At 67.3% G+C, this 57,671-nt stretch carries 47 protein-coding genes (2 of these 47 running past the window's edge); 22 read left to right on the top strand and 25 right to left on the bottom strand.

What is annotated here, in order from left to right; all coding sequences use genetic code 11:
- Positions 1 to 1,006: the 3' portion of an SDR family oxidoreductase gene (locus ACOEQ2_RS16405; RefSeq protein WP_419729016.1), read on the top strand. It extends 47 nt beyond the left edge of the window; 1,006 of the gene's 1,053 nt are visible here — the last part of the coding sequence; the start codon falls outside the window, past its left edge; it ends in the stop codon at positions 1,004 to 1,006.
- A gap of 6 nt (positions 1,007 to 1,012) precedes the next feature.
- On the opposite strand, the gene ACOEQ2_RS16400 is transcribed toward ACOEQ2_RS16405, so the two are convergent.
- The 3 genes from ACOEQ2_RS16400 to ACOEQ2_RS16390 are packed head-to-tail and all read right to left on the bottom strand — an operon-like array spanning position 1,013 to position 3,283.
- The gene (locus ACOEQ2_RS16400) at positions 1,013 to 1,726 is read right to left on the bottom strand and encodes a TenA family protein (RefSeq protein ID WP_419729015.1); all 714 of its coding nucleotides are present in this window, start codon (positions 1,724 to 1,726) and stop codon (positions 1,013 to 1,015) included.
- A 16-nt stretch (positions 1,727 to 1,742) separates the two neighbouring features.
- Complete coding sequence (locus tag ACOEQ2_RS16395) at positions 1,743 to 2,528, bottom strand: ABC transporter permease (RefSeq protein WP_419729014.1); 786 nt, start codon at positions 2,526 to 2,528, stop codon at positions 1,743 to 1,745.
- Positions 2,525 to 3,283, bottom strand: coding sequence for an ABC transporter ATP-binding protein (locus ACOEQ2_RS16390; protein WP_419729013.1), 759 nt, complete (start codon positions 3,281 to 3,283; stop codon positions 2,525 to 2,527). The genes ACOEQ2_RS16395 and ACOEQ2_RS16390 overlap by 4 nt, the downstream gene beginning before the upstream one ends.
- A 252-nt stretch (positions 3,284 to 3,535) precedes the next feature.
- Here ACOEQ2_RS16390 and ACOEQ2_RS16385 point away from each other — a divergent pair, with 252 nt between their 5' ends.
- Positions 3,536 to 4,279, top strand: coding sequence for an SDR family NAD(P)-dependent oxidoreductase (locus ACOEQ2_RS16385; RefSeq protein WP_419729012.1), 744 nt, complete (start codon positions 3,536 to 3,538; stop codon positions 4,277 to 4,279).
- A gap of 83 nt (positions 4,280 to 4,362) precedes the next feature.
- Here ACOEQ2_RS16385 and gyrB read toward each other — a convergent pair whose 3' ends face one another.
- From gyrB to mutM, 6 genes are all read right to left on the bottom strand, one after another.
- Entirely contained in the window at positions 4,363 to 6,819 is a 2,457-nt protein-coding gene (gene gyrB / locus ACOEQ2_RS16380) for a DNA topoisomerase (ATP-hydrolyzing) subunit B (protein WP_419729011.1), read from the bottom strand.
- A 52-nt stretch (positions 6,820 to 6,871) separates the two neighbouring features.
- Complete coding sequence (gene recF, locus ACOEQ2_RS16375; protein WP_419729010.1) at positions 6,872 to 8,062, bottom strand: DNA replication/repair protein RecF; 1,191 nt, start codon at positions 8,060 to 8,062, stop codon at positions 6,872 to 6,874.
- Positions 8,063 to 8,097: 35 nt separating this feature from the next.
- Entirely contained in the window at positions 8,098 to 9,222 is a 1,125-nt protein-coding gene (dnaN, locus tag ACOEQ2_RS16370) for a DNA polymerase III subunit beta (protein ID WP_419729009.1), read from the bottom strand.
- 111 nt (positions 9,223 to 9,333) lie between these two features.
- The gene (dnaA, locus tag ACOEQ2_RS16365; protein WP_419729008.1) at positions 9,334 to 10,992 is read right to left on the bottom strand and encodes a chromosomal replication initiator protein DnaA; all 1,659 of its coding nucleotides are present in this window, start codon (positions 10,990 to 10,992) and stop codon (positions 9,334 to 9,336) included.
- Between the two features lie 403 nt (positions 10,993 to 11,395).
- Positions 11,396 to 11,665 (bottom strand): 30S ribosomal protein S20, encoded by a 270-nt coding sequence (rpsT, locus tag ACOEQ2_RS16360; protein ID WP_419729007.1) that lies wholly within the window; start codon positions 11,663 to 11,665, stop codon positions 11,396 to 11,398.
- A 148-nt stretch (positions 11,666 to 11,813) separates the two neighbouring features.
- Entirely contained in the window at positions 11,814 to 12,662 is an 849-nt protein-coding gene (gene mutM, locus ACOEQ2_RS16355; RefSeq protein WP_419729006.1) for a bifunctional DNA-formamidopyrimidine glycosylase/DNA-(apurinic or apyrimidinic site) lyase, read from the bottom strand.
- Between the two features lie 29 nt (positions 12,663 to 12,691).
- Between mutM and ACOEQ2_RS16350 the strand changes: the two genes are divergently transcribed.
- The 5 genes from ACOEQ2_RS16350 to ACOEQ2_RS16330 all read left to right on the top strand — a co-directional run bounded on the left by ACOEQ2_RS16350 (position 12,692) and on the right by ACOEQ2_RS16330 (position 18,480).
- The gene (locus tag ACOEQ2_RS16350; RefSeq protein ID WP_419729005.1) at positions 12,692 to 13,486 is read left to right on the top strand and encodes a class I SAM-dependent methyltransferase; all 795 of its coding nucleotides are present in this window, start codon (positions 12,692 to 12,694) and stop codon (positions 13,484 to 13,486) included.
- A complete protein-coding gene (coaBC, locus tag ACOEQ2_RS16345; RefSeq protein WP_419729004.1) occupies positions 13,483 to 14,754 on the top strand; it encodes a bifunctional phosphopantothenoylcysteine decarboxylase/phosphopantothenate--cysteine ligase CoaBC in 1,272 nt (423 codons plus the stop codon). The genes ACOEQ2_RS16350 and coaBC overlap by 4 nt, the downstream gene beginning before the upstream one ends.
- Positions 14,751 to 15,230, top strand: a complete 480-nt coding sequence (dut, locus tag ACOEQ2_RS16340) for a dUTP diphosphatase (RefSeq protein ID WP_419729003.1) — start codon at positions 14,751 to 14,753, stop codon at positions 15,228 to 15,230. Before coaBC ends, dut begins: the two co-directional genes overlap by 4 nt.
- A gap of 98 nt (positions 15,231 to 15,328) precedes the next feature.
- Positions 15,329 to 17,086, top strand: a complete 1,758-nt coding sequence (locus ACOEQ2_RS16335) for an ABC transporter permease (RefSeq protein ID WP_419729002.1) — start codon at positions 15,329 to 15,331, stop codon at positions 17,084 to 17,086.
- Between the two features lie 38 nt (positions 17,087 to 17,124).
- Positions 17,125 to 18,480 carry an AAA-associated domain-containing protein gene (locus ACOEQ2_RS16330; RefSeq protein ID WP_419729001.1) on the top strand — a complete coding sequence of 452 codons (1,356 nt, stop codon included), beginning with the start codon at positions 17,125 to 17,127 and terminating at the stop codon, positions 18,478 to 18,480.
- Here ACOEQ2_RS16330 and msrA read toward each other — a convergent pair.
- The gene (gene msrA, locus ACOEQ2_RS16325) at positions 18,414 to 19,076 is read right to left on the bottom strand and encodes a peptide-methionine (S)-S-oxide reductase MsrA (protein ID WP_419729000.1); all 663 of its coding nucleotides are present in this window, start codon (positions 19,074 to 19,076) and stop codon (positions 18,414 to 18,416) included. The genes ACOEQ2_RS16330 and msrA overlap by 67 nt on opposite strands.
- Positions 19,077 to 19,225: 149 nt before the next feature.
- On the opposite strand from msrA, the gene ACOEQ2_RS16320 reads away from it, so the two are divergent.
- Entirely contained in the window at positions 19,226 to 19,690 is a 465-nt protein-coding gene (locus ACOEQ2_RS16320; protein WP_419728999.1) for a DUF2934 domain-containing protein, read from the top strand.
- A gap of 527 nt (positions 19,691 to 20,217) precedes the next feature.
- Here ACOEQ2_RS16320 and katG read toward each other — a convergent pair.
- Together katG and ACOEQ2_RS16310 are read right to left on the bottom strand one after the other, a co-directional pair.
- Positions 20,218 to 22,539 carry a catalase/peroxidase HPI gene (gene katG / locus ACOEQ2_RS16315; protein WP_419728998.1) on the bottom strand — a complete coding sequence of 774 codons (2,322 nt, stop codon included), beginning with the start codon at positions 22,537 to 22,539 and terminating at the stop codon, positions 20,218 to 20,220.
- 138 nt (positions 22,540 to 22,677) lie between these two features.
- Positions 22,678 to 23,550, bottom strand: coding sequence for a glycosyltransferase family 2 protein (locus tag ACOEQ2_RS16310; RefSeq protein WP_419728997.1), 873 nt, complete (start codon positions 23,548 to 23,550; stop codon positions 22,678 to 22,680).
- A gap of 145 nt (positions 23,551 to 23,695) precedes the next feature.
- Here ACOEQ2_RS16310 and ACOEQ2_RS16305 point away from each other — a divergent pair, with 145 nt between their 5' ends.
- On the top strand, positions 23,696 to 25,300 hold the full coding sequence (locus ACOEQ2_RS16305; RefSeq protein ID WP_419728996.1) for an amino acid permease: 1,605 nt from the start codon (positions 23,696 to 23,698) through the stop codon (positions 25,298 to 25,300).
- A 5-nt stretch (positions 25,301 to 25,305) separates the two neighbouring features.
- The gene (locus tag ACOEQ2_RS16300; RefSeq protein ID WP_419728995.1) at positions 25,306 to 25,560 is read left to right on the top strand and encodes a hypothetical protein; all 255 of its coding nucleotides are present in this window, start codon (positions 25,306 to 25,308) and stop codon (positions 25,558 to 25,560) included.
- A 283-nt stretch (positions 25,561 to 25,843) separates the two neighbouring features.
- Here the strand turns inward: ACOEQ2_RS16300 and ACOEQ2_RS16295 are convergent, their stop codons facing one another.
- Positions 25,844 to 26,206, bottom strand: a complete 363-nt coding sequence (locus ACOEQ2_RS16295) for a hypothetical protein (RefSeq protein ID WP_419728994.1) — start codon at positions 26,204 to 26,206, stop codon at positions 25,844 to 25,846.
- Between the two features lie 263 nt (positions 26,207 to 26,469).
- On the opposite strand from ACOEQ2_RS16295, the gene ACOEQ2_RS16290 reads away from it, so the two are divergent.
- The gene (locus tag ACOEQ2_RS16290) at positions 26,470 to 27,561 is read left to right on the top strand and encodes an alpha/beta fold hydrolase (protein WP_419728993.1); all 1,092 of its coding nucleotides are present in this window, start codon (positions 26,470 to 26,472) and stop codon (positions 27,559 to 27,561) included.
- A gap of 86 nt (positions 27,562 to 27,647) precedes the next feature.
- On the opposite strand, the gene ACOEQ2_RS16285 is transcribed toward ACOEQ2_RS16290, so the two are convergent.
- The 4 genes from ACOEQ2_RS16285 to ACOEQ2_RS16270 all read right to left on the bottom strand — a co-directional run bounded on the left by ACOEQ2_RS16285 (position 27,648) and on the right by ACOEQ2_RS16270 (position 33,582).
- Positions 27,648 to 30,935 carry an error-prone DNA polymerase gene (locus ACOEQ2_RS16285; RefSeq protein WP_419728992.1) on the bottom strand — a complete coding sequence of 1,096 codons (3,288 nt, stop codon included), beginning with the start codon at positions 30,933 to 30,935 and terminating at the stop codon, positions 27,648 to 27,650.
- A 188-nt stretch (positions 30,936 to 31,123) separates the two neighbouring features.
- Positions 31,124 to 31,363 carry a hypothetical protein gene (locus tag ACOEQ2_RS16280; RefSeq protein ID WP_419728991.1) on the bottom strand — a complete coding sequence of 80 codons (240 nt, stop codon included), beginning with the start codon at positions 31,361 to 31,363 and terminating at the stop codon, positions 31,124 to 31,126.
- Positions 31,364 to 31,379: 16 nt separating this feature from the next.
- Positions 31,380 to 32,900, bottom strand: a complete 1,521-nt coding sequence (locus ACOEQ2_RS16275) for a DUF6504 family protein (protein ID WP_419728990.1) — start codon at positions 32,898 to 32,900, stop codon at positions 31,380 to 31,382.
- Positions 32,818 to 33,582, bottom strand: a complete 765-nt coding sequence (locus ACOEQ2_RS16270; protein ID WP_419728989.1) for an ImuA family protein — start codon at positions 33,580 to 33,582, stop codon at positions 32,818 to 32,820. The genes ACOEQ2_RS16275 and ACOEQ2_RS16270 overlap by 83 nt, the downstream gene beginning before the upstream one ends.
- A 308-nt stretch (positions 33,583 to 33,890) precedes the next feature.
- Here ACOEQ2_RS16270 and ACOEQ2_RS16265 point away from each other — a divergent pair, with 308 nt between their 5' ends.
- From ACOEQ2_RS16265 to ACOEQ2_RS16250, 4 genes are all read left to right on the top strand, one after another.
- Positions 33,891 to 34,118, top strand: coding sequence for a hypothetical protein (locus ACOEQ2_RS16265; protein ID WP_419728988.1), 228 nt, complete (start codon positions 33,891 to 33,893; stop codon positions 34,116 to 34,118).
- Positions 34,119 to 34,416: 298 nt separating this feature from the next.
- The gene (locus tag ACOEQ2_RS16260) at positions 34,417 to 34,899 is read left to right on the top strand and encodes a class I SAM-dependent methyltransferase (protein WP_419728987.1); all 483 of its coding nucleotides are present in this window, start codon (positions 34,417 to 34,419) and stop codon (positions 34,897 to 34,899) included.
- Positions 34,896 to 36,329 (top strand): MFS transporter, encoded by a 1,434-nt coding sequence (locus ACOEQ2_RS16255; RefSeq protein WP_419728986.1) that lies wholly within the window; start codon positions 34,896 to 34,898, stop codon positions 36,327 to 36,329. Before ACOEQ2_RS16260 ends, ACOEQ2_RS16255 begins: the two co-directional genes overlap by 4 nt.
- Before the next feature lie 333 nt (positions 36,330 to 36,662).
- Complete coding sequence (locus ACOEQ2_RS16250; RefSeq protein ID WP_419728985.1) at positions 36,663 to 38,057, top strand: dihydrolipoyl dehydrogenase family protein; 1,395 nt, start codon at positions 36,663 to 36,665, stop codon at positions 38,055 to 38,057.
- A 260-nt stretch (positions 38,058 to 38,317) separates the two neighbouring features.
- Here ACOEQ2_RS16250 and ACOEQ2_RS16245 read toward each other — a convergent pair whose 3' ends face one another.
- The 3 genes from ACOEQ2_RS16245 to ACOEQ2_RS16235 form a co-directional block, all read right to left on the bottom strand.
- The gene (locus tag ACOEQ2_RS16245) at positions 38,318 to 39,562 is read right to left on the bottom strand and encodes a lactonase family protein (protein WP_419728984.1); all 1,245 of its coding nucleotides are present in this window, start codon (positions 39,560 to 39,562) and stop codon (positions 38,318 to 38,320) included.
- Between the two features lie 219 nt (positions 39,563 to 39,781).
- Entirely contained in the window at positions 39,782 to 40,975 is a 1,194-nt protein-coding gene (locus tag ACOEQ2_RS16240) for an epoxide hydrolase family protein (RefSeq protein WP_419728983.1), read from the bottom strand.
- A 42-nt stretch (positions 40,976 to 41,017) separates the two neighbouring features.
- Complete coding sequence (locus ACOEQ2_RS16235; RefSeq protein ID WP_419728982.1) at positions 41,018 to 41,308, bottom strand: hypothetical protein; 291 nt, start codon at positions 41,306 to 41,308, stop codon at positions 41,018 to 41,020.
- Positions 41,309 to 41,581: 273 nt separating this feature from the next.
- On the opposite strand from ACOEQ2_RS16235, the gene ACOEQ2_RS16230 reads away from it, so the two are divergent.
- The 3 genes from ACOEQ2_RS16230 to ACOEQ2_RS16220 are packed head-to-tail and all read left to right on the top strand — an operon-like array spanning position 41,582 to position 43,454.
- A complete protein-coding gene (locus tag ACOEQ2_RS16230) occupies positions 41,582 to 42,730 on the top strand; it encodes a sensor histidine kinase (RefSeq protein ID WP_419728981.1) in 1,149 nt (382 codons plus the stop codon).
- Entirely contained in the window at positions 42,720 to 43,214 is a 495-nt protein-coding gene (locus ACOEQ2_RS16225; RefSeq protein WP_419728980.1) for a LytR/AlgR family response regulator transcription factor, read from the top strand. Before ACOEQ2_RS16230 ends, ACOEQ2_RS16225 begins: the two co-directional genes overlap by 11 nt.
- Entirely contained in the window at positions 43,215 to 43,454 is a 240-nt protein-coding gene (locus ACOEQ2_RS16220) for a LytTR family DNA-binding domain-containing protein (protein WP_419728979.1), read from the top strand.
- A gap of 579 nt (positions 43,455 to 44,033) precedes the next feature.
- Here the strand turns inward: ACOEQ2_RS16220 and ACOEQ2_RS16215 are convergent.
- Positions 44,034 to 45,182 carry a helix-turn-helix transcriptional regulator gene (locus ACOEQ2_RS16215; protein ID WP_419728978.1) on the bottom strand — a complete coding sequence of 383 codons (1,149 nt, stop codon included), beginning with the start codon at positions 45,180 to 45,182 and terminating at the stop codon, positions 44,034 to 44,036.
- A gap of 235 nt (positions 45,183 to 45,417) precedes the next feature.
- On the opposite strand from ACOEQ2_RS16215, the gene ACOEQ2_RS16210 reads away from it, so the two are divergent.
- From ACOEQ2_RS16210 to ACOEQ2_RS16195, 4 genes are all read left to right on the top strand, one after another.
- A complete protein-coding gene (locus ACOEQ2_RS16210; RefSeq protein ID WP_419728977.1) occupies positions 45,418 to 46,644 on the top strand; it encodes an autotransporter strand-loop-strand O-heptosyltransferase in 1,227 nt (408 codons plus the stop codon).
- Positions 46,641 to 47,897 (top strand): autotransporter strand-loop-strand O-heptosyltransferase, encoded by a 1,257-nt coding sequence (locus ACOEQ2_RS16205; protein ID WP_419728976.1) that lies wholly within the window; start codon positions 46,641 to 46,643, stop codon positions 47,895 to 47,897. Before ACOEQ2_RS16210 ends, ACOEQ2_RS16205 begins: the two co-directional genes overlap by 4 nt.
- Before the next feature lie 15 nt (positions 47,898 to 47,912).
- On the top strand, positions 47,913 to 52,307 hold the full coding sequence (locus ACOEQ2_RS16200; RefSeq protein WP_419728975.1) for a Hint domain-containing protein: 4,395 nt from the start codon (positions 47,913 to 47,915) through the stop codon (positions 52,305 to 52,307).
- 378 nt (positions 52,308 to 52,685) lie between these two features.
- Complete coding sequence (locus ACOEQ2_RS16195; protein ID WP_419728974.1) at positions 52,686 to 53,717, top strand: Gfo/Idh/MocA family protein; 1,032 nt, start codon at positions 52,686 to 52,688, stop codon at positions 53,715 to 53,717.
- Between the two features lie 228 nt (positions 53,718 to 53,945).
- On the opposite strand, the gene ACOEQ2_RS16190 is transcribed toward ACOEQ2_RS16195, so the two are convergent.
- The 4 genes in view from ACOEQ2_RS16190 to ACOEQ2_RS16175 are tightly spaced (at most 43 nt apart) and all read right to left on the bottom strand, a layout consistent with a single transcriptional unit that may run on beyond the window.
- A complete protein-coding gene (locus ACOEQ2_RS16190) occupies positions 53,946 to 54,830 on the bottom strand; it encodes a ribokinase (protein ID WP_419728973.1) in 885 nt (294 codons plus the stop codon).
- Positions 54,827 to 55,804 carry an ABC transporter permease gene (locus tag ACOEQ2_RS16185; RefSeq protein ID WP_419728972.1) on the bottom strand — a complete coding sequence of 326 codons (978 nt, stop codon included), beginning with the start codon at positions 55,802 to 55,804 and terminating at the stop codon, positions 54,827 to 54,829. The genes ACOEQ2_RS16190 and ACOEQ2_RS16185 overlap by 4 nt, the downstream gene beginning before the upstream one ends.
- Positions 55,805 to 55,837: 33 nt before the next feature.
- Positions 55,838 to 57,376, bottom strand: a complete 1,539-nt coding sequence (locus ACOEQ2_RS16180; RefSeq protein WP_419728971.1) for a sugar ABC transporter ATP-binding protein — start codon at positions 57,374 to 57,376, stop codon at positions 55,838 to 55,840.
- A 43-nt stretch (positions 57,377 to 57,419) separates the two neighbouring features.
- On the bottom strand, positions 57,420 to 57,671 hold the final stretch of the coding sequence (locus ACOEQ2_RS16175; protein WP_419728970.1) for a substrate-binding domain-containing protein. Its footprint extends 801 nt past the window's final position; only the last 252 of its 1,053 coding nucleotides appear in the window; its start codon lies off the right edge, out of view; it ends in the stop codon at positions 57,420 to 57,422.

The raw sequence follows: 57,671 nt of genomic DNA, 5'->3' as shown, positions 1-57,671 counted from the left end.
CATCATCGGGGCGGCCCTGGTGCAGACGCTTCGGCAGGCCGGATGGCAGGTCCGCGCGCTCGCCCGGCGCGCGGTTCCGGGTGTCGAGACGATCGCCGTGGACCTGACCGACGCGGCGGCGACGCAGGCGGCACTCGCCGGAGCCGCCGACACCACGCACCTGTTCTACGCGTCGCTCAGCCCGGATGCCGACCTGGCGGTGGAGGCCCAACGCAACGCCGGCATGCTCGGCAACCTGCTGGACGGGCTCGAGGATGCAGGCGCGCCGCTTGCCCGCGTCGTGATCTATCAGGGCTTCAAGATCTACGGCATCCATCTCGGCGCCAAGGTCCCGACGCCGGCGCGGGAGAGCGATCCGCCGCACATGCCGCCCAACCTCTACCAGGCGCAGGAGGCGCAGCTTCGGGCGCGGGCCGAGCGCAGCCGCTGGGATTACGTGGCCCTCCGCCCGGACGTCGTGGTCGGCGACATCCACGGCAACCCGATGAACATCGCCGTCGTGGTGGGTGTGTTTGCCGCCCTGTCGCGTGAACTCGGGGTACCGATGCGTTTTCCCGGCAGCGATCTCGCCTACCGCCAGCTGGTGCAGTTCACCGATGCCGGATTGCTGGCGCGGGCGAGCCTCTGGGCCGCACTCAGCGACAAGGTCGCTGGCGAAGCCTTCAATGTCACCAATGGCGACGTGTTCCGGTGGGAGCGCATGTGGGGCGATGTGGCGCGGCATCTGGGCCTCGACACGGCGTCGCCGATACCGCTGAAGCTGACGCGCCACATGGCAGACAAGGGGCCGGCCTGGCAGGCGATCGCCGAGCGGCACGGGCTGATCGAGCCGGAGCTCGACCGTGTGGTTGGATGGAGTTTCGGCGACTTCATCTTCCATACCGAAACCGACGTAATCTCCGACGTCAACAAGATCCGTCATTTCGGCTTCCCCGAGCGGATGGACTCGACGGCCTCCCTGCTTGGCGCGTTGGACAGCCTGCGACAGCGGCGCGTGTTGCCGTAACAGGCGCTAGGAGGACGTGGCCAGCGACGTGCGTCCGGCGTCCCAGAACAGCGTCTCGAGCCGGACAGCCTGGCGGAATTGTCGGAGCAGCAACGGGTAGCGCGTCTCGCCGCCATGGCTTTCCGACAGGCTCTCGAGCTGCTCGAGGCCGTTCCGGATCAATCGGTGATACGCGGCGCCTCCATAGGTTTCGATCCAGGCGGCGTATGGATTGCCCTCCAGCACCGTCTGCGGATCGGAAAGCAGCCTGAGGCCGATTTCGCCGTATCCGGCCAGGCATGCCGACAAGGTCACCACGAGGTCGAGCACGTCGCCGCTCTGCGCCCGATCGAGGATATAGCGGCCGTAGGCGAGGGTTTCCACGGTCTCCGGGATCTGCTCGAGGTCGCTCTCCGATATGCCCGACGCCGCAAGCTGCAGGCGATGCAGCGCCATCTCGTCGGTGAGGAGACCGAACACGATGGTGGCGGCCGCTCGCATCTGCGCCACCGTGTCGCTCTTGTAGATCAGCAGCGCGTACGCCCGCGTGTAATGCACCAGATACAGATAGTCCTGCACCATCCAGGCAACAAACTCATCCTGCGGCAACGTGCCGAGTGCGAGCTCCTGCACGAAACGGTGGCCGACATAGGCCCCCCACTCTGCCCCGGTGCCGGCTCGCAACCGTGCGTAGAGTGTGTTGCGCGCGAACGGCATTGCCTGGTCGAAATCGAACGCCATGGTCCCAGCCTTCCGATTATAGGTGTGCGGTCGTATCCGGAGCCCAGTACAGCACGCGCTTCAGCACGCGATCGACCAGCACCCAGAGCAGGATTGCCATCACCGCCAGCACGAACAAGGCAGCGAACATCACGTCCGTCTGGATGCGCGCATTCGCGTTCAGCATCACGTAGCCGAGGCCGGCCGAGGCGCCGACCCACTCGCCCACCACCGCCCCGATCGGCGCGATCGCGGTCGCCACGCGCAATCCCGAGCCGAACGCCGGCAACGCGGCAGGCAGCCGGACGTGGCGCAGGATGGAGAGCGGCGAGGCATCCATGGTTCGTGCGAGATCCAGCCAGCCGAGTTCGGTCCGGCGCAACCCGTCGGAAAATGCCGCGGTGATCGGGAAGAAGATCACCAACACCGACATCACCACCTTCGAGGCGATGCCGAAACCGAACCACAACACCAGCAGCGGCGCCAGTGCAAACACCGGGATCGCCTGGCTCAGCAGCAGCAGCGGCATCAGCCAGCGCTGCATCACCGGCGAGAACACAACGCCGAGGGCGAAGACGGAGCCGAGCACCGTTCCGATCAGCAAGCCCAACACGGTTTCCGACAATGTCGTGACGGTGCTCCAGAACAGCAGCGTCCGTTGCTGCCAGAGGGCGACCGCCACGGATCCAGGGCCCGGCAACAGATAGGCCGGCACGTCGCTGACCCGGGCGCCGAACCACCACACCGCGATCAGCCCGGCCACCGTGATGAACGGACGCGCCGTCGCAGATAAGCGGGCACGGCTGGAGCGGTCGGCGGTCATGCCGGTTCGAGCTCTGTCAGCATTCGCAGCAAGTGGCCCTGCGTGCGCAGCAGTTCCGGATCATCGAGGGCGCGCGGGGTCGGGCCGTGCACCCGGATCGGCGGACCAATCGTGGCCGGATGACCGGACAACACCACGAGATGCTGACCCAGCCTGCAGGCTTCCAGGGGATCGTGCGTGATGAGCAGCACCGTGCGGTCCTGCAGCAACTCCGCCGCCAGATCCTGCACGCGCGCGCGGGTGAAACTGTCGAGGGCGGAGAAAGGCTCGTCCATCAGCACGATCGGACGGTCCTCGTAGAGCGTGCGGGCGATCGCGGCGCGCTGGCGCATGCCGCCTGACAGCTCCGCGGGCAGTGCTGCGGCCCGCTCGGCGAGTCCGACACGCCCCAACAGGTGCAGCGCCCGGGCACGGTCGGGCTTGTCTCCGCGCAGGCGGGCGCCGAGCATGACGTTGCCGATCACGTCGAGCCACGGATAGAGCAGGTCCTGCTGGCCCATATAGGCGATCCGGTGTGCCAGGCTCCGGCCGTCGGTCGCCTGCACGCGGCCGGCGCTCGGGGCGGACAGGCCGGCGACGATCTTGAGCAGGCTGGTCTTGCCGACGCCACTGGTGCCGAGCAGCACCATGAACGCGCCGCTGTCGATTTGGAGATCCAGGTTCTCGAAGATCGTGCGTGCGCCGTAACGCAGTGTCAGCCGCTCGAGCCGTAAGCCAGGTGGGGCGCCTGCGGTCGGGTCCTGAACGCGCATCATGGACGGCTAAAGGCGCCCTGATCTGCTATAAAGCATCATTTAGAATCAATGTGTTGCCCAGCTTCCGAAACAAATGTTGAACAGACTGTAGAGATCTTTCCTACGCATGCACACCCGCTCCGGGCAATGGTGGTTGCAGTCTTCGGGCTCGGCGTGTGTTGTCCCGCCATCCGCCGAAGACGTGCCGCCCCCGCTTGCACTCCCCGATCAGCAGCCTAATATCTTACCGGTCGGTATGTTTTGGAGGAAGTGATGGCTAAGCTTGATGGAAAAGTTGCAATCGTTACGGGAGCTTCGAAGGGCATCGGCGCGGGCATCGCGCTACGACTGGCCGCCGACGGGGCCAGCGTCGTCGTGAACTACGCACGAAGCGCCGATGCCGCAGGGCTGCTGGTGGCGGCGATCAAGAAGGCCGGAGGGCACGCGACGGCGGTGCAGGCAGACATTTCCGAGCCGGACCAGATCAAGACGCTGTTCAAGAAGGCTGTCGATGAATTCGGGCATGTCGACATTCTTATCAACAATGCCGGGATCTACGAGTTCGGCGACCTTGCCGGCGTCACGCCGGAATCGATCGACCGGCAGTTCGGGTTGAACGTGAAAGGCCTGATCCTGGCGACGCAGGCGGCCGCGGAGACTTTCCCGGCGGCGGGTGGCGTCGTCGTCAATATCTCCTCCGGCGCCGGCGTGACGCCGATCGCGCAAGCGCAGGTCTATAGCGCCACAAAGGGTGCGGTCGACAACCTGACGCGCTCGCTGGCACTCGAACTCGGGCCTCGCAAGATCCGCGTCGTGGGTGTGGCACCTGGCCTCACGGCGACCGAAGGCACGAGTGGGATGGGCGAAGAAGGTGCCGCTCCGTTCGTCGCGCGCACGCCACTCGGCCGCATCGGGCAGCCGGCTGATATTGCCGCCGCGGTTGCGTTCGTCGTGTCCGAAGACGGCAACTGGATTACCGGTGAGACGCTGCAGGTCGGCGGCGGCTTGCGGCTCTAGAAGTTTGAAGGCGGGCAGCCGGCACCGTGGGTCTCCCACGGTGCCGGCTGCTCGTTCCCGCACCTGGTTCGCAAGGCCGCTCGCTACACGTCGAGGTTGGCGACCTTGAGCGCGTTGCCGACGATGAAGTCACGACGCGGCTCGACCACATCGCCCATCAATGTCGAGAACACCTGTGCTGCGTTCTCGATGTCGCCGACACGCACCTGCAGCAGCGTGCGCACCGCCGGATCGAGCGTCGTCGTCCAGAGCTGCTCGGCGTTCATCTCACCCAGGCCCTTGAACCGGTTGATCGCGAGGCCCTTGCGGCCCTGCCCCAGGATCCGGTCGTACGCCGATGCGGGTCCGGCCATCGCGTGCATGGCGCCGTCCAGCGTCAGTGTCGCCTCGCTGCCGAAGTCGCGCTCCAGCAGCTCGGCATGCTCGGCCGCCCACAGCACATCGGCGCTGCGCAGCGTCACCGGATCGAGGCGATACAATTCGCCGACGCCGCGGACGGTGCGGCCGAACTGCAGCCCGTCCTGGTCGGCCGACACCTTCCAGCCGCGCTCGGACACCGGCGACGCCGCATCCAGGCGCGCCGCCAGCGCCTGCGCGCGTGACTGCGACCGCGCGACATCGCTGGTCAGGGCACCGGAAATCGCTGCCTGCTCGAGTAGCCAGACCGGCGCCTTGACGCTCAGCCGTCGCAATGCACGCGACGCCTCGCGCAACCAGACGGTTTCGGCGGCCAGCTCGGCACCGGCAAGGCGGCGACCGTCGGCGTAGGTCAGCGTCGCCGCGTTCAGCGCCTTGTCCAGCAGATACTGCTCGAGTGCGGCATCGTCCTTGAGATAGCGCTCGTCGTTGCCGCGCTTGGCGCGATACAGCGGCGGCTGCGCGATATAGAGATGCCCGCGATCGATCAGCTCCGGCATCTGCCGGAAAAAGAACGTCAGCAGCAGCGTGCGGATATGCGAGCCATCCACGTCGGCGTCCGTCATGATGACGATGCGGTGGTAGCGCAGCTTGTTGATCGCGAACCCACCCTGTTCCGGCTCGCCACGGCCGATCCCGGTACCGAGTGCGGTGATCAGCGTGCCGATCTCGGCCGATCCGAGCATCCGATCGAAGCGCGCACGCTCGACATTCAGGATCTTGCCCTTCAGGGGCAGGATCGCCTGGAAGCGCCGGTCGCGGCCCTGCTTGGCGGTGCCGCCTGCGGAGTCGCCCTCGACCAGGAATATTTCCGCCTTCGACGCGTCGCGTTCCTGGCAGTCGGCGAGCTTGCCGGGCAGCGACGAGATGTCCAGCACGCCCTTGCGCCGGGTAAGCTCACGCGCCCGACGGGCCGCCTCGCGCGCCGCGGCTGCGTCCATCACCTTGGCGACGATGATCCGCGCTTCCTTGGGATGGGTCTCGAACCAATGCGAAATCGCGTCCGCGACCGCCGCGTGCACGACCGGCTGAACTTCCGAGCTGACCAGCTTGTCCTTGGTCTGGCTGGAGAATTTCGGATCCGGCACCTTCACCGACAGCACCGCCGTCAGACCCTCGCGCATGTCCTCGCCGGACAATGCGAGCGCATCCTTCTTGCCGATCCCCTCGGCATACTTGCCGACCACGCGGGTCAGCGCCTGGCGAAAACCGGCCAGGTGCGAGCCGCCATCACGCTGCGGGATGTTGTTGGTGAAGCACAGCATGGTCTCGTGGAAACTGTCGTTCCAGGAGAGCGCGAACTCCACCTTCACGCCATTGGCGTCGTCGGCGCCGTCGGCGGTGATCGGATCAGGCACCACTGCGATCTTGCCGCGATCCAGCCACTGCACGAAGGCAATCAGACCGCCCTGGTAGCAGAAATGCTGCTCCTGCACCGGCGCGTGCCGCTCGTCGCGAAGGTTGATCTCGAGGCCGGAATTCAGGAATGCCAGCTCCCGCAACCGCCGTTCGAGAATCGGGAACTCGAAATCGACGCGCGCGAAGGTCTTCGCACTCGGCTTGAACGTGACCTGGGTGCCGCGCGGCTCGTCGCTCGGTCCGACCACCGACAGCGGTTCCACCGCCTCGCCGTGCCGGAAGCGAATGACGTGCTCCAGGCCCTGGCGCCAGATCTTGACCTCCATGGTCTCGGACAGCGCATTCACCACCGCCGCACCGACGCCGTGCAGCCCGCCGGATACCTTGTAGCTGTTCTGGTTGAACTTGCCGCCGGCATGCAGGCGCGTGAGCACGACCTCGGCAGCGCTGATGCCTTCCTCGACATGCATGTCGGTGGGAATGCCGCGGCCGTTGTCACGCACCGTGACGCTGCCATCGCCGTTCAGCACGACGTCGCAGCTCGTCGCATGACCGGCCTGCGCCTCGTCGACCGCGTTGTCGATGATCTCGAACGCCATGTGATGCAGGCCGGAGCCGTCGTCGGTGTCGCCGATATACATGCCGGGACGCTTGCGCACCGCGTCTAGACCCTTCAGCACGGAGATCGACGCCGCATCGTAGTCGCCGCCCGGAAGGGAGCCGGGAGTGTCGGGCATGTTGGCGGGTACGGCGGTATCGGACATGCCGGTTGGGTGCTCCATGAAGGCCGGAAAACGGACTGGATTTGTCTCTAGACTATAGTCCCTCCAGGGCTCCGGAACCAGCGTCCTGCAATCGTCCCTGCTCCGCGCGGACGTAGCCGGCGACGCCCTGCAAGGGTGCGAACGGCGCGCCGTCGGTGCCGGTCAGCAGCACGTGCGACTCGAGTTCCGCGAGTGCCCGGAACAGCGCCTCGCGCCGGGTGGCGTCGAGATGCACCAGCGGCTCGTCGAGCAGCAGCAGCGGTGCGTCACCATGCAGGCCGGCGATCAGCACCGCATGCGCCAGCACCACCCCGAGCAGCAGCGCCTTCTGCTGGCCGGTGCTGGCGGTCGCAGCGGGCCGGCCGGTCAGCAGGTCGGAAAGCAGCAGGTCGGCCCTGTGCGCCCCGAGAGTGGCGCCACCGGCCCGGGCATCGGTCGCGCGCGCGGCCGCCAGCGCATCACGGAGCCAGTCCTCGACGGCCAGAGCCGGTTCATCCTGCAGGCGGTCGGCGACGGCGCAGGAGAGCGCCAGGCGGGCCGCCGGAAAGCCCTCGTGGGTTGCGGCGACCCCGGCCTGGTCCCCCGATGCGGTTGCGCGCGCATTCAACCGCCCGACCAGCGACCGCCGCGCCGCCGACACCGCCACCGCGTGACGCGCCATGGACGCCTCGAGGGCGCCGAGCCAGGCCGCGTCGGCATGCCCGGAAGCCAGCAGCCGGTTGCGGCCCTGCATCGCCTCGTCATGCGCCGCCACCTCGCGCGCGTGTCCGGGCTCCAGCGAGAGCACCAGCCGGTCCAGGAAGCGGCGGCGACCGGACGGACCCTCGATGAACAGCCGGTCCATCTGCGGCGTCAGCCACACCGCCGAGAGACGCTGCGCCACCTCGCCGCGATTGCGCACCGGCTGCCCGTCCAGGCGGAAGACGCGGCGACCCGGTGGGCCGTCCGCGACGGTTCCCGTGCCGATATCGAGGCTTTCGCCGGCGCGTTCCAGCCTGGCCGCCACCGCCCAGTGCGCCGAGCCGTGACGCGGCAGGTCGGTTATCCTGGCGCCGCGCAGGCCACGGCCGGGGACCAGCAGCGACACCGCTTCCAGCAGATTGGTCTTGCCGCTGCCGTTCGGCCCGGTGATGACGGTGATGCGGGAGCCGACACTCCAGTGCAGGCTCTGGTAGTTGCGGAAATCGGTCAGCACCAACCGTGCGAGCCGCATCGAGCCCGACGCATCCGGCACAGCGCTCATGCAGGCCGCCGGACGCGCGCCGTGCGTGTTTGGCGCTAGACCCGCATCGGCATCAGCACGTACAGCGCCGACGGGCTATCGACGTCGCGCACGAGGGTCGGCGCGGCGCTGTCGGAGAATGCGAATTCCACATCCTTCTCGATCTGGTCGGTGATGTCGTTCAGGTAGCGCGCCTGGAAACCGATCTCGATCGGGGTGTTGTCGTAGGTCACCCGACCGTCATCGAGCTCCTCCTTGGCGGTGCCCTGATCCGCACTCGCCGCCGACAGGGTCAGCAGATGCCGCTCGAGCGACAATTTCACCGGACGCGAGCGCTCCTGGCTGATCGCCGAGACACGCGCCACCGCATCGGCAAAGTCCTTCTTGCCGACACGCAGGATCTTGTCGTTGTCGCGCGGAATCACGCGCTCGTATTCCGGGAAGGTGCCGTCGATCAGCTTGCTGGTCAGCATCACCGTTCCGATGGTGAACTGGATGCGCGTCTCGGACAGCGCGATCTCGACCTGTTCGCCGGCTTCGTCGAGCAGCTTGCGCACCTCGGCCACGGTCTTGCGCGGCACGATCACGCCCGGCATTCCGGCCGCACCGGCGGGCAGCTCGGTCTCGACACGCGCCAGGCGATGACCATCGGTCGCCACCGCACGCAGCATGTCGCCGGCATCGCCCGGCGCCGTGTGCAGGTAGATGCCGTTCAGGTAATAGCGCGTCTCTTCGGTGCTGATCGCGAACCGGCTGCGGTCGATCAGCCCGCGCAACACGCCGGAACCGATCGTGAAACGATGCGGCAGCGTGCCTGCGGTCATGGACGGGAAATCATCGACGGCGAGCACGTTCAGGCTGGTTGCGTAACGACCGGCGCGCAGAGTAAGGGGTGCGTCGCCGCCGGCCTGGTCGAGCTCGACTTCCGCGCCGTCGGGCAGCTTGCGGACGATCTCGAACAGCACGCCCGCCGGAGCGGTGGTCGATCCGTCACGGCTGGAGCTCGCCGCGACTTCCTCGACGATGGCGATCTCCATGTCGGTCGCCGTCAGCGTCAGGCGGCCATCCTGCACGGCGATCAGGACGTTTGCCAGGATCGGAATGGTGTTGCGCTTCTCCGCGACACTCTGGATGTGGGCGAGCGCCTTGAGCAATGTGGCGCGGTCGGCCTTGAGCTTCATGGTCCTGGTCTCGCCGGAGAAAAAGAAGGGGATCGCACGGGGGAGGCCGATGCTAGCAGTCCGGGATTGACAGGGAAAGCTGGCCCGGAAGCGCCATTCCGGGAGGCGGCGTCAGCTCTCCAGCATGCGGCGCAACAGCTCGACGTCCTCGGCGAATGCGGTGTCGCGCTCCATCAGCTCGGTCACCCGGCTGACCGCGTGCATGACGGTGGTGTGGTCGCGATTGCCGAACTTGCGACCGATCTCGGGCAGCGACCGGCTGGTCAATTGCTTGGCGAGATACATCGCCACCTGGCGCGGCCGCGCCACCGCCCGGGCACGACGCGCCGACGACATGTCGGTGAGGCGGATATTCCAGTGCTCGGAGACCTTGCGCTGGATTTCCTCGATGGTGACGCGCCGGTCATGCGCCTTGAGGATGTCGTGCAGCACCTCCTGCGTCGCATCCAGCGTCACCGAGCGGCCGAACAGATTGGCGTGCGCGATCATCCGGTTCAACGCACCCTCGAGCTCGCGCACGTTGGTGGTGATCTTGTGGGCGAGAAACTCCAGCACCTTGGGCGGCACCGCGACGCCGGATGCCAGCGCCTTGGCCTCGAGGATGGAGATGCGCAGTTCGAAAGTGGTCGCGTGCAGGTCGGCGACCATGCCGCAGCCGAGCCGCGTGCGCAGCCGGTCCTCGAGGCCGGACAGATCCGACGGCGACTTGTCCGCCGACACCACGATCTGCTTGCCGGCATCGACCAGCGCATTGAAGGTGTGGAAGAACTCCTCCTGCGTGTTGTCCTTGCCGATCAGGAACTGCAGGTCGTCGATCATCAGCACGTCGACGGAACGCAGCTGCTCCTTGAATTCCATCGTCGATTGCGAGCGGATCGCCGCGATGAAGCGGTACATGAATTTCTCGGCCGACATGTAGGCGACCGACACGGCACCCTGTGGCCGGGCCGGGCGGGTCAGCTCCAGGCCGATGGCGTGCATCAGGTGGGTCTTGCCGAGCCCGACGCCGCCATACAGGAACAGCGGGTTGAAGCCCGGGCTGGACGGCCTTTCGGCAACCCGGCGCGCACAGGCATAAGCGAACTCGTTGGGCTTGCCGACGACGAAGGCCTCGAACGAGAAGCGGGGATCCAGCGGCGCTGCCAGATCGCCACGCGGCTCCGGGATGGCGGCCGCCGCGTGGGGCACCGACACCGTGCCTGAGGATCGAGACGACGCAGCGGAAAAACCCCTGGGCGCCTCCGAGGCTGTCTCAGGGGAAAACGCCTTGCTCGATCCGCCGGCGACCAGCGGTACCGGCGCGGCACCCGGCGCCGTCGATGTCGCGATCCCGGCAGATGGTCCCGCGGCATGCGCCTCGGGTGACAGCATGAGCTCGACACGCCGGATTTGCGGGACTTCGGTATTCCACAGGGCGCCAAGCCGGTCGCCATACTGGCTGCGCACCCAGTCGCGCAGGAACCTGGTCGGCAAATAGAGCGTGATCTCGTCGTGATCGACAGCGCCAAGCGTCATCTGCCGCAGCCAGGTGCGATATTCGACCTCGCCGACCTCGTTCTGCAGCCGGCCGCAGATGCGTGACCAATGCTCGCCGAGCGGATGCCCGGACGTCGAATATTGCTCGTCAAGGCCGGAAGCGCCTGCGGCAAAGGCCTGACGGTAGGGCGCGCAGGCGGGCGCCTCGTTTCGTGTTTCGACAGCCGCATCCACTTCCGGGGCGTCGCGCTCATACCTGCTGGACGTCACTCTCACCCACCCCGCTCCCGCCATCGATCCCAAACGACCCAGTCAACAACAATCAACTCTCGAAGCTGCAGACAAAACGTGGACACCCGCAAGGGCGGTTACGTTTGAGCGCAGCGTTCGAGGGAGGGCCGTCTGTTGCAGCGGCCGGTCAGTCTCACGACCGTCATTTAGAGTAGGCCGGGGCGGATTGAGGAGGCAACGGGAATCTGGCCGCAAGAGGGGCGTTCCCAAAAAGAACACAGCGTCAAGTTACTAACATGACTGAACACGTCACTAACAAGTGTGGACGCCAGCCGGACCGGAACGAAAACGGGCCGCGGCTTGCGCACGCGGCCCGTCATCAAATATGGGTGGTCGAAACTCTGTCGTCGCGACGCGCGAGACGGATTGTGAGAGCCTGCTAACCGCCCGTCAGCGCAACTCGTGATCAGCCAGCGGCGATTGCCTTGATGCGCTTAGACAGGCGCGAGATCTTGCGCGAGATCGTGTTAGCGTGTGCGACCCCCTTGCCCACGGCGCGCTGCATTTCCGGCTGGGCCGCGCGCAAGGCAGCGACAGCCTGTTCCTTGTCGCCGGACGAGATCGCCGTCTCGACCTTCTTCACGAAGGTACGCATCCGTGACCGGCGCGCGGTGTTGCGCGCGCTGCGGACTTCGTTCTGCCTGATGCGCTTGCGCGCCGATGCGGTGTTCGCCATGGGTCTCTGCTCAGTTCAGCACGTCGATGTGGGCCGGCTGCCGCTGGTCGAGGCCGAAGCCCCGGACGAACGACCCGGCGAAGGGTCGGGTTTCTAGGCCCGGGAGATGCGGCAAGTCAAGTCGGTCGGGGTGGCGGCGGTGATCGTCTCAGCGTTGCAGGCGCGGGCAGTGGAAGCTGCTTCGGCCTGACTGCACCAGCCGCTGGATGCCGTTGCAGGTGGGGGCGCCGGGACAGTCCGGACAGCCCTCGCCCTCGCGGCCATAGACCCGCCAGGCATGCTGGAAATAGCCGAGTTCGCCGTCCGGCTGCACATAGTCGCGCAGGCTCGAACCGCCGGCGGCGATGGCCTCGGACAGCACGGCCCGGATCGCCGCCACCAGCCGCCCAGCCCGTGCCGGCCCGATCGTGCCGGCCAGCCGCTCCGGCGAAAGTCGTGCCCGGAACAGCGCCTCGCACACGTAGATGTTGCCCAGGCCCGCCACCAGCCGCTGGTCGAGCAGTGCTGCCTTCATGGGTGTGCGTTTGCCCGCGAGCGTGTGGTGCAGGTGGCTGGCGGTGAATGCCGGCTCCAGCGGTTCGGGGCCCATGCCCGCCAGCAACCGGTGCTGGTCCTCGGCGTCGGTGCGCATCAGGTCGATCGCGCCGAACCGACGCGGATCCACCAGACCGAGCCGGCAGCCCTCCTCGGTCTCGATCACCACGTGCTCGTGAGGCGCCACCGCGACCGGAACCGCCGGGTCGAGCCGGGTCAGGTTCACCCGGCCGGACATCCCCAGATGCAGCAGCATGCTGTCGCCGCCCTCGAGACGCATCAGGATGTACTTGCCGCGCCTGCGGAAACTCTCGACCCGCGCGCCGCGCAGCCGTGCGGCCAGGCCCGGCGGCATCGGCCAACGCAGGTCCGGCCGGCGCACCTCGGCCCGGATGATGGTGTGACCCTCGAGATGCGCCCGCATCCCGCGCATCACGGTCTCGACTTCTGGGAGTTCCGGCATGGGTCCGAGGCAGGCTATAGCCTGACCCCATGAGCGACAACCTGCCTCCGACCCCTGCCCCCCCTGGCGCCGCCCCGCCCGGCCCCACGGGTGCCACCACCGATTTCGGCTACCGGAGCGTCGCCATCGACGAGAAGAAGCCGATGGTCCGCGCGGTGTTCGACAGCGTGGCGCCGAAATACGACCTGATGAACGACGTGATGTCGCTCGGCATCCACCGGGTCTGGAAACGCATCTTCATCAACGCCCTCGGCCCGCGGCCGCAGCTCTCGTTGCTGGACCTGGCGGGCGGCACCGGCGACGTCAGCTTCGGCTGGCTGCGTGGCGGTGGGGGTCCGGCGATCCTGTCGGACATCAATGCCAGCATGCTGTCGGTGGGCCACGGCCGGGCGGTCGGCAACGCGCTGCTGCCGCGGCTGAGGTTCCTGGTCGCCGACGCGGAGCGCCTGCCGCTGCCCGACCGCAGCGTCGAGCGGGTCTCGATGGCGTTCGGCCTGCGCAACTGCACCGACAAGGCGGCGGTGCTGGCAGAAGCCAGGCGGGTGCTGAAACCGGGCGGCCGCTTCCTGTGCCTGGAATTCTCCCGCGTGCAGGTCGCCGCCCTGGCACCGTTATATGATGCATGGTCGTTCGGCGTGCTGCCGCGGCTGGGCCAGGCGATCGCCGGCGACTCGGCGAGCTACCAGTACCTGGCCGAGAGCATCCGGCAGTTTCCCGACCAGGAAACCCTGGCGCAGATGATGCGCGAGGCCGGCCTGGCGCGGGTCGCCGTGCGCAACCTGTCCGGCGGGATCGCGGCGATCCATTCCGGCTGGCGCCTGTGAGCGCTGCTGCATCCGGGGCCGTCGCCCTCGATGGCAGGCGTGTCCTGCTGATCGTCAGTGGCGGCATCGCTGCGTACAAGTCGCTCGAACTGATCCGGCTGCTGACCGGAGCCGGCACCGGCGTGCGTTGCGTGCTGACCGACGCGGGAGGCCAGTTCGTCACGCCGCTCAGCCTGCAGGCGCTCAGCGGCGAGCCGGTCCATACCACCCTGTGGTCGCTTACCGACGAGAGCGAGATGGGCCATATCGCCCTCTCCCGCTCCGCCGACCTCGTCGTGGTGTGCCCAGCCTCGGCCGACATCCTCGCCCGCATGGCGCACGGCCTGGCCTCGGATCTTGCCACCACGCTGCTGCTGGCCACCGACACGCCGGTCCTGGTGGCGCCCGCGATGAACGTGCGGATGTGGCAGCACCCCGCCACCCAGGCCAACCTGGCGACGCTGCGGGCGCGCGGCATCACGGTGGTCGGGCCGGATGACGGGGTCATGGCGTGCAACGAGTTCGGGCCCGGGCGTCTTGCCGAGCCGCCCGTCATCCTGGCCGCGATCGCTGCCCTGCTGGCCCGGGAGCCGGTGCCGCAGGATCTCGCCGGGCGGCACGCGCTGGTCACCGCCGGGCCGACGCACGAGCCGATCGACCCGGTGCGATACCTCGCAAACCGCAGCAGTGGCCGCCAGGGCTATGCGATCGCGGGCGCCCTGGCCGCGCGCGGGGCACGAGTGACGCTGGTCAGCGGTCCGGTTAATCTCGATCCATCGCCCGGCACGACGCGGATCGCCGTCGAGACCGCGCAGGAGATGCTGGCCGCCTGCGAGGCTGCAATGCCCGCCGATATCGCCGTGCTGACTGCCGCAGTCGCCGACTGGCGGGTCGACGTGCCGGCCGCCTCGAAGCTGAAGAAGCAGCCGGGCCGGTCGCCGGCGCCGCTCGCCCTCACCCTCAATCCCGACATCCTGGCAACCCTGTCGAGACCCGGTCCGAGCCGCCCGAAACTGGTGGTCGGGTTCGCCGCCGAGACCGACGACCTGCTCTCCAATGCGGTCGCCAAGCGCGCCGCCAAGGGCTGCGACTGGATCGTGGCCAATGATGTCGGCCAACCGCTGGACGGCTCGCCCGGGATCATGGGCGGCACCCATAACGAGGTGCAGCTGATCACCGCTGCCGGCGCCGAGGCCTGGCCCCACCTCGACAAGCACGAAGTCGCCGCCCGGCTGGCCGCCCGCATTGCCGCCTTCATCACCGGCGACCGCTCGGAGACGCACGCGTGACCGCACCGATCCGCACCATTCAGGTCACCCGGCTGCCGCACGGCGAGGGCCTGCCATTGCCCGCCTACGCCACCGCAGGTGCTGCCGGCATGGACCTGCTGGCCGCGGTCGCCGAGACCATCATGCTCGCACCCGGAGCCCGCACCTTGGTCCCGACCGGGCTCGCCATCGCCCTGCCGCCGGGTCACGAGCTGCAGATCCGGCCGCGCTCGGGCCTGGCGCTGAAGCACGGCATCCTGTTGCCCAACGCGCCGGGGACGATCGACGAGGATTACCGCGGCGAGCTCCAGGTGATCGTGATGAATGCCGGCGACGCGCCGTTCGCCATCGAGCGCGGAATGCGGATCGCGCAGGCGGTGCTGTCACCGGTGCTGCGGGTCGAGTGGCAGCCGGTCGAGACGCTCGATGCCACCACCCGGGGCGCCGGCGGTTTCGGCAGCACCGGCGTCACGACGGTATCCGCGCCCGACAGCTGAATTGTCATGAAGGCCGGCCCGGCGACAGCCCCACCCGTCTGGCGGTGGCCGGTGAGGTGCGCTAAAGGCGCGACACGATGACATGACACGGTGCCGACATGATGCTGCCGACGCGCTTCGCCCCCGGTCGGTTCGCTTATGTGCGTGGTCACACCAACAGCACCATCGAGACCCGTTTCAACCTGTTCGACCTGGCTGCGATCCTGGTGATGCTGGGCCTGGCCGTCGCCATCGGCAGCATCGCGCGGCATACGCTGGCGCCACTCTCGGCCCCCGGCGCCACCGACATCCATCTCGAGGCCGCATACCTGCCCGCCTATGCCGTGCGCACGACCTTGCGCATGTTCGCGGCCCTGGTGGCGTCATTGCTGTTCACCTTCACCTATGCGGTGTGGGCGGCAAAGAGCCGGCGCGCCGGCGCGATCCTGGTGCCGATCCTCGACATCCTGCAGTCGATCCCGATCCTGGGCTTCCTCACCTTCACCGTCGTTTTCTTCATGAGCCTGTTCCCCGGCCGCGTGCTGGGCGCCGAGCTGGCGGTCATTTTCGTGATCTTCACCAGCCAGGCCTGGAACATGGCGTTCAGCATGTACCAGTCGCTGAAGACCGTGCCGGCCGATCTCGAGGAGGTGTCGCGCAGCTTCGGGCTCTCCTCGTGGCAGCGCTTCTGGCGGCTCGAGGTGCCCTACGCCATGCCGGGGCTGGTGTGGAACACCATGATGTCGATGTCCGGCGGCTGGTTCATGGTGGTGGCGTCGGAGAGCGTGTCGGTCGGCAATACGACCGTCGTGCTGCCCGGCATCGGCTCGTTCATCGCGACCGCGGTGGCGCACCGGGACCTCACGGCGGTGATCGAGGCGATCGTCACCATGCTGGTGGTGATCCTGCTCTACGACCAGCTGCTGTTCCGGCCACTGGTGGCTTGGTCGGCGCGGTTCCGCTTCGAGACCACGGCCGGCGCCGTCGCCAACGATCCCTGGATGCTGGCCCTGCTGCGTCGCACCCGGCTGCTCAACCAGGCCAGCCGGCTGTTCGGCGACATGCTGACCTCGGTGGGCGGACTGCCGATCGGACGCCGCCCGGGTGCGCCGGGCCGCCAGCTGATCTCGCCGAAGGCCGGCGACCGGCTGTGGCTCAGCGTCCTGGTGCTGATCGCAGCGATCGGCGCCTGGCAGGTCTTCCTCTATGCGCGCGCCAACCTGAGCCTGCACGAGATCGGCCACGTCATGCTGCTCGGCGTGTTCACCATGACCCGCGTCGTCACGATGATCATCCTCGCCAGCCTGGTCTGGGTTCCGATCGGCGTCTGGCTCGGCCTGCGTCCGGTCTGGGCGCGTCGCGCGCAGCCGGTGGTGCAGTTCATGGCCTCGTTCCCGGCCAACCTGTTCTACCCGATCTTCGTGGTGGCGATCGTGCACTACCACCTCAGCAGCAACGTCTGGCTGACGCCGCTGATGATCCTCGGGACGCAGTGGTATATCCTGTTCAACGTGATCGCCGGTGCGGCGGCCTTCCCGGGCGACCTGCTCGAGGTGGCTCGCAACTTCCAGATCGGCGGCTGGCGCTGGTGGCTGCGGGTGATGCTGCCGGGCATCTTCCCGTACTACGTGACCGGGGCGCTGACCGCGTCCGGCGGCGCCTGGAACGCCTCGATCCTCGCCGAGGTGGCGAGCTGGGGCAGCACGACACTGACCGCGACAGGGCTCGGCAGCTACATCGCACAGGCCACTGTCGCCGGCTCGATCTCGCACGTGGCGCTGGGCATGGTGGCGATGTCGTTCTTCGTCATCGTGTTCAATCGACTGGTATGGCGTCCGATGTATGAGTTCTCGAGCCGCCGCCTCACCCTCGCATAGCCGAAAACTCGCCTGATACGGCCCGGGAGGACACCGACATGGACGCAACATTGGACAAGCCGGGCCTTGCCCCGCCCGCCACCGCCGATGCGCCGGAGGAGCTGGTCCGCGTCCGCCGCTGCCGCCAGGCGTACATGAAGGAGAGCAGCGCCGCCCTGGTGGTGCTGGACGATGTCGAGCTCACGCTGCATTCGGGCGAGATCGTCGGGCTGCTGGGGCGGTCCGGATCCGGCAAGTCGACGCTGCTGCGGATCGTGTCGGGCCTGCTGACGCCCACCTCGGGCGAGGTCTGCTGGCGTGGCAGCCCGCTGGTCGGGCCGGCGCCGGGCGTGGCGATGGTGTTTCAGAGTTTCGCGCTGTTCCCGTGGCTGACCGTGCAGGCCAATGTCGAGCTCGGGCTCGAGGCCAAGGGGGTGGCGCGGGCCGAGCGGGAGCGTCTCGCCGAGGAGGCGATCGAGCTGATCGGCCTCGGCGGCTACGAGAACGCCTACCCCAAGGAGCTGTCCGGCGGCATGCGCCAGCGCGTCGGGCTGGCGCGGGCCCTGGTCGTGCATCCCGACCTGCTGCTGATGGACGAGCCGTTCTCGGCACTGGACGTACTGACCGCGGAAAACCTGCGCACCGACCTGATCGAGCTGTGGTCGGAGCGCAAGCTGCCGGTGAAGGCGATCCTGATCGTCACCCACAACATCGAGGAGAGCGTGCTGATGTGCGACCGCATCCTGGTGTTCTCCTCGAACCCGGGTCGCGTGGCGCACGAGCTGATCGTGCCGTTCCCGCATCCGCGCAACCGCCACGATCTGGCCTTCCGGCAGTTCGTCGACCGTATCTACGGGCTGATGACCCGGCGCGAGACGCCACCGCCGGTGGATGCCGCCGAGGCCACGACTGCAACGGCCGCCTTCAGCCAGTCGCTGCCGGAGCTGCCGATGAACCTGATGGCCGGCCTGATGGAGACGCTCGCCGAGGAGCCGTATCGCGGACGCGCCGACCTGCCTCTGCTGGCGGGCGCCCTGCAGCTGGAGCTCGACGACCTGCTGCCGCTCGGCGAGAGCCTGCAGATGCTGAAATTCGCCGAGCTCGAGGAGGGCGACATCCGGCTCACTCCGGACGGGCAGAGCTTCGTCCATGGCGAACTCGACGAGCGCAAGCGGATCCTCGGCGCCAGCCTGATGAAGAACCTCCCGGTGGTCTCGGTGATCCGCCAGGTGCTGGACGAGCGCTGGAATCACCGCGCGCGTGCCGAGCGCTTCCGCGACGAGCTCGAGGACCACATGTCGCCTGACTATGCGCGCCAGACGCTGTCGACGGTGATCAGCTGGGGCCGCTACGCCGAGCTGTTCGACTTCGACGAGGAAGCCGACCAGTTCTTCCTCGACGAGGAGGATGGCTGAAGCTCGCGGGAGGCGGCGCGCGCCCCCGGCGCCTTCAGCAGACCGGGGAACTGCATGCGAAACCTCGCGAGCTTCGGCGCAATCACCACCCGGCAATAACCGGCCTCGGGGTGGCGCGCATGATAGTCGTGATGCTCGGCCTCCGCCGGATGGAAGAGTGGCAGCGGGCTGATCTCGGTGCCGATCGGGCCATCCCAGAGGCCGGCGCCGGCAATCTCGCGCATGACCGACCCGGCGACGGCGCGCTCGTCCGCGACGCTCGTGAACACGACCGACCGGTACTGCGAGCCGACATCGGCGCCCTGGCGGTTCAGGGTCGTCGGGTCGTGGATCGTGAAGAACACCCGCAGCAGGTCGGCATAGGACACCAAGGCGGGTTCGTACTCGATGCGGACCACTTCGGCGTGGCCGGTGCGGCCGCTGCAGACCGCCTCGTAACCCGGCGCCGGATCATCGCCACCGGCATAGCCCGGCTGCACGTCGATCACCCCATGCAGGTCGCGATAGACCGCATCCAGGCACCAGAAGCAGCCGCCTCCGAGAACTGCCGCATGACGGCCGGGCTCGATGGATGGCGCGGCGTCCCTGTCCGACATGGGCGTGCTTCCGTAAGCCGTTGTCGTGTAGATGGCATCGGGCCGCTGCAGCGCAACGCCTGCGGCGTCCAGATGCTGCTGGGAACCGGGCCGGTTAGACGGCGCTTCATCGCTGGCGGCCCGCCGCCATTTCGGAGGAATACGATCAGATGTCCGACAACCCGCTCGAGAACGACCCGGCACGGGACGCACGCATCAGGGAACGCGCCTATCACCTGTGGGAAGCCGATGGTCGTCCGCATGGGCGCCACGACGAGTACTGGGAGCGCGCGAGCGAGCTCATCGGCATGGAAGGCAATCCGGAGTTCGGCCAGCTGCCGAACCCGGCGACCCTGCCGGGTGCCGATCCGAACCGCACCGAGCCGGTGGAGGAGGCTTTCCTGCAGGCCAATCTCGGCGAGTTCCCGGACCGCTTCGCCGACCAGGGCGAGGCCCATCCGACACCGATGTCGCGCGAAGATGCCAGGGAGGCGCTCGCCGAGGACCCGCCGACCGGCGCCGAGGGGCTTGCCGCCGACGCGCCAGGGCAGACCCCCGCCAAGAAGACCAAGCCCCTCTCCGCCGGCAAGGCCGACACCAAGCCGAGCCGAAGAGGCAAGTCGAAGGGTGACTGAGCCAGGCCTGGCGGAAAGCCGAACCTAGCGCGGCACCACGACACCATCGGCATCCGGCCCGGTTCTCCCCGGCCGGATGACCGGGGTGCTCTGCGGCGGCACGTGCGGCGCCATCACTCTCATGCCCGGATCGACGCCCGCGCGTGGGAGAACCACGCCGCGGGGCACTCCGCCGGGAGGCCGCGCGACATGTCCGGACACTGGCGGGCGCCCGGCTGGTCTGTTCGGGTCGGGCAGCGCCGTCTGGCTGTGCGCTCTCGGACCCAGTACGGATAATGCCAGCGACACGGATCCGACGGCGACCATTCGCAGGGTGGTTCGACGGCTGTAGCTACCCATTTGGAACCCTGATGTTGCTGTAGAGCCCTTGAAACGAGGGGTCTGCAAGCTGGTTCCGGCCAGCCGACCCCACGCGGTCCGTTAGCGTCTGTGGCCTCGCACCGGCCTGGGTCGATCGGCCGCGTCACGGCTCGGTTAGGCAGGGCTCGCTCCCTGAGCGAACCCTCACAACCTGAAAGTACGCTTCCTCAAGCCGCCATCGGCGCGTAGCGTCTATGACCTTTCACGTCGTAGCGATCGAGCATCATCACCTTGTCCCAGGCCTTGATGAAGTCGCGAACGAAGCGATGGTGTCCATCGCTGCCGGCATAGACGTCGGCGATCGACCGCAGCTGCGCGTTCGCCCCGAACACCAGGTCGTTTCGCGTTGCGATGAACTTCGCAGCGCCGCTCTCGCGATCCTTGAGAACGAAGTGCATCGCCGCGTCGTCCGACTTCTCCCACACCAGGTCGGTGTCGGTCAGGTTGACGAAGAAATCGTTGGTCAGCACGCCGACCCTGTCGGTGAAGACGCCGCTATTCGAGTTGTCATGGTTGGCGTTCAGCACCCGCAGCCCGCCGGCGAGGACCGTCCATTCCGGGGCTGTCAGCTTCATCAGGTTCGCCTTGTCGAGGAAGAACTCCTCGGGGGCCACACCCTGCGAGACCTGGCTGAACTCGTCGCCAACGTAGTTGCGGAAACCATCGACGATCGGCTTCAGCCATTCGAACATCTCAAGGTCGGTGCGCGGCTGCGTGGTATCGACCCGTCCCGGCGTGAACGGCACGCCGGCTTCGATGCCGGCATCTCGCGCTGCCTTCTCCACGGCGGCACAGCCACCGAGCACGATCAGGTCGGCCAGGGAGATCCTCGTGCGACCCGCCTGCCTGCTGTTGAAGTCGGACATGACGCCGCGCAATGTCGCCACCACCGGCGCCGCCCGGCGATTGACCGCCCAGTCCTTCTGCGGCGCCAGCGCCAGGCGACCACCATTGGCGCCGCCACGCTTGTCGCTGTCACGGTAAGTCGCCGCTGCGGAAAACGCGGTGAAGACCAGATCCGATACGGTCAGCCCGGACGCCAGGATCGCTTTTTTCAAGGATGCGACGTCGGCATCGTCGACCAGGTCGTAATCCCGCTCGGGTAGCGGATCCTGCCAGAGCAGGCCGTCCTCGATCGTCACTTCCGGGCCGAGATAGCGATGCTTCGGTCCCATGTCCCGATGCGTGAGCTTGTACCAGGCCTTGGAAAAGGCCTGGGTAAACGCATCGAAGTCGCCGAGGAATTTCTCGCACACCTTGCGGTATTCCGGATCGACCTTGAGCGCGATGTCGCTGGTCATCATCATCAGGTCGTTCATCTGACCCGCGACATGCGCGTCCGGCGTTTTCGGCGCGGTTGGGTCGATCGGCTTCCACTGCAGCGCGCCGGCCGGACCCCTGGTCTGCTCCCACTCGAACTTGAACAGGTTCTCGAGGTAGCTGTTGTCCCACTGCGTCGGGTTCGGCGTCCAGCTGCCCTCGATCCCGTTGGTCATGGTGTATTGCGCGAAACCGGGTCCCTTCGGATTGTTCCAGCCGAGGCCCATGGCTTCCATCGGGGCGATTTCCGGCGGCGGTCCGACCTCTTTCGCAGGCACCATGCCGTGGCTCTTTCCGAAGGCGTGGCCGCCGGCGATCAGCGCCACCGTCTCCTCGTTGTTCATCGCCATGCGCGTGAAGGTGATCCGGATATCGCGCGCCGATCCCATCGGATCGCCATTCGCATACGGCCCTTCCGGATTGACGTAGATCAGCGCTTGATGCGATGCGGCAAGCGGATTTTCCAGGTCGTAATCGGCATCGCCGTTCCTGCCGCGCCAGCGCTTGTCCCGGGTGACCATGCTGTCGAAACTGTCGACGTCCTTCGGGTCCCAGATCTCCGGGCCCCAGTAGGTGGCGTTGTCCGCCTCCCACGCGTCGAGCCTGCCGCCGCCAAAGCCATAGGTGGGCAGGCCCATGATCTCGAGGGCGCAGTTGCCGGTCAGGATCATCAGGTCGCCCCATGACAGGCCATTGCCGTATTTGTGCTTGATCGGTTGCAGCAGGCGACGCGACTTGTCGGTATTGCCGTTATCCCACCAGCTGCTGATCGGGGCGAAGCGCTGCATCGCCGTCCCGGCACCACCGCGCCCGTCCGAAATGCGATAGGTGCCGGCTGCGTGCCAGGCCATGCGGATCATCTGCGGGCCGTAATTGTCGTAGTCCGACGGCCACCAGGCCACCGATGTCGTCAGGAACTGCTTGATGTCCTGCTTGAGGGCCGCGAAATCCAGCTTCGCGAATGCGGCGGCGTAATCGAAGTCCGAGCCGAGCGGATCTGCCGCGAGACCGTTCTGGTGGAGAAGCTCGACCCGCAGCCGGGCCGGATACCAGGTCTCCAGGGTCGGCGGTGTTCCGAAGGCGCCTCCGACCCTGTCGCCACCGAACGGGCACTTGCCGGCCATCTCGAAGGTCTCGGTGAAGGTCTTGTCGTTCGTGATTTCATTCATTGAAATCTCCTTGCACGGCGCCTGATCGAGCTTGCGGTTGCCCGAGGCTTCCATCGGCCCGGACGCGGATTGTTCTGCCGGCTGACCAGGCAGCCGCCGGATGGGTGATTGTAAGGCGTAAGCCCGCACACAGGCGACCTAGAACTGGCCGCGGAACCGGTCAGGCAGCCGCCAGAGCTCGTCGCCGCTCAGATGCAGGTCGATCCGGTAGAGTGCGTCGGTGCGCTCCGCCACGCTGTCCAGCACGCGGGCCTGCCACGCCATGAGCAGTGGATCGTCTGCCAGCAAGGTGACGTCGGTGCGTTTCGGCAGGCCGGCCATGCCGCGCAGCATGCCCTCCCACCGCGTGTCCGGCGTGCGCTGGTGGGACCCTGCCTCGGGGGTGATCCAAGGCTGGGTTCGCGTGCGGGCCAGGCGGGCCAGGCCCGAGACCAGGTCGACGTAGCGCAGATGGAACAGGAACAGGTCGCGGAACGCCGGTGGCGCGTCGATGCAGTGGAAGCCGGGCGCCCAGGCGGCGCGGCGACGGATCAGCACCGGTTTGCACATGGCGCTGCTGAAGCGGAGCCAGTCGCGCTGCGGTCCGATCGGCTGGCCCCAGTCAAGCGAAGGCTCCAGGTCCGGCACCTGCACGACGTCGAAGCCCAGCGCCGTCACCACCTCATCGGCGCGAACCGTGGCGGCGAACGCCAGCAGTGACGGGTAGGCGGCCGGGTCGGGCACCAGGAGCTCGTCGACGTCGGTGTAGATGACGGCGTCGTACCAGTTCAGCAGCGACGCGCAGAAATCCGACACGAAGCCGCAGCGCCTGGTGTCGTCCTGCGGCGAGCGCGGGATCCTGACCACGCTGGCACCCTCCACACGTGCGGCGGCGGTGCTGCCGTCGGTCGAGCCGTGATCCAGCACGAAGCAGTTCGCAGCACCCACCTGGCCGCCGTGATGGCGCAGCCAGACCGGCAGGAAGATCGGCTCGTTGTAGGCCATGGTGACCGCAGCCAGAGGCGCTTTCATGCCGGCGATGCTACAATGGTTCCGCCCCGGGGGTGTAATGCGGGCGCCACACTTGAACCCGGCGGATGCCTCCTCCATACGATCGGTGCATGGCAACCATGCACTCGCCCCCCGCACCGCGCCCGGATCCGGCTGGCGGCGCCCAATGAGCATCACCACCGGCGTGCGTGCGGCTGGACCGCGCTCGGGCCGGTTCCGGCTGCGCAAGACGCTGGCGCAGATCGAGGCCGAGACCAACACGCACGGCCTGAAGCGCAGCCTCGGGCCGCTCAACCTCACCATGCTGGGCATCGGCTCGACCATCGGCGCCGGCATCTATGTGATGACCGGCACGGCGGCCGCGAACTACGCGGGTCCGGCGATCCTGCTGTCGTTCCTGGTGGCCGGCCTCGCCTGCGTGTTTACCGCCCTCTCCTATGGCGAGCTCGCCTCGACCATGCCGGTCAGCGGGTCGGCCTATACCTATGCCTACGCCTCGATGGGCGAGCTCGCCGCCTGGGTGGTCGGGTGGCTGCTGCTGCTTGAATACGGGATCTCGTGTGCCGGCGTCGCGGCGGGCTTTTCCGGGTATGCCACCAGCCTGCTTGCCGATTTCGGGGTCAACCTGCCGGCCTGGGTGTCGACCTCGTTCATCCAGACGATCCCGGCCGCCAACGGCACCATGACGCTGGATATCGGCCACGGGGTGAACCTGGTCGGCGCATTCGCCTCGGTGATCGTCACCGTCCTGCTGGTGATCGGGGTGTCGGAAAGTGCCACCGTCAACAGCGTGATCGTGGTGCTGAAGGTGTCGGTGCTGCTGGTGTTCGTGGCGCTGGGCATCAAGGCGATCCACCCGGCGAACTGGGTGCCGTTCATTCCGCCGAACCAGGGCGGCTTCCGCTACGGCATCCCGGGGATCTTCCGCGCCGCCTCGGTGATCTTCTTCGCCTATGTCGGGTTCGAGGCGGTGTCCTGTGCCAGCGCGGAGGCCAAGAATCCCAGGCGCGACGTGCCGATCGGCATCATCAGCTCGCTCGCCGTGTGCACCGTGGTCTATATCGCGGTGGCGGCTGTGATGACCGGCGTGGTGCCGTACAAGCAGCTCGGCGTCGCCGATCCGCTGGCGATCGCGGTCGATGCGATGGGCCAGCCGTGGCTCGCGCTGTTCGTGAAAATCGGTGCGGTGACCGGGCTGTGCTCGGTGATGCTGGTGCTCCAGTACGGCCAGAGCCGGATCTTCTTCACGATCGCCCGCGACGGGCTGCTGCCGCGGATCTTCTGCGTGCTGCACCCGAAATTCCGCACCCCCTGGCTCGGCACCATCCTGCTCGGCATCGGCGTTGCGGCGGCGACCGCCCTGCTGCCGATCGACATCATCAGCGACCTGGTGAGCCTCGGCACCACGACCGCGTTCGGCATCGTCTGCTTCACGGTGATCTGGCAGCGCAACGCCATCCCCGACCTGCGTCCGCCGTTCCCGGTGCCGCTCGGGGGCGTCCGCATCCGCGGGGTCTGGATCGGCGTGGTGCCGGCGCTGGGCATCCTGTTCAGCATCGTCATGGCGGCCCCGCTGCTGATCGACATGACGCGCTCGCTGCTGAACCACAACCCGGTGCCGGCGTCCCTGCTGATGGGCTACGTGGTCATCGGGGCGCTGTGCTACGGATGCTACGGCTACCGCCACTCGCGTCTTGCGGCTGAGAATGCGGCAGCACTTGCTGCGGGACATGCAGCGGGCGACACCGTCGTCCGCAGCCAGAAGGATTAGCCGGGATGTTGCTGAAACGGGTCTATCTGATCGTCGCCCTGATGCTGATCGGCTTCATCATCGCCTCGATCAGCGTGTGGTCCCTCGCCTTCAACATGAACTCGGCCAACGTGCCGGCCTGGACGGCGAACTGGCTGATCGCCCGCGTGCCGATCCTGGTCGGCGTGCTGCTGGTGGTGGCGGGCTTCCTGCTGCTCTCGCACACCCGGGTGCGTCGTCCGGCGGGCGTGATGATCGATCCCGAGGATCCGGCGCCCTGAGGTCGGCCGTGGAAGGCTGGTTCTGGCGGGCAGGCTGTCCGGCAGCCGGGTCCAGCCGGTCGATTCAATCCCGGAGGGGCGCCGGGCTCGGCAGTGCCTGAACTCGCTGAAACATGCGGCGACCCGTCAGGAACTAGCGCGACTTGCCGCCAGGATCGCGCCTTACTCGACCCGCCAGGAAGCTAATCGTTGACCGCCAGGACCATGATCGGGTCGGTGATCTTCTCGGGAGCGATCTCCTGCTCCAGAGCCAGGACCGCGGTTCCGATCGCGAAGAACTCGATCACGTGGTTTTCCAGCTGTGGCTTCCCTCGTGAATATCCAGGCCGACAACGCTTTCGGCCTTTGCGGAGGTGGAATTTTCCAGCTCGACGTTGCGGCCGACTTTGCCCAGGCCGGATAAAACGCCCCGGTGGGTGACATGATAGACGCAGCGTCCCATCACCATCTCGATCGGCCGGTATCCGGCGTGCAGCAGGGACCAGAAATCCTGGCCGGATAGGTCCGACGCGAATGGGCCGCCATCGTGGGCTCGGAACCCCCTTGTGCCCGTCGCCATGCACCACACTCCCGCAACGTCGTTTTGCCGCCACCGGACCGCGAACGCGGCATGCGCCGCTGCCACCAGCAAGAAAACGATCGACATCGATCTCAAGTGGCCCCGCCGCCGACGACGCTTGCGACGTGGGCAAGGACGCCGGCGGTCAGGGCTATGTGGAAGTGACCTGCCGGGCCGACAAGCCTGGTACTGTCCTACAAGCCACTTGCCGCAGGTGTACCATGACTTTCTATACGGGATCGTATTGAAAACGGCCCGGCTGGGTTGGGAGTGATCGATTAGGGGACCAGAAACCTTTCTGTTACGAATACGGTTTGTTCTCAACTGTTAGCACAGAGCAAGCATTTATCATGCAGAACTCGATAATCTTAACAGGATGCGTTCTGCTGTGGGTCGTTGCTTTTTCAGCAACACCGGGCGCACACGCCACGGCGCCTGCCCTGTCGTCCGACGTCGGTCGGCAATACGCACGCCCGCATGACCTTGTTGATATCGGCAAGGGCAAGAGGATCAATCTGTTCTGTATGGGCACGGGTGCGCCGACCGTCATATTCGACTCGGGCCTCAGCGACTGGTCGAGCATCTGGGCGCTTGTGCAGCCTGGCGTCGCCAAACTGACGCGTGCCTGTTCATACGACCGCGCCGGCATGGGTTTCAGTGACGCATCCGGTACGGCAGCAAGATCACCGATCGCGAACGACGAGAATTTACACGCGCTGATCCGGGCTGCAAGGATCCCGACGCCGGTCGTGCTCGTCGGTCATTCGCTGGGTGGCTTCAACATGAAGCTCTATGCTGCACTTTATCCCGAGGACGTCGCAGGTCTGGTTCTGGTCGATCCCGCCGAGGACCGTAACATCGAGCGCACGGCGTCACGTCTCAGGGCGAAATATGGTGAAGCGTTCGCGGCGCGGGTCGCCCTGGATGATTTATCGTATCTGCAAATGACCGTTGCCCAATATGACACGTGCGCCGAGGCTACGACCACCAAGGATCTCGACCCGGCATCGGACGAGTACAAGAATTGCACCGACCCGGTACGCCCGCTGCTCGGCCCGGACATTGCGGCAGCGCGCCTGAAGATCCAGGTCGAACGCCGGTATCAGGTCACGCAGGCATCGGAGTTGGCGAACAGCGTCTATGGTGACCAGCGACCTGATCCGATCTACGCAAGGTTGTTCTCGGGGCACCCGTTCGGCAACCGGCCACTGATCGTGCTGACGCACAGTATCTACGACGCCAAGGACCCCGAGGACGCAGCCGACGACCTGGCCTGGAACACGACCCATGATCAGACTGCGCAGTTGTCGCGGCGAGGCATCAACAGGATCGTTCCTGGAACGCACCATAATATCGAAGTCGACCAGCCACAGGCGGTTGTCGAAGCGGTCAGGCAGGTCCTGAAAGCGGTTGCTGATCCTCACGCCCGGATTGCTCGATGATTGCGAGGGATTGCCGCGCAGACCACCAGGCCTCGGACGGCAGCTTTCGGGAGGGTTGGTCTTGCTCTGTTACGTCTGAAATAGCCTTAGCGGAAATCTCGCGTCGGCACCTTGATGCCTGACCTGATGTGCAGGTCCGGCACGTAGATGTCCCGGACGGGGCGCCCGCCCGGTCCTGCTCCGGGTCCGTCGCGTGGATCCGCAGCACCTGGGTGCGTCACCGCATCGCCGCGACCATGCTGCAGAGGGAACGGCGTGTCCTGGTTGCCGACCGAGCGCAGCAGCGGCGTCAGGTCCTCCAGCCGATCCGTGACCACGTGGGTCACATCCCCCTCACGCTGCAGCTTGCCATGGCACGCGATCATGCCGGCCGACAGCACCAGGCGGCGCTGCTTCTCGAACCGGTCCGGCCACAGGATCAGGTTTGCCACCCCGGTCTCGTCCTCGATGGTGATGAACATCACGCCCTTGGCGGAGCCCGGCTTCTGTCGCACCAGCACGATCCCCGGCACGATGACCCGCCGCCCGTCGCGGATGGTCCTGAGTGCCGCGCAGGTGATCATCCCCCGCGTCCGGAGGCCGTCGCGGAGGAAGGAGACCGGGTGGGAGCGCAGGCTCAGCCCGACGCTGCGATAATCCTCCACCACCTCGCGGCCGTCCTTCATCGGGATCAGCACGACCGGCGGCTCGACCAGCTCGGGCCGCGGTCGCCGACCCAGATCGGCGGCGGCAAACAGCGGCAACGCCTGGTCGGCCAGCCCCTTCACCTGCCAGAGCGCCTGCCGGCGATCGAGACCAATTGCCTGGTAGGCGTCCGCCTCGGCCAGCCGCTCGAGCGCCACTGCCGGCACGTCCGCGCGACGCCACAACTCCTCGACGCTGCCATACGGCGTGCTGCCCCGCTGCGAGACCAGCCGCGCGCCATGCTCGTTGGACAGCCCCTTGGTCATCCGCAGGCCCAGCCTGACGGCGAACCCAGTCCGCCCTCGCCGGCCGGATGCGGGCTCCAGCGTGCAGTCCCAGCGGCTGGCATTGACGCAGACCGGCCGGATCTCCACGCCATGCTCGCGTGCGTCCCGCACCACCTGCGCCGGCGCGTAGAACCCCATCGGCTGGCTGTTGAGCAGAGCGGCACAGAACACGTCCGGGTGGTGGCACTTCATCCAGGACGAGGCGTAGGCGATCAACGCGAAAGACGCAGCATGGCTCTCCGGGAAACCGTAGGAGCCGAAGCCTTCCAGCTGGCTGAACGTGCGCTCGGCGAACTCCCGCTCGTAGCCCTTGTCGACCATTCCCTCGATCAGCTTGGTCTTGAAGTGCGAGACGCCGCCGGTGAACTTGAAGGTCGCCATCGAGCGGCGCAGCTGGTCCGCCTCGCCCGGCGTGAAGCCCGCGCACTGGATGGCGACCTGCATCGCCTGCTCCTGGAACAGCGGCACGCCGAGCGTCTTGCCGAGCACCGCCTCGAGTTCGGGCTTGGGATAATGGACCGGCTCGGTGCCGTCCCGCCGGCGGAGATACGGGTGCACCATGTCGCCCTGGATCGGTCCCGGCCGGACGATCGCGACCTGCACCACCAGGTCGTAGAAGGTGGTCGGCTTGAGCCGCGGCAGCATCGACATCTGCGCCCGGCTCTCGATCTGGAACGTCCCGAGCGTGTCGGCCTTGCGGATCATCGCGTAGGTCGCCGGATCCTCGGGCGGGATGCCGGCGATATCCATCGGGATACGCTTCTCGGACGCGAGCAGCTCGAACGACCGGCGCATGCAGCCGAGCATGCCCAGCCCGAGCACGTCGACCTTCATGAACTTGAGCGCGTCGATATCGTCCTTGTCCCACTCGATGACCTGACGATCGGTCATCGCCGCCGGCTCGATCGGCACCAGATCGTCCAGCCGGTCCTGGGTCAGCACGAAGCCACCCGGATGCGTGCCGAGCTGCCGCGGAAAGCCGATCAGCTGCCGGGCGAGCTCCAGCGTCAGGCGCAGGCGCCGGTCCGACAGGTTGAGGTTGAGCTCTTCCGCGTGCTCCTCGCTGACACCGTCGTTCGCCCAGGCCGAGACCTGGGTCGCCAGCGCGCCGGTCAGATCCTCCGGCAGCCCCATCGCCTTGCCGACGTCGCGAATGGCGCCGCGGGCGTGGAAGCGCATGACGGTGCAGCACAACGCAGCCCGGTCGCGGCCATAGCGGTCATAGACCCACTGGATCACCTCCTCGCGGCGCTCGCTCTCGAAATCGACGTCGATGTCGGGTGGCTCGCGCCGCTCGGCCGAGATGAACCGCTCGAACAGCAGGCCGGAGCGGACCGGATCGATCGAGGTGACGCCGAGCACGTAGCAGACCGCCGAGTTGGCGGCAGACCCGCGGCCCTGGCACAGGATGTCCTGCGACCGTGCGTAGCGGACGATGCTGTTCACGGTCAGGAAATAGGAGGCGTAGTCGAGCGAGCCGATCAGATCGAGCTCGTGTCTCAGCTGCTTGGCCACGTCCGCCGGCAGGCCGTCCGGGTAGCGCAGGGTGATGCTGTCACGCACCGCGCGCTCGAGCGCCTGCTGCGGCGTCTCGCCCGGAACGTCGGCCTCGTCGGGATACTGGTAGCGCAGCTCCGACAGGCTGAAACGGCAACGATCGGCGATCTCGACGCTCCGCTGCAGCGCCTCCGGGTAGGCTGCGAACAGCCGTGCCATCTCGTCGGGCGTCTTGAGGTGCCGATCGGCGAACCGCTCGCGCTTGAAGCCGAGGGTGTCGATCGTGCGCTTCTCGCGGATGCAGGTGACGACATCCTGCAGGATGCGACGGGCAGGATGGTGAAACAGCACATCGCCGATCACCACCGTCGGCACGCGCGTCGCCTGCGCCAGATCGTGCAGTTGCCGGAGCCGGATGGCGTCACCTGGGCGCCGGCGCACGGTCAAGGCGAGGTGGCAGCTTTCGGGGAAGCTCGTGCGCATCCGGCGGAGCTCGGTCTCGAGACGGGCGTCCGGCGCGTCGGGCAGCAGGATCAGCAGCAGCCCCTCGCCCAATGTGACCAGGTCCTGCCAGCACAGGTCGCAACCGCCCTTGCCGGTCCGCCCCTTGCCCAGCGTCAGCAGACGACAGAGCCGGGCGTAGGCGGCGCGATCGGTCGGATAGACCAGCAGCGGCAGCCCGTCGCGGAGATCGATACGGCAGCCGACGATGAGCCGGATGCCGACCTCCTCGGCGCGGGCGTGCGCCCGGGCGATGCCGGCCAGCGTGTTGTGGTCGGTGATCGCGATCGAGGACAGGCCGAGCGCCTTGGCGGCAAGGAACAGCTCCTCGACGTGGCTGGCGCCGCGCAGAAAGGAGTAGTTCGACGTCACCTGCAGCTCGACGTAGCTATCAACTTTCAGCATTGGCGCGCAACGAGTCTGGACAATTGCGAATGATTGAAGATGCCTTCAGATGGCGAAAGAAACCTGGACCTCTTGTCCAAGAGGATGAACACCAGCGTTCGGGTCCGCCGCAGCCGCATGACGGCATCATTCCCGAGTTTCACGAGGGGACCTGAATTCATGGACTCTACAAGGGCAATCGTACTTGATCAGTCGTTGTTCGAGTACCGGTTGTCGCTGATCGACGGCGCTCTGGCGTCCGGTCGCTTCATCAGCACGTAGCCGGAACGTTCGAGATGTGCCACCAGCCGTTCGGCAGTGATCCGTGCCATGGCGTCGTCGGCGTGGCGGACCCGCTTGCGGCCATCATAGCGCAGCGCAAAGGACAGGCTCTGCTCGATCTCCTCGGCACTTGCCGGGCGGAGGGTGCGTTTGTCGTCGTCGGTCATGGCAGGAACATCGCAATCAGAAAAAGCCGTGCAGGAACCAGGAGAGACCGCCGGTCGCCGGATCGACGCCGTCACCCTGGCGGAACAGCCAGAAGCGCCGGCCCTCGTCGTTCTCGACCGTCCAGTAGTCACGCACCGCCGAGATTTCGGAGGACCGGTGCCACCACTCGCCGGTGATCCGCTCGGGCCCGTCCGCACGCCGGATGCGATGCCGGATCTTGCGCCAGGTGAAGGCCCGGGGCGGGTGGTCCGGCATCATCGCCAGGGCCTCGACCGGCTCGGGACGCGGCAACAACCTGACCGGTCGCGGCCAGGGGGAGACGGGCGTGCTCGCGGCGGCCGGCGCATACACCGAGACAAGGTGCTGCGACCGCTCCGGCACATCGCTCTCGACCGCCTGCAGCCGATGCACCTTGTCGGGTCCAAGACGGTTCACCAGCCGGTCGATCAGCTCCGACAGATCGGCCTCGTCCTTGTCGCCCGGAGCTAGGCCGCCGCTCCGCTGCGTGTAGGCAAGCGGCTCGACCAGCGGCAGCACCAGGCGCATGGCCTCGACCCCGGGACCGGGATCGACCTCCTCGACCCGCTCGTCCAGCAGTCGCGCCAGATGCCGGACATCGCGCACCGGTCGCGCAGTGCCGATCCGGATCACCTGCACCGTCGCATCGACGCGCTCGAACACCAGGTCGAGCCGGCGGGCACCCTCGCCGCGCTGCTCCATGAGCGTGCAGGCTTGCCTGACCAGCACCAGGATCACCGTCACGAAGGCTTCGGCGGTCGAAAGCGGCTCGACGAAGGTGCGGCGGATCGCGATCGTTTCGGGTGGCAGCACGGGCTGGATCGGCTCCCGCACCCGGCCAGTCGCCTGGTCGAGGCGGATCATCAGCCCGTTGCCGAACCGCCTGGCCAGCGGCGCTCGGGACGCGCCGACAAGCTGGCCGACGGTCTCCAGTCCGAGGCGGCACAGGCCGGCTGCGGTGTCGGCGTCGAGGCGCAGGGCGGCGATCGGGAGCGGTGCGATGGCAGCCGCCTGCCCGTCCGGTGCAATCAGCGTCACCGGGTGATCGCCGTAGCGTGCAACCGCATGCGCGGCACCCGGGGTATCGGCGATCGCGATCCGTCCGGTGAGGCCGGACCGGGCCAGATGCTCCGACAGCATCCGCAGCATCGGCTGCTCGCCGCCGTGCAGATGGGTGCAGCCGGTCGCGTCGATCCAGACACCGTCCGGCGGGTCCGCCGCGGTCATCGGTGATAGCCGCAGGCACCAGGCGGCGAGCCGCTCCAGCGCCTCCGCATCGTCGGCCGGCGTGGCATCGACGATCGTCAGATCCGGAACCATGGCCTGCGCATGCGCGAGCGGCATCCCGGCCTGCAGTCCCAGCTGGCGCGCGGCCGGACAGGCGGCGGCGATCGTCATCCGACGTCCGTCATGGCCGCGCGTGACCAGCGGGGCATCAGCCGGCAGCGCGGCGGAGTGGTGCCGGCGCAGCCGTTCGGTCGGCCAGAACGGAAGCCAAAGCGAGATGACCCGACGCATCGCTGGCCTCCACGATCCAGGTTGCAGAGTCTGCGCCGCGACAGCGCAGCAGCTCGAGGCGCCAGAGCGGTCGGCCAAGCCCGGCCAGGTCCGGGGCATGCGCCAGCGGAGGCGGCGACGGCAGGCCGCTGATCCGCCAGCGGCTGGATGCGGCAGAGGGCGCGGTGAGCGCAGGGTCGTTGAACTTGCGGCTGCGGCGCAGCACCAGGCCCAGCACGTCGGAGGCTTCCGCGGCGAGTTGCAGGCGACGCGATGCGACCAGGTCGAGACGGCCCTCGATCTCGCAAACCACACCGGCGAGATCGGGATGCCGGAGCCCCTCCTCCATCGCCAGCAGCGCCTGCTGTCGCGCCCGCACCAGAACCAGGCGCGCGGGATCCAGCCCGGCACCGGCCAGTCCGGCGCTGAACAGGTCCTGCCGGCCCAGGATCCAGAGCACCGGACCTGGCCGACGCGCCAGCAGCCCGGCTGCAAACAGCGCCGCGCAGGCACCCTGCTCCACCTCCGGGCCGGCGGCAGACACCTCATGCACGGCACCAAGGGCCAGGCCACCACCGGGCAGGTGGCGATCCACCGCCTCGATCCCGAACGGCAGCACGGCAGCCCCTGCAGGGTGTTTGGCGCCGCCTCGTTCCAGCGCCGAGATCTGCGCACGCAGGGCGGAAAGTGCGATTGCCGTCACGATGTTCCTCCCTCTCTTCCGGTCCCGAGAGCGGAACGTATAGTGAACATGGATCATGACGGAAGCGTCTTTTACGGTGCCGAGCGCCACTTTTCTGGGAGGTCGTGCGACTCCAAGGAGATAGCCTCCGTTCTCCGAGTCAGGCCGCAGGATGGGCCAGTCGAGCGCGTCGCCGGATCTGAAACGGCAGCGATCTGGGCGGCTAAGGGATTGAAGTGCCTTACATCCCGCTCGTCATTGCAGCTGTCTGCAGCGTCACGCGATTTCCGCCTGCCCGGGGTCCAGGGTGACAAACCAGGCAAGCAGGAATGCCCGGCTATCCGATCGGCTTGTTCCACCTCGACATTGACCAAGTGCAGACGGCAGAGGGCGCGGACCAGGACGTGCCGGTGGGAAACCTGCAACGTGATCTCGCTCTCGATGGACTCGTTTACGATGTCCCAACCGGGCAGGTAGAGGTGGTGGTTCCCGGGACGCTGTTGCGGCCGTGGGCACGCCGAAGGACGATGATGGCCGGCGCGGCCGGTCTCGCCTGACCGAAGCTTGAAGGCTCGTTTCGCTCAGCGGTGCATGTGGTTTCGACCTGAAACGGACTGCCGATTTGAAAGTCTGGCTGATGGCGCCAACCTCGAATACGAGTCATTACGATAGCACCGGGTTGTCCGGCCGACTCTTTGCCGCCCTTGTAGAAAAAGGCCTTGGGGGCCGTCGCCTGTCTGCATCGGAGCCGGCGCCGCTGGACCAGTTCCACACCAGCGGCCTGGGCGGTTCATCCCGCTATCTGGCGGCAAGTTTCGGGTGCACTGTCACGGGTATCGATTTCTCTCGAGCTGCGTGGAGGCGGCCACGGTGCTGTCGGGGCTGACCGGCCTGGCCGATACGGTGCGCTACCGTGCTGCGAACGCACTGGCCGTGCCGTTCGCCGATGCCGGTTTCGATGTCGCCTGGTCGCAGCACGTCGCCATGACCATCGCCGACCGGCCGGCCCGCCACGCGAAGATCCGCCGCGTGCTGCAGCCGGGTGGCTGCTTCGTCGTCTATGACGTCGTGGCCGGCTCGGGCGAAGCGCCGCATTTCCCGGTCTCGTGGTCGACCAGCCAGGACACCGGCTTCCTGCTGAGCCCCGACAACATGCGCCAGCTTCTGGAGCAGCAGGGCTTCCGCGTGCAGGAGTGGACCAACCGCACGAAAAACGGCGTCGCCTGGGTCCGGCAGCAGCGGGCGCGCGCCAGCAGGAGCGGTGCCGACGGCAAGCTCGGGCGGAACCGTGTCGAAGGGCGTATCGGCCTGCAGCAAGCACTGCTGCCGCACGCGTGACCTCGCTCGCGCAATCGCAATGCGACCGCACTGCCGTTCATGCGCGCGCAGAGCCGGTCCAGGCGCCCTACCCTCGCCTGGTGCTGGCAACCTGCATCCTGGCCTCCAGCCTCGCCTTCGTGGACGGCTCGGTGGTCAATGTCGCACTGCCGGCGATCGGCCACGCCCTGGACGCGCCGGCGAGCGGCCTGCAATGGATCGTCAACGGCTACCTGCTGCCCTTGTCGGCCCTCCTGCTGCTCGGCGGTGCGGCGGCCGACCGCTGGGGCCGCCGCCCGTTGCTGCTCGCGGGCATCCTGCTGTTCGGCCTTGCCTCGCTGGCATGCGCGCTGGCGCCCGGCCTGCCGACGCTGGTGGCAGCCCGCATCCTGCAGGGCTGCGGTGCCGCCATGCTGATGCCGACCAGCCTGGCAGTGCTGGGCGACACCTTTTCCGGCGAGGCGCGCGGCCGGGCGATCGGGATCTGGGCCGCCACCGGCGCGATCGCCGGTGCCGTCGGGCCGATGCTGGGTGGCGTCCTAGTCGATACCGTGGGCTGGCGCGCGGTGTTCCTGATCAACCTGCCACTGGCCGGCGCCGCGCTGGTCCTTGCCAGGCGGGCGATTCCGGCGACCCCGGCCAGCACCGTACGGAAGCTCGACCTGTCGGGCGCCCTGTTCGCCACCGCCGGGCTGGGCCTGGTCAGCTGGGCCCTGACCGAGGGGTCGGGGCGCCTCGGCTGGTCGGCGTCCGTGGCTGGCGGAGCGGGAGTGGGTGTCATAGCGCTGCTGCTGTTCCTGGTGGTGGAGCGACGACGCGGCGACGCGGCGATGATGCCGCTCGCGATGTTCGGCTCCACGAGCTTCACCGGCCTGACGCTGCTGACACTGCTCGTGTACGGGGCGCTCGGCGGCCTGTTCGTACTGCTGCCGTTCGTGCTGATCCAGGCGGGCGGGTATTCGGCCGCCATGGCCGGAGCGGCCCTGCTGCCGTTGCCGCTGCTGCTCGCGGTGCTCTCGCCGCTGGCGGGGAGCATGGCCGGCCGGGTCGGGCCGCGCCTGCCGCTGACGATCGGGCCTGCCATCGTCGCGGCCGGCTTCGTCATGATGCTGCGGATCTCACCGCCGGTGAGCTACTGGACGGATGTGCTCCCGGCGCTGCTGACGGTGTCGATCGGCCTCGCCGGTGCCGTGGCGCCGCTGACCAGCGCGGTGCTGGGCTCGGTCGGCGCCGACTACACCGGCTCTGCCTCCGGGCTGAACAGCGCGGTCGCCCGGACAGGCGGCCTGGTCGCCACTGCGCTGATCGGCCCGGTTCTGGCGGCAACCGGCAGCGCCCTGGTCGGCGCCTTCCATGTCGCCACCCTGTGCGCCGCCGGATCGTGCCTTGCCGGGGCGCTGGCTGCGTTCTGCATGATCCGGCGCGCCTCACCCGGGACCCAGGCCCATTGACCGGATCTGCCATCGGCCTGGCCTCGTGATCCGCCGCTGTTCCTGGCGGCCGCAGCGGCCGGAACCCGGTTCCCGGCCGAAACAGTGCCGAGCGCCGCAGGGCTGATTTCAAATCGCGCCCCGGCTCGACAGCGACGCCGCCGCTGTCGGCCCTGTCTGCTTCATCCGGCTCAGCCGATGCGACCACGCAAGAAAACCGCCGCACAGCATAGTGCCAGATGCATGATGTCTGCGGCGCGAGCCTTCGCCGAAGCGCACTGCCGGGAGCTGAATGGCGAGCGCAGTTGCCTCCGGGGCGATCCGGGAGGCGTCCTGTCCGGAGAGGAGCATTCCATGGCAGCAACGGAACACGTCGACATTCTCATCCTTGGCGGCGGCAAGGCCGGCAAGACACTGGCGATGGACCAGACCCGTGCCGGGCGACGGGTCGCGGTGGTCGAGGTCGGGATGATCGGTGGATCCTGCATCAACATCGCCTGCATCCCGTCCAAGGCGCTGATCCGCAGCGCCGAGATCGCGACACTCGTCGATCGGTCCGACGAGTTCGGCACCCTCGTCGACGGGTCGCGACTGGATATGGCGCAGGTCGCAGCCCGGACCGCCGGGATCGTCGGCGGGATGGTCGCGCTGAACCGGAAGGCATTCGATGCCAGCGGCTTCGAGCTGGTCCTGGGCTGGGGACGCTTCGTCGAGCCGCGCGTCATCGAGGTCGCCCAGCCAGGCGGCACGCGCCGGCTGACCGGAGAGCGGATCTATCTCAACCTCGGCACGCGGGCCGCCATCCCCGATCTTCCCGGGATGGCCGAAGCGCTTCCGCTGACCCATGTCGAGGCGCTGCAGCTGAATGAATTGCCGACACGCCTGGTCGTGATGGGCGCCGGCTATATCGGCATGGAACTCGGACACGCCTTCCGGGCACTCGGCAGCGAGGTCGTGATGCTCGATGCCGGACCACGCATGGCGCCGCGCGAGGACGACGACGTGGCAGCCGCGATCGCCGGGCTGTTCGCGGCGGACGGCATCGAGGTCGTCGGCAACGCACGTGCCCGGAGCGTTGCGGGCGTGTCCGGGCGAGGCGTCGCGGTGACGATCGGCGACGGCCGGGTGATCGAGGGCTCCCACCTTCTCGTCGCGACCGGGCGGGTGCCGATGACATCGGGGATCGGGCTGGAAATCGCCGGCGTGGCACGCGACGACCGCGGCTTCATCACGGTCGACGAGCGGCTGGCGACCAGTGCTGCGGACATCTGGGCGCTCGGCGAGGCAGCCGGCACGCCGATGTTCACGCATGCCTCACTCGATGATTATCGCGTGGCCAGGAGCGTCATCGCGGGCGGGGAGCGCACGACGACCGGGCGATTGATCCCGTCCTGCCTGTTCATCGAGCCGGAATTTGCCCGCGTCGGCATCAACGAGCAGGAGGCGCAACGTGGCGGCATCCCATACCGCCTGGCCAGGCTGTCGATGGACCTCGTCCCGCGCGCACGGACGATGTCGAGCCGGAAGGGCTTCATGAAGTGTCTGGTCGCCGCCGACACCGACCTGATCCTCGGCTTCGCGATGCTGGGCGAGCGGGCCGGCGAGGTGATGACGACCGTGCAGACCGCGATGCTCGGCCTCGTGCCCTACACCGTGCTCCGCGACGCGATCCTGGCTCACCCGACGATCGCAGAGGGCCTCAACATGCTCTTCGCGGTAGTGTCGCCGGCTGCTCATGACGCGCATTGAGCGACGATGCGGAATGCCCACGACCGTAATCGCCCGGGAGTGCCGCCGTTCGCGAGAAGGTCGCGCCGGCGCCTCGACCTTCGGGATCGGGCGGCGCCGACGAAGCCCGGCTACCACCTCGATGGTGGCGGCCGGGACGCTTGCGGCGCCTCCAGGATCACACCGCTGCGCCGTGTTCGCGCTCTACCTCCTCGCGGGCATGGAGCCCGGATCGGCGGACCAGCGGCAGGTGGTGCCTGATGAGACGTGCATGAGCACCTCTAGCGGATCGCGAGGCCGATGGTGCGGGTCTGCGACGGGACCGGCAGCGAGATCGTCAGGTTGCTCAGGAAGGTGAGCCTGCCTGTCGCATGGTCGACCTTGTAGGCGTACACCTTGTTGCTCTTGTTTGCCGAGGCGGCGCTGTTCTCCTCCTGCAGCACGTAGAGGAAGTTCTCGTCCGGATCGAGCGAGAACTGGTTGAAGCCGCCCACACCACCGGCGACGACGTGCTGGATTTCGACCGGTCGTCCAGGGTTGGACAAGTCGAACACCGAGATCGACTGATCACCGGTGTTGGACGCATACAAATAGTGACCGTCGTGGCTGGTGCGCAGCCAGCAGAGGCCCTGGCCGGAATCGGTGGAGGTTCCGACCAGCTTCAACTGGCCGAACTCGTCATAGCGATAGGTCGCGAGCAGATTGTTGGTGACCAGGCCGGCATACACGTACGGCGCATGCGGATTGGCCCACAACCCAAGCACCAGCGCTTTCGATCCGTTCTCGACCGGAGGCGTCACGGTTCCTGTCTTGAACAGGTAGCCGCCTGGAATTTGCGCGTAGGAGTCGATCACGCTGCCGCTCGGAAACCCGGAGGTGAACACGAACGGCCCGGTGTTGGTGGTCAGCACCTGGCTCGGATCGGCGCCGGGATGGAGATAGGTTTCCGTGTACGGCAGGTAATCGAGCGACCCATTTGGCGCAACATCGAACACGTTCAGGCGCGGAGCGATGTCGCTGTCGGGCGCCGCCGGGTTGATGGCGTAGTCGGCTGTCACCAGCGTGTTGTCGTGCAGCCCGAGCGAAACCGGCGTCGCCCCGTGCGCGGCGACGGGTGACTGCGAGAACGGAACCAGGCTGCCATCCGCCTTCACGTGCATGACCGCGATCGTGTTCGAGCCGCCGTTGATGGCGTAGAGCACGCGCTTGTCAGGGCTGAGAATGATGTTCTGGTCGTTGTCGAACGGTCCGAGGGCATAGGTAGTGTCGAAGAACCCCGTGCCTCCGGTCAGGTAGGGCGATCCCGCCTTCGGATGCAGGCTGCCGTCGGGGGCAATGTCGTAGGCGAGGATGGAGTTCCGTCCCGCCGCCGTCAGGTTGCTCTCGACATACAGGACGTGCGGCTGCGCTGCCGGCGCGGATGCGGCATTCGGTGTGCTGGACTGCGCCAATGCCAAGGTCGGCAGCAGGCAGGTGAGCGCGGTCGCGGCCGTCAGCCGAAGGCGCCGCGTGTACTGGTTCGTCATCGTAGTCTCCCAGGTGCAACGAATGACCATTCGTCGCACTCGGGACGTCGGTTACACGGCACACGATCCCGGGCCCATGCCAGCAAAGCTGCCGGACCGGACGAAAGAGGATTTGAACGACCGAACCCGCATCACGTCGACCTCGCCCTCCTCCCGGCCTGATGCGCGCGTGCAAGTGGTCGGTTCGGCGAGGACGCTGAGCAGCGCCCAGGTCGCCATTCAGGCGGCGATCGAGATGGCAAACTGCCGCAGGTCGTCGGCATATAACTCGGGCGCCTCCCAAGCCGGGCAATGCCCTCCGCGCGGAAAGACCGTATAGCGCCGGACATTATAGAGCCGCTCGGCCATCTCGCGCGGCGGCAGCGCGACGTCGCGGGGCCAGATTGCTATGGCGGTGGGTGGACGTACGTAAGTCTCCGGCCTCAATCGTGGACGATGGTGAACGGCCTCGTAATAGTAGCGGTTCGAGGAGGCGATGGTGTTGGTCGTCCAATAGACCATCAGGTTGTCGACCAGCGTTTCCGCAGGGAACACCGAGAGGACGTCGCCGCGACAATCGGACCAGGCGCGAAACTTGTCCACGATCCAGCTTGCGAGCCCTGTGGGAGAATCTGCGAGCCCGAACGCCAGGGTTTGCGGCCGCGACGTCTGGATCGCCTGATATCCGCCCTCATCTCGATCCCAGACCACGTCGGCTGCCATGTAGGCGAGCTCCGCCGCAGTGGGTGGCGGTTCACCCGCGGAGGCCGGCTTGTGTGAGACAGCCGATATGTGCACCCCGAGAACCCGATCGGGATAATCCAGCGCCAGTCGTGTCGCGACCCCTGTTCCGATGTCCGTGCCGGACACCATGAAGCGATCATGACCAAGTGCCGTCATCAGCTTGGCATAGAGGTCGGCCGGCTCGACCTGGTAGGGCCGCGTCGGCCGATCGGTAAAGCCGAACCCTGGATATGTGGGGATCACGATATCGAAAGGCGGTTCCCCCTCGGCCAGGAGCGGCGCCAGGCGCTGGTATTCGACGAAGCTGGATGGCCAGCCATTCATCAGGAGGAGTGGAATGGCGTTCCGCCCGTAGCCGCGGAAATGCAGGAAATGCACTCCGAACCCATCGATCGTGGCTCGGAAATGGGGAAGCCGGTTCAGCTTTGCACGGCGGTCCGACCAGGCATAGTCGCGCTCCCAGTAGGCCGTCAGTTTGGCGAGGAAGCCCTCCTCCATTCCGTAGGACCAATCGGTCGTGACGGCATCGGGCCAGCGCGTGGCCCCGAGGCGGCGATCGAGGTCCGCAACCATGTCGGGATCCCACGGGATTTGAAAAGGTTCGATCAGAACGGTCTCCTTCGCAAGTGCTGAAGCGGTACAGCCTAAGGCAGCGAAGCCGACGAGAGCCTCGCGTCGCGTGACCAACATGGGAGCATTTCCTTTTCTTAATCGACGAGGCCCGACGCTGGCCTAGGTCCGGACACTCGCGAAACACGCCCGCAGTTCCGAGGTGAACAGCGCGGGCTGCTCGAACGCCTCGAAATGGCCTCCCCTCGGCGCGCGGGTCCAGGAGAAGAGCCTGGGATAGGTCCGCTCGCCCCGGATCCGCGGCGGCAGGTCGATCTCTTCCGGAAACAGGCCGACGCCGACCGGAACATCCAGCATTTGTCGCCCGGTGTGGGCCGTGAAGCTTTGCGCATGCAGCCGCGCCGACGAGGCGGCCTTTGCCGTCAGCCGGTAGAGCATGATGTTGTCGAGCATGGCAGCGCTGCGTCGTCATCTGGTAGAGTTTCGTTCACCGATTTTCCTATCTGGTGGAACACCGCGGGACGGATGATCCGCATCATCGCAGGCTTCGTCTCCCACAGGGGAGAAGCGCGTCGCGCGATCCTGCCCAGCGACCGGCCCGATCGGAACCGGTCTTCGACCAACCGCGCACCGGGCTCGATGAACGACGCGAAAAGGATCTGCGTGGAGCCGGTCCACGGGCTATACGTCTTCATGCACGCACCGAGACCTCGAACGCCCCTCAGGGTGCGACACCTCGATACGGCCTGGGCGTCGATCGTCGGCTTCTGGCTGCTCTACTTCCTGGTCAGCACGGTCCGCGCCGTCGCCGTCGCGCGGCCGCACCAATGGGACATGATCGCCCGGCGCGCCGTGGTGATCCTGCTGATGATGGGGGTGACCTGGGCGGTCCACCGGCTCTTGAAACGGATGGCGGGATCGTTGCCGCGCAGCATCGTGGCCGCCGCAGCGATCGCCCTGCCGGCTGCCCTGGCCTACTCGATCCTGAACGCGTTGGTGTTTGCCGTTCCGATCGCCGTGCCTGGCGGCGGGCTGGTCCCCGGGCAAAGCTGGGGATGCCCGCGTGCCGGGAGCACCATGGCCGGTGCTGCGGCAGGCGGCGGACTGGCTCTCGGCCAGCTCGATTGCGACGACGAAACTCTGTCCGAGCAGATCATCGGCACCACGGCGGATGGCTACTTCCTGTTCATCGCCTGGTCAGCCCTGTACCTGGCCCTCCAATACGCCGGCGAGGTGCGCGCCCTGGAACGGCGCGGCGCGGAGCTTCGGGCCACCGCCCAGTCAGCCGAACTCCGTGCGTTGCGCTACCAGGTCAATCCGCACTTCCTGTTCAACACCCTGAACTCGCTCTCCAGCCTGGTGATGACCGGCCGCTCGCAGGCGGCGGAGCGGATGATCGTGAACCTGTCGATCTTCTTCCGCACCAGCCTCAGCGGCGACCCGACCCAGGACGTCACCCTCGCCGAGGAAATCGCACTGCAGCGGCTCTACCTGGACATCGAGGCCGTGCGCTTCCCCGAGCGCCTGATCGTCGACATCGACTATCCTCCGGAACTCGGGAGTGTGCGCGTGCCGGGACTGATCCTGCAGCCGCTGGTGGAGAATGCGGTCAAGCACGGCGTGTCGGCGACCGCGCGCCCGGTGACGATCACGCTTCGCGCGGAATTGGTTGGTGCCAGGCTTGTTCTGTCGGTGGCGGATGACGGGGCGCCGGCCGCCGGTGACGGAGCAGATGGCACGGACGTCGGCCTGCGCAACGTCTCTGACCGCCTGGCCGCCCGCTATGGCGACGCGGCCGGCTGCCGCTGGGTGCGCGGACCCGGGGGCGGCTTCCGGGTCGAGCTCACGCTGCCCCTGGCGCACCGTGCCGGCTGATCGCCCCCTGCGCACCCTGGTGGTGGACGACGAGCCGCTCGCGGTGGAGCGGCTGCAGGTGCTCTGCGCCCGGTTGGACGCGGTGGAGCTGGTGGGGGCCGCATCCGACGGCGAGGCTGCGCTACGGCTGATCGAGGCGCTGTCACCCGACCTGATCCTGCTCGACATCTCCATGCCGGGCCTGGACGGACTGGCGGTGGCACGCGCCCTGGAGCGACGACCCGTCCGTCCGGCCTTGGTGTTCTGCACCGCGTTCGACCAGTTCGCGGTGAGCGCCTTCGACGTCGCCGCCAGCGATTACCTGCTCAAGCCTGTGGAGCTCGAGCGGCTGGCCAAGGCGGTGGCCCGCGTATCGGACGCCGCGCCCGCCGTCGGCAGGACCACGTCCTCACCCTGGGTCGAGGAGCTCTGGGTCCCGCACCGGTCGGAGATGATCCGACTTTCCGTCGCCGAGATCGACCGGATCGAGGCGGAGCGCGACTAAATGCGGCTGCATGTGGGGGCACGCAGCTATCTGGTGCATCGAACGCTGGGCGAGCTGGAGCGCAAGCTCGATCCCGAACGCTTCCTGCGGCTGCATCGGTCGGTCATCGTGCGGCGTGCGGCGATCACGCGACTGCGTCACGACGGCCTGGGCGCCTGGCACGCGGCGCTCGCTGGCGGGACGGAGGTCAGGATCGGACGTACCTACCTCGCGGCGGCCAAGGCCATGATCGGGTCATGAGCTCCCGACCTGGGCTGAGTTCCGGCCGATCGGGGCGGTGTCGGGGAGCTTCGATCAACCGAACGCGGGACGCTGCGTGCACGGCGTCCCATCAGTGTCGCAGCGGCGTCGCATTGTGCCCCGGCCTTGCTTTTTCGTGATCATGATCGATGTTCGACACATGCACGGAAGATCAGGCGGCGTCTATGATGGGACGCAACGTGATATCGCGGCAGCGACGGCGTCGCACATGCTGCAGTACTTCGGGACGGTGTCACCTTTTCGGTGATCGCCACCTCCGGCAACGTCCTCAACCGTAGCTGATCCCACAATTACCACGCGGATCATCACGCGGATCAGGCTGTCATCTTCTCGTGGCGTTCCGTCAGCGTCTGCAAGCCGCATTGGCTCTGCAGGGGCACTTCGTGACGGCACGACGACATCCGGGCGATCGATTGAACGCCATTTCGGTTACAAGGCGATGCAGATCGGGCGGACATCGATGAATTCAGCGTCGCGGCAAGGTTGGCATCAGGCGACAGCGGCGTTGCCAAGGTCGTGCCCGAATTGGCCTGATCGCAATCCCTGAGCGGTGCGGGTTCATGCCGCAGCAGGGAGCTGGGACAGCATCCGCATCAGCTCGGACTGTCGCCGGGTTTCGGTCTTGGACATCAACCGTCCAAGCAGGCTTCTGACGGTGTTGATACTGCGGCCGCTCCGCGTTGCGATCGCCTGCAGGTCGTCGCCGCCAAGCAGCTCGGTCGCGAGATGTGCCTCCGCCGGCGTCAGGTCAAAGAGCGCCACGAGCTGGCTCTGCGGCAATAGACCACGCACCGCCGGGTCGATGATCGTCAGCAGCACGCGCGGAGACGACAGTGGCAGGAGTTCCGCGATCGGCTCGCTCTCCGCTGGTGGCCGCCCTTCCGGAAGCGGCAACGCAATGAGCAGGAGCGCCGGGCCACCAGCCGGCCTCTGCAGTCGGATCGCTCCGGATCGTCCCGGACGACCGTGTACACCCGCAGCACGGCTGATCATCACCTCCAATCGACGGGTCTCCGTGCTGTTTGCTGCGGCCAACCCCGTGGCGGTCAGGACGAGGCCGTCACCGGCGTCGAGCAGCCGGCGGCCGGCAGCGTTCCGGTGGATCGCACGGCCACGCCGGTCCAGCACCAGGATCGCCGTCCTGATCTGGTCCAGCGCGGCCAGCCCGGCCCCTGCGAGCATCTTGGCCTCGTCCAGCCGCCGGCTGACCATCCGGGACCGGCACAGATGCGGCAGCAGTACTCGTGCCGCCCGGAGTTCTCCTGCCTGGAACGGGCCCGCCTTCCAGTCGCGCAGAATGGAAATATCCTCGATGACTTCCGTATCGGCGAACAGGTCGAACCTCAGGCCCTCGTGCAGCCCGCGGACGTCGAGATATTCGTTGAAGAGTTCGCTTGCTCGCAGGTCGCTGATCGAAACCATGTCCCGCGTTGTCAAAATCTCGCCCGCCCTGACGACCGGACGCTTCTGACTCCAGACATTCCGCTTGACCCATATTCCGAGAAACTCGTCTTCGTAATCACGACGGTCGAGACCATGGACCCTGCCGCTGAAAGTGGAAAAATCGACAGTTCGAGTGAAGCTGTCCGAGAAGTGCGCGTTGAAAAGACTTGCAAGTTCCGCGAGCAGTCGAGGTTGTCGGTGTCGATCGACCGCAGCGTCGTATATAAGTTCAAGGGCACCGTCGAGACGGTCGAAATCGATCACCGCGACACCATTGGCAGCCCTTGGACTGGGTCGGAAGCCTAATCGCAGCCGCGCTATTGTAAAGCGGGAGAGTAACGAGACTGCCCTGAACGAGCGGTAATAAAACGGGAAAGGAATGGTCGTCATGCATATGCATGACGACTGTTTCACGACCCCTGCCTAGCTTGCCGCTCACGACGCGACGGCACCGTGAGGCGACTTCGATGACTGGGTTATACTTGCCGACTGAAGCATCATGACCCCCCCGGCCGTATCGGCATCGACCAGGATTTCCGCCATTCCGGCCTGCATCGGCCCGCATGGTGTTCGTTTCGACTTCAATGAGGGGTGCCGGATCCTGCTGCCGCCTGGGAATTGGCAGGTGCGCCTGACGGATCTGGAAACCGGCAGCGTGTTGTGCGACGCAGCCTCTGCCGGCGGGACGATCCTCAGCCTCAAGAAATACTTCGTCCGGTTCCATATCGAACTGCGGCTGGACGGCAGCCTCGTCTTCGACCATCGGCTCGACCTCCGCGAACGCGAGGTGTTAATCCGGATGGAGCTTGGAGGGCTCGGCGACCAGCTGGCCTGGATTGGCCAGGCCGCTTCATTCGCCGTTGCCCATGCAGCTCGGGTGACCTGCTGCGTCGCTCCGGCCCTCGTGCCGCTCCTGGGTTCGATGCAGCCGGAGCTGCGCCTCGTGACCGCCGCCGAGCTGGCGACGCTGCTGGAACGCACGGCGTTCTACGCCACCTACAAGGTCTGTATCTTCTACAACGACCACGATCATGACTGGCAACCCAGCGATTATCGTCAGGTCGGGCTGTCCCACGCCGCTGCTCACATCCTGGGATTGTCGCTGGAGGATCGCCGCCCGAAGCTGTCGATCGATCCGGGCGGCCGGCCGATCGACGAGCCGTATGTGTGCATAGCGACGCAAGCAACGAGCCAGGCCAAATACTGGAACAATCCGCTTGGCTGGACGCAGGTCATCGCGTTCCTGAAACAGGCTGGCTACCGGGTGATCTGCATCGACCGGCAGCCGGTCAACGGCAGCGGCCTGGTCTGGAACCACCTCCCCCACGGGGCCGAGGACGAGACCGGCGACCGCCCGCTTTCGGAAAGGGCGCGCTGGTTGCGCCACGCTGCATTCTTTGTCGGTTTGTCGAGCGGCCTCTCCTGGCTTGCCTGGGCGGTCGGCACCGAGGTCGTGATGATCGGCGGCTTCACGTTGCCTTTGAACGAATTCGCGGCGACGTACCGCGTCACCAACGATTTCGCTTGTAACGGCTGCGCCAACGACCTCCGCCACCAGTTCAACCCTCGCGATTTCCTGTTCTGCCCGCGGCATGCCGGCACCGCCCGACAATTCGAATGCAGCCGCCTGATCACGGCTCAGCACGTGCAGACGGTGATCGAACGCATCCCCGGCTTCGGCGCGCACCGGCAGACGGTATCAGCCAGGGTCGGGCGAGCCGCATGAACCAGCTGCTTCCGATCGATCTCGAAGCTGCCGGCCCGGCAGCGCAGGTCAAGGACGAGCCCCCGATCCGGATGCCCAATTTCCCGCCTCCGGCGGCGCGCCCGACCCAGGAGGGGCCCGTGGGGATCCGCTACGACTTCAACCTGGGTGCGCGGCTGCAGCTTCCCCTGGGACAATTTCGTGCAAGGCTGCGCGACCTCGACACCGGCAACATCCTGTTCGAGAGCACCCGCGGCGGGGTCACGATCCAGAGCGGCAAGCGCTTCTTCGTGCGCTTCTCGCTCGAGGTCTGGGACACGGCCGGCGTCCTCCTGATGTCGCACCGCTTCGACGCATGCGACCGCGACGTGCTGATCACTTTACCGGTCGGAACCATCGGCGACAGCGTCGGCTGGATGCCCTACGCCGTGCGGTTCCAGTCCGTGCATGAGTGCCGGCTGACCGTGGCGATGGCGGAGCGGCTGATCCCGTTGTTCGAGGGTGCCTATCCGCATATCCGGTTCATCGGCCATGCGCAGGTGGAAGCAGACCGATACTACGCGACGTATAATATAGGCCTGTTCTTCGACGACGCTGAAAACATCTGGCAGCCGACCGACTTTCGGCATGTCGGCCTGCATCGTACGGCCGGCTACATCCTGGGCGTCGACCCGGTCGAGGCAGCGCCCGAATTGTTCTTTCCCGACGAGAGCAGGCCGGTCGCGGAGCCGTACGTCTGCATCGCCGTGCAGGCCAGCACGCATGCCAAGAAATGGACCAATCCGCATGGCTGGCTGGAGATCGTCCGGCACCTGAAGTCGCAAGGCTACCGGGTGATCTGCATCGACAGGGAGCAGGTCCACGGCAGGGGCCTGGTCTGGACGCCGATGCCGCATGGCGCCGAGGACGAGACCGGCGACAGGCCGCTGATCGAGCGCGCGCGCTGGCTGCGTCACGCTGCGGCTTTCGTCGGTTGCTCTTCGGGACTGGCCTGGCTCGCCTGGGCGGCCGGCTGTCCGGTGGTGATGATCTCGGGCTTCACGCATCCGACCAACGAGTTCGCCACGCCAGGCCGCGTGATCAACTGGCACGTCTGCAACTCGTGCTGGAACGACCCTCGGTACCGTTTCGACCACGCCGATTATTTGTGGTGCCCGCGTCACAAGGGCACCGACCGTGCCTTCGAGTGCACCCGCTCGATTACTGCCGAACACGTGAAGTCCGGCCTGCGCGCCATCGGCCTTCGCGATCTTTCAGCTGCAGCCAAGCGATAACAGGAAACACCAGACATGACTGAAGTCACCAGTGGCTCCACCAGCACCGGTTTGATCGCGAGCCCGATCAATGAAGTGATCGTCGATGCGGGCGGCACGGCAATCGACACCACCGTCATCGTCGGCGGTGTCGAGCTGGTGCATGGCGGCGGTGTCGAGATGGGCGCCGACGTACTGCTCGGCGGCACGCTCTATCTGGACGAAGACGGCGGCGGCATCGGCATCCTGGACGGTGGCACCATCGAGCTCGGCGGCCTCCTATCCGGCGAGGCCGACGGTCTGCTGCTCGGGACCGTCACCAACAGCGGCACTGCCGCGGGCAACCTGCAGGTCTCCGGCACCCTTGCCGGCGGCGTCTATAGCGGTGGCGGACGGCTGCTCGTGGATGCCGGTGGCGTCATCAGCGGCGTGACGGTCGAGAACGACACCTATGTCGGTGCCGGCGGCACAGCCACCCACGACACGATCCTCGCCTACGAGGAGATCCAGGCCGGCGGCACGGCGCTGTCGGAAACCGTGTCCGGCGGCAGCCTCTACATCGATGCCGGTGCCACCGGTTCCGGCACCGTCATCAGCACCGGCTTCGAGTATGTCCGTGGCGGCGGCAGCGAGACCGGCGCCATCGTCAGCAGCGGCGGCACGCTCTTCCTCGATGCGGACGGCGGCGGCGTCGGCAGGATGAGCGGCGGCACCATCGTGGCTGGCGGCATTCTTTCTGGCCTGGCCGATGGCCTGCTGCTCGGCACCGTCCTGAATAGCGGTACTGCCGAAGGCACCCTCGACGTCTCCGGCATCCTCAGCGGCGGCGTCTATAGCGGTGGCGGGCGCCTGCAGGCAGATGCCGGGGGCGTCATCTCGGGGGTCTTGATCGAGAACACCACCTATGTCGGTGCCGGTGGCACAGCCACCCACGACACCATCGTTGCCTACGAGGAGATCCAGACCGGCGGCACGGCGCTGTCGGAAACCGTGTCCGGCGGCAGCCTCTACATCGACGCCGGTGCCACCGGTTCCGGCACCGTCATCGGCACCGGCTTCGAGTATGTCCGGGGCGGCGGCATCGAGACCAACGCCCTCGTCAGCGGCACGCTCTATCTCGACCAGGACGGCGGCGGCATCGGCGTGATGAGCGGCGGCACCATCGCGGCCGGCGGCATTCTCTCCGGCCTGGCTGACGGCCTGCTGCTCGGCACCGTCACGAATGACGGCACCGCGGAAGGCAGTCTGCAGGTCTCGGGCACGCTCGCCGGCGGCATCTATGGCGGCGCCGGACGGCTGCTCGCCGATGCAGGCGGCGTCGTCAGCGGCGTCATGATCGAGAACGCCACCTACGCCGGCTCCGGTGGCACGCTCACGCACGACGCCATCCTTGCCCGCGAGGAGATTTACGCCGGCGGGACGGCGTTGTCGGAAACGGTCTCCGGCGGCAGCCTGTTCATCGATGGCAGTGCCACCGGATCCGGCACCGTCATCAGCACCGGCTACGAGTATGTCCATGGCGGCGGCAGCGAGACCGACGCCATCGTCAGCAGCGGCGGCACGCTCTTCCTCGATGCAGACGGCAACGGTGTCGCCATGATGAGTGGCGGCACCATCGTGGCCGGCGGCATTCTTTCCGGCCTGGCCGATGGCCTGCTGCTCGGCACCGTCACGAATAGCGGTACCGCCGAAGGGACCCTCGACGTCTCGGGCATCCTGAGCGGCGGTGTCTATAGCGGTGGCGGGCGCCTGCTGGCAGATGCCGGGGGCGTCATCAGCGGCGTGACGCTCGAGAACACGACAGTGGTGGCTGCCGGCGGGACGGCAACCCATGACACCATCGTCGCCGGCGAAGAGGCCCAGAACGGCGGCACGGCACTGTCGGAAACCGTGTCCGGCGGCAGCCTCTACATCGATGCCGGTGCCACCGGATCCGGCACCGTCATCGGCACCGGCTTTGAGTATGTCCGTGGCGGCGGCATCGAGATCAACGCCCTCGTCAGCGGCACGCTCTATCTCGACCAGGACGGCGGCGGCATCGGCGTGATGAGCGGCGGCACCATCGCGGCCGGCGGCATTCTCTCCGGCCTGGCTGACGGCCTGCTGCTCGGCACCGTCACGAATGACGGCACCGCGGAAGGCAGTCTGCAGGTCTCGGGCATCCTGAGCGGCGGTGTCTATAGCGGTGGCGGGCGTCTGCAGGCAGATGCCGGGGGCGTCATCAGCGGCGTGACGCTCGAGAACACGACCCTGGTGGCCGCCGGCGGGACGGCGACCCACGATACCATCGTCGCCAGCGAAGAGGTCCAGACCGGCGGCACGGCGCTGTCGGAAACGGTGTCGGGTGGCAGCCTGTTCATCGATGACGGCGCCACCGGCTCCGGCACCGTCATCAGCGCCGGCTACGAGCTGGTCCATGGCGGCGGCAGCGAGACCGACGCCGTCGTCAGCGGCACGCTCTATCTCGACGCGGACGGCCACGGCATCGGCGTGATGAGCGGCGGCACCATCGCGGCCGGCGGGGTCCTGTCCGGCTACGCGGATGGCCTGCTGCTCGGCACCGTCACCAACAGCGGCACTGCGGACGGCAATCTGCAGGTCTCCGGCACGCTCACCGGCGGCATCTATAGCGGCGGCGGACGGCTCATCGCCGATACGGGCGGTGTCGTCAGCGGCGTGACGCTCGAGAACACCACATACGCCGAGGCCGGCGGGACGTTCACGCAGGACACCATCCTCGCGTACCAGGAGATCCAGGGCGGCGGCACGGCGCTGTCGGAAATCCTCTCCGCAGGTGGCAGCCTCACCATCGATGCGGGCGGCACGGGATCTGCCACCACCATCACCAACGGTGCCACCGAGCTCGTGCGCGGTGGTGGCTCCGAGATCAACGCGATGATCGAGAGCGGCGGCACGCTGTACGTCGATGCGGACGGCAACGGCTATGGCAACGCCATCTTCGCAGGCGGCGGCACGCTGACCGAGAGCGGCACCATCAGCGGCGGCGGGGACGTGATCGTGTCCGGGCCAGGCACCGTCGTGCTCGCCACCTCCAACGGCTACACCGGCGGCAGCATCATCAGCGGCGGCACCCTGGAACTCGGCACCGTGTCCGCTGCCGGCAGCGGCGCCATCAGTTTCGCAGATCCCGGCACGCTGCGGATCGACACTGCGGCCGCGCCGACCAACGTGATCTCCGGCTTCGGGTCGGGCGACTTCATCGATCTCGGCGCCTACGCATACAGTCCGGGTGCCGACAGCATCCTCGTATCCGGCGATACCGTGACCGTCACGACGCCGACCGGAACCGTCTCCCTCGACATCGCCGGTGCGTCGACGGTGATGCCGAGGCTGGATCAGGCGGCGGACGGCACCATCCTTGTCGAGGCGCCCTGTTTTGCCGCCGGCACCAGGCTGCTCGGACCGGCCGGAGAGGTCGCCGTCGAGGAGGTCAAGGCCGGCGACATGCTCGTGGTGCGCGAGGACGGCCGGGACCTGCTGCGGGCAGTCAGCTGGGTCGGCGAGCGACGCCTGGAGCCGGCACGGCACCCGAACCCGGCGCGGGTCAATCCGGTCCGCTTTGCCCCGGGCTCGCTCGATGTCGGCATTCCGTCTCGTCCGCTGCGCCTCTCGCCCGATCACGCGCTGCTCCTGGATGGGGTGCTGATCGCCGCTCGCCAGCTGGTCAATGGCAGCAGCATCACCATCGAGTCGGTGCCGGCCGTGCATTACTTTCACGTCGAACTCGAGCGGCACGGCATCCTGATTGCCGAGGGCGCCGAGGCGGAGAGCTATCTCGATACCGGGAACCGCTGCATGTTCAGCAACGGGGGCGCGCCGCTCGCGCTGCATGCGGACTTCTCCCGCAGCGACGACAGCCGCGCCGTCGCCCCCCTGGTCACCGCGGCTGCGCGAGTCCAGCCGATCTGGGAGGCACTGGCCGCGCGCGCCGTTGTTCTCGGCCATGAGGTGCAGAAGCCTGCCACGAGCAGGGATGCGGCACTCCAGCTGGTGATGACGGACGGGACGTCGCTCGAGCCGGAGCAGCGGTCGCCGGGTGGGCGGCACATGTTTCTGCTCCGGCCCGGATGCCAGACACGGCTCACGCTTCGGTCCCGGCACGCTGCTCCGGCCGACACCATGCCATGGCTCGACGACCGCCGTTCACTCGGGGTGGCGGTCGGGCATATCTGTGTGTGGACCTCGTCCGGCGGACTTGATCCGGTCGCGATAGGGCTCGAGACGCTCGAGCAGGGATGGTGGGCACTCGAGGCCGACGAGACGCACGCATGGCGCTGGACCGATGGCGAGGCGGATCTGATGCTTCCACCCGAGGCAATTCTGGTGGAGATCACGGTGGTCGCGACCCTGGAGTATCCGGTCGTGGACACCGCGCCTGCGGCGCCGAGGCGGCTCGTGGCGTCGGCGTAGCCGTTCGACGAGCGGGACGATCTGGAGTGCCGCTCGGGCAACGGCAGGCCAGATCGATCCTCTGGAGACCCCGAGGCCCGATGTTCGGCCGCGCGGACATGCAACCCTGAGTGCGACCATGATGCCGCCAGGCGATGGTCGGTGCTCGCATGGATGCTGGTGGTCGCCGTCGCCCGTGCGTGGCTGCTGCCGCCCGATGCGGTAGAGGCCACTCGTCGGGCACAGTGTTGAACGCGCATCGCTTGGATGCCGGCGGACCCGCGAGCGGCTGCTGCCCGGCAGATCGAATGGCAGTAGACGGCCGACCTGCTTCGCGCTTGACGATAGCCGACCGCTCGCGGCTTCGATGGCGGATGGTGGCTTCACGGAGAACACCCGATGCCTCGGAAACGCGCCGCTCTCGTCGGTTGCGGCTTCTTTGCCGACAATCATCTCAATGCCTGGCGTGACCTGCGGGACCGCTGCGACCTGGTCGCCGTCTGCGACCTCGACCCGGCCAAGGCGAAGTCGGCCAGCGACAGGTTCGGCGTCCCCGGGGCCTATACCGACATCGAGGAGATGCTGGTCGCCCAGAAGCCGGACTTCCTGGACGTGGTCACGACCGCACCGTCCCACCTGCCCATCGTCCGGCTGTGCGCCAGGCACGGCATTGCCGCGATCGTGCAGAAGCCGCTGGCACCGGACTGGAACGATGCCGTGGCGCTGGTGGCGGAGATGGACCAGGCGGGATTGCCCTTGATGGTGCACGAGAACTTCCGCTTCCAGCGCCCGATCAGCGCCGCGATCGACAGGTTCCGGAGCGGCGAGATCGGCCGACCGACCTGGGGACGGTTCTCCTGGCGCACCGGCTTCGACGTCATCGCCGGACAGCCCTACCTCGCCGAGCTGAACCGCTTCATCCTGCTCGATCTCGGGATCCATGTCCTGGATGTCGCCCGCGCGTTTCTCGGCGAGGTCGACCAGGTGTTCTGCCGGACACAGAGCATCCGGCCCGGCATCAAGGGCGAGGACATGGCGACGGTCATGCTGGGGCACAGGAACGGCGCCACCAGCATCGTCGACATCACCTATTCGAGCAGGCAGTCGCCGGATCCGTTCCCGCAGACCCTGATTCACCTGGAGGGGACCGAGGGATCGCTCCGCCTCGAGGACCGCTACCGCCTGACGGTGACGTCGCCTGCCGGCACCCGGACGGAGACGATCCCGCCGGCGCCGTCGTCCTGGGGCACCGAGCCCTGGCTGCTGACGCAGGACAGCGTCGTCTCGACCCAGGCGCACTGGCTCGATTGCCTCGAGACCGGCGCCATCCCGGCGACGTCGGGCCATGACAATCTGCGCACATTCGCGCTGGTCGAAGCCTGCTACCGCTCGGCCGAAACGGCACTTCCGGTCGAACCCGCATCGAGCTGAACAAGACAGGCTATGCGGGGGAAATATCAGACTGGTGCTCTTCACCGACACCGTGTTCAGGTCCGACCCACCCGGCATCCGCTGGGTATATCGGAACGTGACGTGAGGTGGCCAACCAGTCGATGGCACTGGAAAGTGCGTCGCCTGCCGGCGCAGCGTTTGTCCGGGCGTATGGTGGGCGGAAGCCAGACCACCTCGGCCTTTCGACTGCCGATCCAGCGCAAAGCCTCACCAGTTGGCGCGCTCCGCCTCGGGAGTCGCCACGAGCTGTGCCGCGACGATATTCGCGTGCTCGAGTGCCGGCTTCATGAGTTCGCCTCGTGAAATCGCGGCTGCCAGGGTTCCCACGAAACTATCACCGGCACCGTGTGTGCTGCGCACCGTGATCGGAATCGCCGCAATTTCATGGTGCCCGCCTTTGCGGTCAACATAGGCGACCCCGTCACCACCCGCCGTGACGACCACCGCAGGAAACCGCTCGCAAAGAATGCGGGCTGCGTGAGAGGCCTGGGCAAGACCGTCGACCGTCCCGCCTCCCAGCATTTCCGCCTCGATTGCGTTGACGACCAGGACATCGACGAAATCCGCCAGGTCCGTGGTGAATGGCCGAGCGGGCGCTGCGTTGAGGATCACGGTCATGCCGTGCGCGCGAGCGGACCGCGCCGCCTGCGCGTTGATGGCTTCGGGGATCTCGTTCTGCAGGACGAGGATCCTGTCCGTGCCGAACAGGTCCGGCCGCAATTGTCCGGGCGTGATCAGCAGATTGCTGCCGGACACGATCACCGCACCGTAATCGCCCTCGTCGTCGAAGATCGCGATGCTGGTGCCCGAGCTCACGTCCGGGTGCGCCACGACATCGGAATGATCGACGCCGGCCTTTGCCAATCCGGAGACCAGCGCGTCGCCGAACGGGTCGTCACCCACCGCGCCGACAAACGCCGTGGCAACGCCAGCCCGGCTCGCAGCGACCGCCTGGTTGCCGCCCTTGCCGCCGCATTTCCGGTTCAGGCTGCGTCCGGTGACGGTCTCGCCTTTGCGTGGCCGGGCGGCCGCATCCACGATGATGTCGTAATGCAGGCTGCCGACGACGACGATCCGGGCCACGCCGCTCATGACCGGCCTCGCGTGAAGCGATCGAGCAACATTGCGAACAGGATGATCAGGCCGGTCGCCAGGAGCTGGTAGAAGGCCTGCACGTTGAGCAAAGTAAGGCCGTTGCGCATCGCCCCCAGGATGATGGCGCCGAGCAGCGTGCCGATGATGCTGCCCTTGCCGCCCATCAGCGACGCCCCGCCGATCGCCGCGGCGGCGATCGCGTCGAGCTCCCACGAGCTGCCGAGGATCGGCTCCGCGGCACCCAGGCGGCCGATCAGGATCATCGCCGCGAGGGCCGCCATGGTGCCGGACAGCGCGTAGGCGCCGATCTTGGTGAGCGCGATCGGGACGCCGGCGATGTGCGAGGCTTCCTCGTTGCCGCCGACGGCCAGCAGATATTCGCCGAACGGCGTCCGGCGCAGCATGATCCCGGCCAGGATGGCGACCAGCCCCACCAGCAGCACCGACGTCGGGATCCCGAGCAGGCGGCCGTTGGCGATCGCGCGCAGCGTGTGCGGGATGCCGAGGATCGGGTTGCCGCCGGTGACGATCAAGGCGAGCGCCCGGTACGTGCTGAGCGTGCCCAGCGTCACGATGAAGGGCTGCAGGCCACCGAACGAGATCAGCATGCCGTTCACCGCGCCACACAGCGCGCCCAGCACCAGGCCGGCCAGGATCGCCAGCGGGACCGGCACGCCGACGGTCATCAGGCTCGCGGCCAGCACGGCCGCGAGTGCCGCGGTCGGGCCGACGGACAAGTCGATGCCGCCGGAGATGATGACCAGGGTCATGCCGAGCGCCACGAAGGCGTTGATGCTCGATTGCTGCAGGATGTTCACGAGATTGCGCTCGCTCAGGAAGCCGGGGGCGATGGCGGCAAAGATCGCCATCATCAGCACCAAACCGATGAGGGTGCCGAAATCGCGGATGTTGATGCGTGGAACGCGGAGCGATCGGGACTGGTCCGGGACCGTCTGCATGGTGGTGGACATGGAAACCTCGATGTTTGCCGGAGGGCGGAGAGGTCAGGTGTGCGGCGTTGCTGTCGTATGGCCGTGCAGGCCCGGATCGGCGGCGGATTGCGGGATCGCGTGGGCGACGATGGCCTGCTCGCTCAGCTCCTCGCGCCCGAGCTCGGCGGCGATCCGGCCCTGGCGCATCACCAGCACCCGGTCGGCGACCCGCAGGATCTCGGGCAGCTCGGAGGACACCACGATCATCGAGCGCCCCTCGGCGGCCAGGCGCTCGATCAGGGCGTAGATTTCCGCCTTGGCGCCGATATCGATCCCCCGCGTCGGCTCGTCGAACAGCAGCACCTGGGTGTCGGCCGCGATCCAGCGGGCGATGATCGCCTTCTGCTGGTTGCCGCCGCTGAACAGCCGGATCGGGCGGTCGATCTGCATCGGCCGCAGGTTGATGCCGGTCAGGATCTCGGTCGCCCGCTTTCGCAGCGCGCGGCGGCGGATCAGGCCGCGCGGTGCGAAACGCGACATCGACGACAGGGCGATGTTGTTGACCACGGACCGCTGCGGCACGATCCCGTCCCGCTTGCGCTCCTCCGGCACCAGGCCGATGCCGGCAGCGATCACCGATCGGGTGCTGCGCAGGGACAGCCGGCGGCCATTGAGCGTGACCGTGCCGGAGCTCGATCTGTCGGCGCCGGCGACCAGCCGAAGCAGCTCGGTGCGACCGGCCCCGATCAGGCCGGCGATGCCCAGAACCTCGCCGCGATGCAGGTCGAAGCTGGCATTGAGGACCTTGGTTCCGGATCCGAGGTTTCGCACCGACAGCACGGTCTCCGTGGTCGCGAACGAGCTGTGCGTTGCCGCCGCCAACGTGCGGCCGACCATCATGTTGACGACGGCCGACTCCGTTGTTTCAGCGAGGTCGAGCTCACCCACCAGCTGGCCGTCACGCATCACCGTGGCGCGGCTGCAGACGCGGAACACCTCGTCCATCTTGTGCGACACGTAGATGATCGAGACCCCGCTTGCGGACAGGTCGGCGATCACCTCGGCGAGCCGCAGGAACTCGCTCGGCGTCAGGCTCGAGGTCGGCTCGTCCATGGCGATGACCTGGGCGTTCTCCAAAAGCGCCCGCCCGATCTCGACGATCTGCCGCTGGGCGACCTTGAGCGTGCGGATCGGCGCGTCGGGACGGATTGCCGGGTCCAGAGACTGCAGGACCGCCGCCGCCTTCGCCTCCTGCTGCGCCCGGTCGGTGAACAGGCCGCGGCGCAACGGCCGGCCGAGGAACATGTTCTGCGCCACCGTGAGCTCCGGCACCTGCTGCAGCTCCTGGTGGATCATCGCGATCCCGGCACGTCGCGCATCAAGCGGTCCGTCCAGGGTCAACACGCGGCCGTCGAGCGACACCGTGCCGGAGTCCGGCTTCTGCACGCCGGAGATCGTCTTCAGCAGGGTCGACTTGCCGGCGCCGTTCTCGCCGAGCAGGGCGTGCACCTCCCCCGGCCTGACGCGCAGCGACATCGCACTGAGCGCCCTGACCCCGGGAAACGTCTTGGTCACATCCTGAACCTGCAGTCGCAGCTTGGCATCTTGCATGGAACCGGCCTCCGGATGGGCGCCTCGGATCGGTGCCCGTGGGTCAGCTGCCTCTCTGGACATCCTGTTCGAGGGCGGCGCGGATCTGGTCGTCGGTGCCCTGGTAGCGGTCGGCGGTGTCCTTGGTGATCAGCGCCTGCGGGGTGGCGACCACGCGCGGCAGCTTCTCCTTGGCCAGGATGCGCAGGCTGGCCTCGAGCGCCACCTCGCCGGTCAGCACGGGGAAGCTGTCGACGGTGCCGGTCAACTCGCCGGCGCGGATCGACTTGTACGCATCGGTGATGCCGTCGGTGCC

It is taken from the genome of Lichenicola sp., from assembly GCF_965198575.1.
Taxonomy (GTDB): domain Bacteria; phylum Pseudomonadota; class Alphaproteobacteria; order Acetobacterales; family Acetobacteraceae; genus Lichenicola.
Note: the sequence above shows the minus strand (reverse complement) of the source record. Positions and strands in the feature narration are given on the sequence as shown.

Coding starts and splice junctions, on each gene's coding strand:
- ACOEQ2_RS16320 (WP_419728999.1), top strand. CDS start 19,226: ATGTCCGACAACCCGCTCGAGAACGACCCGGCACGGGACGCACGCATC.
- ACOEQ2_RS16180 (WP_419728971.1), bottom strand. CDS start 57,376: ATGCAAGATGCCAAGCTGCGACTGCAGGTTCAGGATGTGACCAAGACG.
- ACOEQ2_RS16385 (WP_419729012.1), top strand. CDS start 3,536: ATGGCTAAGCTTGATGGAAAAGTTGCAATCGTTACGGGAGCTTCGAAG.
- ACOEQ2_RS16235 (WP_419728982.1), bottom strand. CDS start 41,308: ATGCTCGACAACATCATGCTCTACCGGCTGACGGCAAAGGCCGCCTCG.
- ACOEQ2_RS16200 (WP_419728975.1), top strand. CDS start 47,913: ATGACTGAAGTCACCAGTGGCTCCACCAGCACCGGTTTGATCGCGAGC.
- ACOEQ2_RS16335 (WP_419729002.1), top strand. CDS start 15,329: ATGATGCTGCCGACGCGCTTCGCCCCCGGTCGGTTCGCTTATGTGCGT.
- ACOEQ2_RS16310 (WP_419728997.1), bottom strand. CDS start 23,550: ATGAAAGCGCCTCTGGCTGCGGTCACCATGGCCTACAACGAGCCGATC.
- ACOEQ2_RS16220 (WP_419728979.1), top strand. CDS start 43,215: ATGCGGCTGCATGTGGGGGCACGCAGCTATCTGGTGCATCGAACGCTG.
- ACOEQ2_RS16205 (WP_419728976.1), top strand. CDS start 46,641: ATGAACCAGCTGCTTCCGATCGATCTCGAAGCTGCCGGCCCGGCAGCG.
- ACOEQ2_RS16245 (WP_419728984.1), bottom strand. CDS start 39,562: ATGACGAACCAGTACACGCGGCGCCTTCGGCTGACGGCCGCGACCGCG.
- ACOEQ2_RS16400 (WP_419729015.1), bottom strand. CDS start 1,726: ATGGCGTTCGATTTCGACCAGGCAATGCCGTTCGCGCGCAACACACTC.
- ACOEQ2_RS16395 (WP_419729014.1), bottom strand. CDS start 2,528: ATGACCGCCGACCGCTCCAGCCGTGCCCGCTTATCTGCGACGGCGCGT.
- katG (WP_419728998.1), bottom strand. CDS start 22,539: ATGAATGAAATCACGAACGACAAGACCTTCACCGAGACCTTCGAGATG.
- ACOEQ2_RS16250 (WP_419728985.1), top strand. CDS start 36,663: ATGGCAGCAACGGAACACGTCGACATTCTCATCCTTGGCGGCGGCAAG.
- dnaN (WP_419729009.1), bottom strand. CDS start 9,222: ATGAAGCTCAAGGCCGACCGCGCCACATTGCTCAAGGCGCTCGCCCAC.
- ACOEQ2_RS16275 (WP_419728990.1), bottom strand. CDS start 32,900: ATGCGTCGGGTCATCTCGCTTTGGCTTCCGTTCTGGCCGACCGAACGG.
- gyrB (WP_419729011.1), bottom strand. CDS start 6,819: ATGTCCGATACCGCCGTACCCGCCAACATGCCCGACACTCCCGGCTCC.
- ACOEQ2_RS16390 (WP_419729013.1), bottom strand. CDS start 3,283: ATGATGCGCGTTCAGGACCCGACCGCAGGCGCCCCACCTGGCTTACGG.
- recF (WP_419729010.1), bottom strand. CDS start 8,062: ATGAGCGCTGTGCCGGATGCGTCGGGCTCGATGCGGCTCGCACGGTTG.
- ACOEQ2_RS16240 (WP_419728983.1), bottom strand. CDS start 40,975: ATGTTGGTCACGCGACGCGAGGCTCTCGTCGGCTTCGCTGCCTTAGGC.
- mutM (WP_419729006.1), bottom strand. CDS start 12,662: ATGCCGGAACTCCCAGAAGTCGAGACCGTGATGCGCGGGATGCGGGCG.
- ACOEQ2_RS16190 (WP_419728973.1), bottom strand. CDS start 54,830: ATGAGCGGCGTGGCCCGGATCGTCGTCGTCGGCAGCCTGCATTACGAC.
- dnaA (WP_419729008.1), bottom strand. CDS start 10,992: ATGGCGGGAGCGGGGTGGGTGAGAGTGACGTCCAGCAGGTATGAGCGC.
- ACOEQ2_RS16295 (WP_419728994.1), bottom strand. CDS start 26,206: ATGTCGATCGTTTTCTTGCTGGTGGCAGCGGCGCATGCCGCGTTCGCG.
- ACOEQ2_RS16305 (WP_419728996.1), top strand. CDS start 23,696: ATGAGCATCACCACCGGCGTGCGTGCGGCTGGACCGCGCTCGGGCCGG.
- ACOEQ2_RS16185 (WP_419728972.1), bottom strand. CDS start 55,804: ATGTCCACCACCATGCAGACGGTCCCGGACCAGTCCCGATCGCTCCGC.
- ACOEQ2_RS16195 (WP_419728974.1), top strand. CDS start 52,686: ATGCCTCGGAAACGCGCCGCTCTCGTCGGTTGCGGCTTCTTTGCCGAC.
- ACOEQ2_RS16265 (WP_419728988.1), top strand. CDS start 33,891: ATGCCCGGCTATCCGATCGGCTTGTTCCACCTCGACATTGACCAAGTG.
- ACOEQ2_RS16350 (WP_419729005.1), top strand. CDS start 12,692: ATGAGCGACAACCTGCCTCCGACCCCTGCCCCCCCTGGCGCCGCCCCG.
- msrA (WP_419729000.1), bottom strand. CDS start 19,076: ATGTCGGACAGGGACGCCGCGCCATCCATCGAGCCCGGCCGTCATGCG.
- ACOEQ2_RS16280 (WP_419728991.1), bottom strand. CDS start 31,363: ATGACCGACGACGACAAACGCACCCTCCGCCCGGCAAGTGCCGAGGAG.
- ACOEQ2_RS16285 (WP_419728992.1), bottom strand. CDS start 30,935: ATGCTGAAAGTTGATAGCTACGTCGAGCTGCAGGTGACGTCGAACTAC.
- rpsT (WP_419729007.1), bottom strand. CDS start 11,665: ATGGCGAACACCGCATCGGCGCGCAAGCGCATCAGGCAGAACGAAGTC.
- ACOEQ2_RS16300 (WP_419728995.1), top strand. CDS start 25,306: ATGTTGCTGAAACGGGTCTATCTGATCGTCGCCCTGATGCTGATCGGC.
- ACOEQ2_RS16330 (WP_419729001.1), top strand. CDS start 17,125: ATGGACGCAACATTGGACAAGCCGGGCCTTGCCCCGCCCGCCACCGCC.
- ACOEQ2_RS16210 (WP_419728977.1), top strand. CDS start 45,418: ATGACCCCCCCGGCCGTATCGGCATCGACCAGGATTTCCGCCATTCCG.
- ACOEQ2_RS16290 (WP_419728993.1), top strand. CDS start 26,470: ATGCAGAACTCGATAATCTTAACAGGATGCGTTCTGCTGTGGGTCGTT.